The sequence below is a fragment of the Cupriavidus sp. 05N39 genome, from assembly GCF_056397325.1.
The window spans coordinates 57,672-113,948 of sequence record NZ_JBFTNE010000008.1 but is presented as its reverse complement, the minus strand read 5'-3'; the positions used below and the strand labels follow the sequence as shown (position 1 = coordinate 113,948).

At 63.0% G+C, this 56,277-nt stretch carries 53 protein-coding genes and 5 pseudogenes (2 of these 58 running past the window's edge); 30 read left to right on the top strand and 28 right to left on the bottom strand.

What is annotated here, in order from left to right; translation table 11 throughout:
* Nucleotides 1-477: the end of an alpha/beta fold hydrolase gene (locus AC1DN0_RS06185; RefSeq protein WP_441627165.1), read on the top strand. 504 nt of this gene lie to the left of the window's left edge; only the last 477 of its 981 coding nucleotides appear in the window; its start codon lies beyond the left edge, outside the window; the stop codon is at nt 475-477.
* Nucleotides 478-739: 262 nt separating this feature from the next.
* On the opposite strand, the gene AC1DN0_RS06180 is transcribed toward AC1DN0_RS06185, so the two are convergent.
* The 3 genes from AC1DN0_RS06180 to AC1DN0_RS06170 form a co-directional block, all read right to left on the bottom strand.
* On the bottom strand, nt 740-2,215 hold the full coding sequence (locus AC1DN0_RS06180; RefSeq protein WP_477143314.1) for an amidase: 1,476 nt from the start codon (nt 2,213-2,215) through the stop codon (nt 740-742).
* Nucleotides 2,216-2,381: 166 nt separating this feature from the next.
* Nucleotides 2,382-3,728 (bottom strand): MFS transporter, encoded by a 1,347-nt coding sequence (locus tag AC1DN0_RS06175; protein ID WP_441627161.1) that lies wholly within the window; start codon nt 3,726-3,728, stop codon nt 2,382-2,384.
* A gap of 135 nt (nt 3,729-3,863) precedes the next feature.
* On the bottom strand, nt 3,864-5,138 hold the full coding sequence (locus tag AC1DN0_RS06170; RefSeq protein WP_441627159.1) for a M20 family metallo-hydrolase: 1,275 nt from the start codon (nt 5,136-5,138) through the stop codon (nt 3,864-3,866).
* Nucleotides 5,139-5,322: 184 nt separating this feature from the next.
* Here AC1DN0_RS06170 and AC1DN0_RS06165 point away from each other — a divergent pair, with 184 nt between their 5' ends.
* A complete protein-coding gene (locus AC1DN0_RS06165; RefSeq protein ID WP_441627157.1) occupies nt 5,323-5,910 on the top strand; it encodes a cupin domain-containing protein in 588 nt (195 codons plus the stop codon).
* Between the two features lie 179 nt (nt 5,911-6,089).
* Here AC1DN0_RS06165 and AC1DN0_RS06160 read toward each other — a convergent pair whose 3' ends face one another.
* The 3 genes from AC1DN0_RS06160 to AC1DN0_RS06150 form a co-directional block, all read right to left on the bottom strand.
* Complete coding sequence (locus AC1DN0_RS06160; RefSeq protein WP_441627155.1) at nt 6,090-6,554, bottom strand: RidA family protein; 465 nt, start codon at nt 6,552-6,554, stop codon at nt 6,090-6,092.
* A 77-nt stretch (nt 6,555-6,631) separates the two neighbouring features.
* Complete coding sequence (locus tag AC1DN0_RS06155; RefSeq protein ID WP_441627153.1) at nt 6,632-7,381, bottom strand: creatininase family protein; 750 nt, start codon at nt 7,379-7,381, stop codon at nt 6,632-6,634.
* A 12-nt stretch (nt 7,382-7,393) separates the two neighbouring features.
* Entirely contained in the window at nt 7,394-8,680 is a 1,287-nt protein-coding gene (locus AC1DN0_RS06150) for an MFS transporter (protein ID WP_441627151.1), read from the bottom strand.
* A 161-nt stretch (nt 8,681-8,841) separates the two neighbouring features.
* Between AC1DN0_RS06150 and AC1DN0_RS06145 the strand changes: the two genes are divergently transcribed.
* Nucleotides 8,842-9,765 carry a LysR family transcriptional regulator gene (locus AC1DN0_RS06145; RefSeq protein ID WP_441627149.1) on the top strand — a complete coding sequence of 308 codons (924 nt, stop codon included), beginning with the start codon at nt 8,842-8,844 and terminating at the stop codon, nt 9,763-9,765.
* Between the two features lie 7 nt (nt 9,766-9,772).
* On the opposite strand, the gene AC1DN0_RS06140 is transcribed toward AC1DN0_RS06145, so the two are convergent.
* Entirely contained in the window at nt 9,773-9,973 is a 201-nt protein-coding gene (locus tag AC1DN0_RS06140) for a molybdopterin dinucleotide binding domain-containing protein (protein WP_441627238.1), read from the bottom strand.
* A 72-nt stretch (nt 9,974-10,045) separates the two neighbouring features.
* On the opposite strand from AC1DN0_RS06140, the gene AC1DN0_RS06135 reads away from it, so the two are divergent.
* The 6 genes and pseudogenes from AC1DN0_RS06135 (at nt 10,046) to AC1DN0_RS06110 (ending at nt 14,108) form a co-directional block, all read left to right on the top strand.
* On the top strand, nt 10,046-10,321 hold the full coding sequence (locus tag AC1DN0_RS06135; RefSeq protein WP_441627252.1) for a hypothetical protein: 276 nt from the start codon (nt 10,046-10,048) through the stop codon (nt 10,319-10,321).
* Entirely contained in the window at nt 10,240-10,473 is a 234-nt protein-coding gene (locus AC1DN0_RS06130) for a helix-turn-helix transcriptional regulator (protein WP_441627147.1), read from the top strand. The genes AC1DN0_RS06135 and AC1DN0_RS06130 overlap by 82 nt, the downstream gene beginning before the upstream one ends.
* A gap of 34 nt (nt 10,474-10,507) precedes the next feature.
* Nucleotides 10,508-11,385: pseudogene (locus AC1DN0_RS06125) on the top strand (transposase); the annotation flags it as partial.
* Nucleotides 11,386-11,969: 584 nt separating this feature from the next.
* A complete protein-coding gene (locus AC1DN0_RS06120; RefSeq protein ID WP_441627145.1) occupies nt 11,970-12,365 on the top strand; it encodes a hypothetical protein in 396 nt (131 codons plus the stop codon).
* Nucleotides 12,362-12,763 carry a cupin domain-containing protein gene (locus tag AC1DN0_RS06115; protein WP_441627143.1) on the top strand — a complete coding sequence of 134 codons (402 nt, stop codon included), beginning with the start codon at nt 12,362-12,364 and terminating at the stop codon, nt 12,761-12,763. Before AC1DN0_RS06120 ends, AC1DN0_RS06115 begins: the two co-directional genes overlap by 4 nt.
* A gap of 91 nt (nt 12,764-12,854) precedes the next feature.
* Nucleotides 12,855-14,108: an epoxide hydrolase family protein gene (locus AC1DN0_RS06110; protein WP_441627236.1), complete on the top strand. Its 1,254-nt coding sequence runs from the start codon at nt 12,855-12,857 to the stop codon at nt 14,106-14,108.
* Nucleotides 14,109-14,272: 164 nt separating this feature from the next.
* Here AC1DN0_RS06110 and AC1DN0_RS06105 read toward each other — a convergent pair whose 3' ends face one another.
* The gene (locus tag AC1DN0_RS06105) at nt 14,273-14,443 is read right to left on the bottom strand and encodes a hypothetical protein (RefSeq protein ID WP_441627250.1); all 171 of its coding nucleotides are present in this window, start codon (nt 14,441-14,443) and stop codon (nt 14,273-14,275) included.
* Nucleotides 14,444-14,519: 76 nt separating this feature from the next.
* Nucleotides 14,520-14,615 (bottom strand): annotated as a pseudogene (locus AC1DN0_RS06100) (winged helix-turn-helix transcriptional regulator); the annotation flags it as partial.
* Between the two features lie 262 nt (nt 14,616-14,877).
* On the opposite strand from AC1DN0_RS06100, the gene AC1DN0_RS06095 reads away from it, so the two are divergent.
* The gene (locus tag AC1DN0_RS06095; RefSeq protein ID WP_441627141.1) at nt 14,878-15,078 is read left to right on the top strand and encodes a hypothetical protein; all 201 of its coding nucleotides are present in this window, start codon (nt 14,878-14,880) and stop codon (nt 15,076-15,078) included.
* Between the two features lie 469 nt (nt 15,079-15,547).
* Here AC1DN0_RS06095 and AC1DN0_RS06090 read toward each other — a convergent pair whose 3' ends face one another.
* On the bottom strand, nt 15,548-17,341 hold the full coding sequence (locus tag AC1DN0_RS06090) for a cytochrome c biogenesis protein DipZ (RefSeq protein WP_441627139.1): 1,794 nt from the start codon (nt 17,339-17,341) through the stop codon (nt 15,548-15,550).
* Nucleotides 17,342-17,541: 200 nt separating this feature from the next.
* Between AC1DN0_RS06090 and AC1DN0_RS06085 the strand changes: the two genes are divergently transcribed.
* From AC1DN0_RS06085 to AC1DN0_RS06075, 3 genes are all read left to right on the top strand, one after another.
* Nucleotides 17,542-18,285, top strand: coding sequence for a response regulator (locus tag AC1DN0_RS06085; protein ID WP_441627137.1), 744 nt, complete (start codon nt 17,542-17,544; stop codon nt 18,283-18,285).
* Nucleotides 18,282-19,583, top strand: a complete 1,302-nt coding sequence (locus AC1DN0_RS06080; protein ID WP_441627135.1) for an ATP-binding protein — start codon at nt 18,282-18,284, stop codon at nt 19,581-19,583. Before AC1DN0_RS06085 ends, AC1DN0_RS06080 begins: the two co-directional genes overlap by 4 nt.
* A 269-nt stretch (nt 19,584-19,852) precedes the next feature.
* A complete protein-coding gene (locus AC1DN0_RS06075) occupies nt 19,853-20,161 on the top strand; it encodes a hydroxyquinol 1,2-dioxygenase (RefSeq protein WP_441627133.1) in 309 nt (102 codons plus the stop codon).
* Nucleotides 20,162-20,274: 113 nt separating this feature from the next.
* Here AC1DN0_RS06075 and AC1DN0_RS06070 read toward each other — a convergent pair whose 3' ends face one another.
* The 8 genes from AC1DN0_RS06070 to AC1DN0_RS06035 all read right to left on the bottom strand — a co-directional run bounded on the left by AC1DN0_RS06070 (nt 20,275) and on the right by AC1DN0_RS06035 (nt 29,358).
* Nucleotides 20,275-22,005 carry an FAD-dependent oxidoreductase gene (locus AC1DN0_RS06070; RefSeq protein WP_441627131.1) on the bottom strand — a complete coding sequence of 577 codons (1,731 nt, stop codon included), beginning with the start codon at nt 22,003-22,005 and terminating at the stop codon, nt 20,275-20,277.
* A 684-nt stretch (nt 22,006-22,689) separates the two neighbouring features.
* On the bottom strand, nt 22,690-23,742 hold the full coding sequence (locus tag AC1DN0_RS06065; protein ID WP_441627129.1) for an alpha/beta fold hydrolase: 1,053 nt from the start codon (nt 23,740-23,742) through the stop codon (nt 22,690-22,692).
* 185 nt (nt 23,743-23,927) lie between these two features.
* Nucleotides 23,928-24,275 carry a Rossmann-fold NAD(P)-binding domain-containing protein gene (locus tag AC1DN0_RS06060; RefSeq protein ID WP_441627127.1) on the bottom strand — a complete coding sequence of 116 codons (348 nt, stop codon included), beginning with the start codon at nt 24,273-24,275 and terminating at the stop codon, nt 23,928-23,930.
* 93 nt (nt 24,276-24,368) lie between these two features.
* On the bottom strand, nt 24,369-24,581 hold the full coding sequence (locus AC1DN0_RS06055) for a hypothetical protein (RefSeq protein WP_441627125.1): 213 nt from the start codon (nt 24,579-24,581) through the stop codon (nt 24,369-24,371).
* 79 nt (nt 24,582-24,660) lie between these two features.
* On the bottom strand, nt 24,661-26,607 hold the full coding sequence (locus tag AC1DN0_RS06050; RefSeq protein ID WP_477145601.1) for an Atu1372/SO_1960 family protein: 1,947 nt from the start codon (nt 26,605-26,607) through the stop codon (nt 24,661-24,663).
* Between the two features lie 45 nt (nt 26,608-26,652).
* A complete protein-coding gene (locus AC1DN0_RS06045) occupies nt 26,653-27,492 on the bottom strand; it encodes a tripartite tricarboxylate transporter substrate binding protein (protein WP_441627234.1) in 840 nt (279 codons plus the stop codon).
* A 598-nt stretch (nt 27,493-28,090) separates the two neighbouring features.
* Nucleotides 28,091-28,429 carry a ProQ/FinO family protein gene (locus tag AC1DN0_RS06040; protein ID WP_441627121.1) on the bottom strand — a complete coding sequence of 113 codons (339 nt, stop codon included), beginning with the start codon at nt 28,427-28,429 and terminating at the stop codon, nt 28,091-28,093.
* Between the two features lie 548 nt (nt 28,430-28,977).
* Nucleotides 28,978-29,358, bottom strand: a complete 381-nt coding sequence (locus AC1DN0_RS06035; protein ID WP_441627119.1) for a VOC family protein — start codon at nt 29,356-29,358, stop codon at nt 28,978-28,980.
* A gap of 468 nt (nt 29,359-29,826) precedes the next feature.
* On the opposite strand from AC1DN0_RS06035, the gene AC1DN0_RS06030 reads away from it, so the two are divergent.
* Nucleotides 29,827-30,807 carry an NAD(P)H-quinone oxidoreductase gene (locus tag AC1DN0_RS06030; protein ID WP_441627117.1) on the top strand — a complete coding sequence of 327 codons (981 nt, stop codon included), beginning with the start codon at nt 29,827-29,829 and terminating at the stop codon, nt 30,805-30,807.
* Nucleotides 30,808-30,867: 60 nt separating this feature from the next.
* On the opposite strand, the gene AC1DN0_RS06025 is transcribed toward AC1DN0_RS06030, so the two are convergent.
* A complete protein-coding gene (locus AC1DN0_RS06025; RefSeq protein WP_441627115.1) occupies nt 30,868-31,788 on the bottom strand; it encodes a LysR family transcriptional regulator in 921 nt (306 codons plus the stop codon).
* Nucleotides 31,789-31,911: 123 nt separating this feature from the next.
* Between AC1DN0_RS06025 and AC1DN0_RS06020 the strand changes: the two genes are divergently transcribed.
* On the top strand, nt 31,912-32,754 hold the full coding sequence (locus AC1DN0_RS06020; protein WP_441627113.1) for a type 1 glutamine amidotransferase domain-containing protein: 843 nt from the start codon (nt 31,912-31,914) through the stop codon (nt 32,752-32,754).
* 14 nt (nt 32,755-32,768) lie between these two features.
* Here AC1DN0_RS06020 and AC1DN0_RS06015 read toward each other — a convergent pair.
* Nucleotides 32,769-33,256: pseudogene (locus AC1DN0_RS06015) on the bottom strand (LysR substrate-binding domain-containing protein); the annotation flags it as partial.
* Nucleotides 33,257-33,360: 104 nt separating this feature from the next.
* Nucleotides 33,361-34,278: an SDR family NAD(P)-dependent oxidoreductase gene (locus AC1DN0_RS06010; protein ID WP_477145600.1), complete on the bottom strand. Its 918-nt coding sequence runs from the start codon at nt 34,276-34,278 to the stop codon at nt 33,361-33,363.
* A 28-nt stretch (nt 34,279-34,306) separates the two neighbouring features.
* Between AC1DN0_RS06010 and AC1DN0_RS06005 the strand changes: the two genes are divergently transcribed.
* Entirely contained in the window at nt 34,307-35,200 is an 894-nt protein-coding gene (locus tag AC1DN0_RS06005; RefSeq protein WP_441627109.1) for a LysR family transcriptional regulator, read from the top strand.
* A gap of 60 nt (nt 35,201-35,260) precedes the next feature.
* Here AC1DN0_RS06005 and AC1DN0_RS06000 read toward each other — a convergent pair whose 3' ends face one another.
* The 4 genes from AC1DN0_RS06000 to AC1DN0_RS05985 all read right to left on the bottom strand — a co-directional run bounded on the left by AC1DN0_RS06000 (nt 35,261) and on the right by AC1DN0_RS05985 (nt 37,887).
* Nucleotides 35,261-35,554: a putative quinol monooxygenase gene (locus AC1DN0_RS06000; RefSeq protein ID WP_477145599.1), complete on the bottom strand. Its 294-nt coding sequence runs from the start codon at nt 35,552-35,554 to the stop codon at nt 35,261-35,263.
* 8 nt (nt 35,555-35,562) lie between these two features.
* Nucleotides 35,563-36,126 (bottom strand): hypothetical protein, encoded by a 564-nt coding sequence (locus AC1DN0_RS05995; RefSeq protein ID WP_441627105.1) that lies wholly within the window; start codon nt 36,124-36,126, stop codon nt 35,563-35,565.
* Between the two features lie 167 nt (nt 36,127-36,293).
* On the bottom strand, nt 36,294-36,974 hold the full coding sequence (locus AC1DN0_RS05990) for a GntR family transcriptional regulator (RefSeq protein ID WP_441627103.1): 681 nt from the start codon (nt 36,972-36,974) through the stop codon (nt 36,294-36,296).
* 97 nt (nt 36,975-37,071) lie between these two features.
* The gene (locus AC1DN0_RS05985; protein ID WP_441627101.1) at nt 37,072-37,887 is read right to left on the bottom strand and encodes a shikimate dehydrogenase family protein; all 816 of its coding nucleotides are present in this window, start codon (nt 37,885-37,887) and stop codon (nt 37,072-37,074) included.
* A 189-nt stretch (nt 37,888-38,076) separates the two neighbouring features.
* Between AC1DN0_RS05985 and AC1DN0_RS05980 the strand changes: the two genes are divergently transcribed.
* From AC1DN0_RS05980 to AC1DN0_RS05930, 11 genes and pseudogenes are all read left to right on the top strand, one after another.
* On the top strand, nt 38,077-39,171 hold the full coding sequence (locus AC1DN0_RS05980) for a glycerol dehydrogenase (RefSeq protein ID WP_441627099.1): 1,095 nt from the start codon (nt 38,077-38,079) through the stop codon (nt 39,169-39,171).
* Nucleotides 39,172-39,205: 34 nt separating this feature from the next.
* A complete protein-coding gene (locus tag AC1DN0_RS05975; RefSeq protein WP_441627097.1) occupies nt 39,206-40,660 on the top strand; it encodes an NAD-dependent succinate-semialdehyde dehydrogenase in 1,455 nt (484 codons plus the stop codon).
* Nucleotides 40,661-40,786: 126 nt separating this feature from the next.
* Nucleotides 40,787-41,653, top strand: a complete 867-nt coding sequence (locus AC1DN0_RS05970) for a transketolase (RefSeq protein ID WP_441627232.1) — start codon at nt 40,787-40,789, stop codon at nt 41,651-41,653.
* Nucleotide 41,654: 1 nt separating this feature from the next.
* The gene (locus AC1DN0_RS05965; RefSeq protein WP_441627095.1) at nt 41,655-42,635 is read left to right on the top strand and encodes a transketolase family protein; all 981 of its coding nucleotides are present in this window, start codon (nt 41,655-41,657) and stop codon (nt 42,633-42,635) included.
* A 118-nt stretch (nt 42,636-42,753) separates the two neighbouring features.
* Nucleotides 42,754-44,019, top strand: a complete 1,266-nt coding sequence (locus AC1DN0_RS05960) for an ABC transporter substrate-binding protein (protein ID WP_441633710.1) — start codon at nt 42,754-42,756, stop codon at nt 44,017-44,019.
* 90 nt (nt 44,020-44,109) lie between these two features.
* Nucleotides 44,110-44,994 carry a branched-chain amino acid ABC transporter permease gene (locus AC1DN0_RS05955; protein WP_441633712.1) on the top strand — a complete coding sequence of 295 codons (885 nt, stop codon included), beginning with the start codon at nt 44,110-44,112 and terminating at the stop codon, nt 44,992-44,994.
* 13 nt (nt 44,995-45,007) lie between these two features.
* On the top strand, nt 45,008-46,048 hold the full coding sequence (locus AC1DN0_RS05950; RefSeq protein ID WP_441633714.1) for a branched-chain amino acid ABC transporter permease: 1,041 nt from the start codon (nt 45,008-45,010) through the stop codon (nt 46,046-46,048).
* The gene (locus AC1DN0_RS05945) at nt 46,045-46,779 is read left to right on the top strand and encodes an ABC transporter ATP-binding protein (RefSeq protein ID WP_441633716.1); all 735 of its coding nucleotides are present in this window, start codon (nt 46,045-46,047) and stop codon (nt 46,777-46,779) included. The genes AC1DN0_RS05950 and AC1DN0_RS05945 overlap by 4 nt, the downstream gene beginning before the upstream one ends.
* Nucleotides 46,760-47,476: an ABC transporter ATP-binding protein gene (locus AC1DN0_RS05940; protein WP_441633718.1), complete on the top strand. Its 717-nt coding sequence runs from the start codon at nt 46,760-46,762 to the stop codon at nt 47,474-47,476. The genes AC1DN0_RS05945 and AC1DN0_RS05940 overlap by 20 nt, the downstream gene beginning before the upstream one ends.
* A 37-nt stretch (nt 47,477-47,513) precedes the next feature.
* Nucleotides 47,514-48,212, top strand: a complete 699-nt coding sequence (locus tag AC1DN0_RS05935; protein WP_477145598.1) for an SDR family NAD(P)-dependent oxidoreductase — start codon at nt 47,514-47,516, stop codon at nt 48,210-48,212.
* Nucleotides 48,213-48,399: 187 nt separating this feature from the next.
* Nucleotides 48,400-48,994 (top strand): annotated as a pseudogene (locus AC1DN0_RS05930) (IS5 family transposase); the annotation flags it as partial.
* 13 nt (nt 48,995-49,007) lie between these two features.
* On the opposite strand, the gene AC1DN0_RS05925 reads toward AC1DN0_RS05930, so the two are convergent.
* Nucleotides 49,008-49,967 (bottom strand): TIGR03571 family LLM class oxidoreductase, encoded by a 960-nt coding sequence (locus AC1DN0_RS05925; RefSeq protein WP_441633722.1) that lies wholly within the window; start codon nt 49,965-49,967, stop codon nt 49,008-49,010.
* Between the two features lie 21 nt (nt 49,968-49,988).
* Nucleotides 49,989-51,110 carry an alkene reductase gene (locus tag AC1DN0_RS05920; RefSeq protein ID WP_441633724.1) on the bottom strand — a complete coding sequence of 374 codons (1,122 nt, stop codon included), beginning with the start codon at nt 51,108-51,110 and terminating at the stop codon, nt 49,989-49,991.
* Nucleotides 51,111-51,664: 554 nt separating this feature from the next.
* Between AC1DN0_RS05920 and AC1DN0_RS05915 the strand changes: the two are divergent.
* A pseudogene (locus tag AC1DN0_RS05915) lies at nt 51,665-52,479 on the top strand (IS5 family transposase); the annotation flags it as partial.
* A 160-nt stretch (nt 52,480-52,639) separates the two neighbouring features.
* On the opposite strand, the gene AC1DN0_RS05910 reads toward AC1DN0_RS05915, so the two are convergent.
* Nucleotides 52,640-53,560, bottom strand: coding sequence for a LysR family transcriptional regulator (locus AC1DN0_RS05910; RefSeq protein ID WP_441633726.1), 921 nt, complete (start codon nt 53,558-53,560; stop codon nt 52,640-52,642).
* 147 nt (nt 53,561-53,707) lie between these two features.
* Here AC1DN0_RS05910 and AC1DN0_RS05905 point away from each other — a divergent pair, with 147 nt between their 5' ends.
* Together AC1DN0_RS05905 and AC1DN0_RS05900 are read left to right on the top strand one after the other, a co-directional pair.
* Nucleotides 53,708-54,685 carry a Bug family tripartite tricarboxylate transporter substrate binding protein gene (locus tag AC1DN0_RS05905; RefSeq protein WP_441633728.1) on the top strand — a complete coding sequence of 326 codons (978 nt, stop codon included), beginning with the start codon at nt 53,708-53,710 and terminating at the stop codon, nt 54,683-54,685.
* A 12-nt stretch (nt 54,686-54,697) separates the two neighbouring features.
* On the top strand, nt 54,698-56,277 hold the 5' portion of the coding sequence (locus AC1DN0_RS05900; RefSeq protein WP_477145597.1) for an acetate--CoA ligase family protein. It continues 508 nt past the right edge of the window; only the first 1,580 of its 2,088 coding nucleotides appear in the window; its start codon is at nt 54,698-54,700; its stop codon lies beyond the right edge, outside the window.

The window sequence follows — 56,277 nt, the reverse complement described above, 5'->3', positions numbered from 1 at the left end:
TTCGCGCCGTTCAACCGACCGCAATATATGCAGGAGCGACTGCAAGGCCTGAAGGAGCCGAAGTCGGCGGAAGCGGTGCGGGCGGCGTTCAACAAGACGCGCGACGAGATTCTGCAGAATGCCTTCACGCGCGGCTTGCCCGCGGCGTCGCACTATGAGGTGCCACCGGAATTGAAGGCTGACATGGCGCGTGGCTGGCCAAACGGAACACTGACGACCGCCGATGCCTTCTATCACTACTATTCGCACTTCACCCGCGACGAGGACTATTTCGAAAAAAATCTGGCGAAGCTGAAGACGCCCGTCAAGGTGATTTGGGGAGAGCAGGACATCTATGTCCGGAAAGAGATGGGCGAGGAACTGGCGAAGCGCGCCAACCTAGATTTCGAAGTGCTGCCGAACATTGGCCACTATCCACACCTGCAAAGCAAGGAGACGACCATCGCGGAGGTGCGTAGCGCGTTCGATGGCAAGTAATGGCAAGTAAAGGTCGACCAGCCGCCGGGCGCGTTTGATCCGGCGGCTTTGCCAAGTCGTGCGTCGTCGATAAGCGCGGCAGTTCGTTCCGTTGCGCCCTCGTCGGGTGCGAAACGCACGTGACGCAGCCTCAGCGGGCGCGGACCCACGCGCAGGCCGATCGCTTTCACCGATCGCTTCCACCGTTCGCCGGTGCTGTCCAGACACGGGAATCGGATTTCCCGCGTGCAAGTCACTCTGCCAGATGCAGACTGGATAGCTGCTACGTCCTCTCATTGACGATTGACCCTGCCCATACTGGTGGCCGCTGTCCGCGCCAGGGACATGCCGTTTCCAATTGTGCGGCCAGACGGAACAGCGTGTCCTCCCGCCCGAAGCCAGACATAAAATGCGACCCGATTGGCAGACCTGTTTGGGGGGCGATGGAAAGCGGCACTGACATTGCTGGCGTTCCGGTCACGTTCGATAACGCGGTAAACGGTGACTGGCTAAAAACGTGCGCGATCCAGCCAAGCCCATCGACGGATGTTTCTACCCCGTTGTATTCACCAATCCGAGGCGGAAGTCCGGGTAGCGTCGGTGTCAGCAGAATGTCGTAGTCGCCGAAGAACCGCCCCAGCGCCCGTGTGACCGTATTCCTGACCTGCAATGCCGACAGGAGGTCTACGGCGCCAATCTCAATGCCGTATCGATAGAGCGCGAGCGTTGCAGGTTCGAGGTGTTTTTCATCCACCGTTCGTCCGGTGGATGCGGCAATGCCGTTGATCCGGAGCGCCGCGTTGGCAGCCCAGATTTGCGCATTGCATAGCACAAAGGCGTCCCAGCTCACACCCAAATCTGGCGCTACTTCATGGACATGATGACCCAGGGACTCAAGTGTCCTGGCCACCTTGCTCAAGGCATCAGCAACCCCCGTGTCGGTACGCGCGGCATTGAATGGATTCATCATGAACCCGATCTTCAGATTTCCCGGCTGCTGCCGGATCTCCGACAGATAGCTGGCTTTGGGCGGGGCAATGTAGTAGGGCTCGCCCACGCCGCCGCCGTGGATGCCATCAAGCAGCGCCGCACTGTCGCGCACAGTTCGGCTCACGGCAAAATGCACGCCCAGACCATTCCATACTTCGTCCACGTAGGGCCCGTTCGACACGCGTCCCCTGGTCGGCTTCAGACCGAAGAGCCCGTTGCAGGAGGCCGGCACCCGTATCGATCCGCCTCCGTCCGTCGCATGCGCAATGGGAACGATACCGGCGGCCACCGCCGCTCCCGCACCGCCGCTCGATCCGCCCGCGCCATGTTGCAGACTCCAGGGGTTCCTCGTCGGGCCGTACAGCACGGGTTCCGTCGTCGTGCTGACCGCCAGTTCCGGCATGGTTGTTCGCCCAAGCGTGATCAGGCCTGCCTGACGGAAACTCGTCATCACGTACGAGTCTTCCTTTGCGACGGTGCCCATCGCCAAACGACTGCACATTTCGCTCCTGCGTCCCCGCATGGCAACGCCAAGATCCTTGAGGAGAAACGGCACGCCGCCGAGCGGTCTCGGATCGGCGCTCACGATGCCAGCTGACTGTATCTCCACCTCTTCGGGCCAATAATCGAGCACAGCGTTTACCTGGGGATTGACCGCCTTGATGGCAGCCAATGCGGCCTGCGCTACTTCCATTGCGGTCACTTCTCGCGTGGCGATGAGGTGATGCAGGCCCATGCCGTCAAGGGCGGTGTATTCGGCGAGCTTCATTTGGACGTTCTCTTTCAGCGACACATTGGGAGGGCGCGCATCGCAAGGGCTGCGCGCCTGTCTGGTCTGACCGCAGGCAATGGAGGACGTTCGTCCCGCATCGCACTCCCCGGCGGCTTCATAGTTGAGTGACTACTGGCATGCGCGATCACTGGCCAGAGGAGATTTACTTCGCTTGATGCACGCTGGCCGGCATGGGCGACTCGTGGCGAAGCGCGGTATCGGCCCTGGGCTTCAGGCGCAGGAACAGGATGATGAACGCGCACATCGGCAACAGCGCTGCCATCAGCAGGAACCCAGGGTAGATGCTGCCGGTCACGGATTTCGACCAACCGATGATGCTTGGGCCGAAGAAGCCGCCAGACAGGCCAATCGTATTGATCAGGGCGATGGCTCCCGCTCGTGCGTCGCCCTTGATGTACGCGGGCGGAACGGCCCAGAAGACGATGTTGGCCATCCACATCAGGCCGGTAGCGACGGTAACGCATACCAGTGTCACTGCGAGATTGCCGTCGGCAAGGTACCAGCCAATGAAGCAAAGACTGCTTATGGCGGCCGGCACGGCGATGTGAATTCGACGCTCCTGACGCCTGTCGGAGCTACGGCCACCGAAGAAGATGGCAAACGCCGCAGCCACATAAGGAATGGCCGCATACCATCCGAGCGTCTGTGTGTTGGTGACACCGGCGGATCTGATGATCGTCGGCAGCCAGAAGCTCAAGGCGTAGATCGGCGCGATGATGCACAGATAGGCAGCCGCCAGGATATACACCTTGGGATCACGCAGTACCGTGAGGAACGATTCGTGCCGCCGGTCCGCAGCCGTGTTCGTTTCCGCGGCCAGTGCGCGTTTCTCCGCGTCGTTGAGCCATTTCGCATTGGATGGATCATCGACAAGCAGGAAGTAGGCCGCGACGCCAAGCACAAGGGTGGGGGCGCCTTCAATGAGAAACATCCATTGCCATCCGGCGAGGTTCGCCGTACCGGCGAAAGCCGTCATGATCCACGCCGACAGCGGCCCGCCAACAATTCCGCTGAAAGGGCCCGCAAGCCAAACCATCGAAATTGCGCCGGCAATGCGGCTCGGACCATACCAGCGCGACAGGTAGAACAGGACGCCCGGCGCGAAGCCGGCTTCGAAGACGCCCAGCAGAAAGCGCAGGGCGTAGAACACCGGGACGCTATTGACGAACACCATACACATCGAGGTAATACCCCAGAGCACCATGATGCGGCTAAAGGTAAGCCGGGCGCCAACCCTGGGCAGCAAGAGATTGCTTGGCACCTCGAACAGGACATAGCCCACGAAAAATATTCCGGCCCCGATGCCGTAGGCGGCGTCGGAGAAGCCGAGGTCGCTCTGCATCTGAAGCTTTGCAAAGCCTACGTTGACTCTGTCCAGATAGGCGAACATGAAGCCAATGAACAGCAGTGGCAGCAGGCGTAGATCTACCTTTCGATAGAGGGACGCACCGTCCGTCCCGCGCCATGAAATTTGGTCTTTCTGAGACATAGACCTCTCCTTTGGTTGGTGTGTATAGCGTCGCCCCGGCGCGCATCGGCGCCGGGAGGTGTGGTCGAAATGGTTCTGGCGTCATTGCGTGGCAACTTCGCTTCATGTGGACCGACACTTCCCGGTGGCGGTTGCCTATAGTTGTTCGGACATGATCGCCAGCATGGCGTCGCAGAGGACCTGCGCCCCGGCCGCGACATCGACTTCGCGCGCGTTCTCGGCCTCGTTGTGGCTGATGCCCTTTTCGCAAGGCACGAAGATCATGCCGGTGGGGATGTGGTGTGCGGTGTACTTGGCGTCGTGAGTCGCGCCGGATACGATGTCAAGGAATTTCATTGCCCGACCGGCGGCAGCGTTGCGCACGGTTGCCACCACGCGATCGTCGAACGTTATCGGCGTGGACCTCAACAGAACCTTCACCGACACCGGGCAGCCCTCGATCTCGCCGGAGCAAAGCTGAAGGATCGTCTCGCCGGCACGTAGCAGGGAGTCGGGGTCGGGATGCCGCAAATCGATATTGAATGTCACGCGGCCTGGCACGGTGTTAGGCGATCCCGGATAGACCTCCAGCCTTCCGACGGTGAAGCGCAGGATATCCTCGGGGTCGTCTATCGCGGCGCGAATGCGTCCGATGAGCGTGGTGGCGGCCACCAATGCGTCTTTGCGATGCCGCAGCGGCGTGGTGCCCGCGTGGGCCTCAGCGCCTAGCAACTGGATCTCGTAGGCATGAAGCCCCTGAATTCCCGTGACAATGCCCACATCGCATGCCTGGTTCTCGAGCACGGGGCCCTGCTCGATGTGGGCTTCGATATAGGCAAAGCCGCTCATGCCAAGCGGGCGCTTCTCCAGTACCGGCAGCTCCGCGATTTGGGCCTTCAGTGCGCTTTCCACATCGAAACCGTTGACGTCCTTGATCGCCAATGCATTGGCCAGCGGCAGCGCGCCGGCCGCAACGGCGGAACCCATCGTGGGAGGGGGGAACCTTGAGCCCTCCTCGTTCATCCACACAACGAGCTCGATCGGGTGTTCGGTCTCCATACCGTGATCGTCTAGCGTCTCGAGTACCTCGAAACCTGCGAGCACGCCGTAGACACCGTCGAACCTGCCTCCGGTCGGTTGGGAATCGAGATGTGAACCCGTCAATACCGGCCTCAGACCCGGGTTCTTTCCGGGACGGCGGATGAACAGATTGCCGATCGGGTCGATCGAGGTCTGATAGCCTCGCCTCGATGCCCATTGGAGCAACAACATCTTGCCCTGGGTGTCTTCCGCGGTGAGCGCCTGGCGGTTGACACCGCCTTTGGCCGTGGCGCCGATCCTTGCCATGGCGCAGACATGTTCCCAGAGCCGCTGGCTGTTGATGCAAGGACCGATTTGGGTGAGAGAGGAGGAAGGAGTGGGGGCGTTCATCTGGCTGCTTACCTTGTTGTGTTGCGAGCCAGTTTGCCGACTTGATTCCTGTTAGTCAAGTAACTTGACTAACAGGAATCATCCTGTCTTTACTTGTGACTCAAGGGTATCATTTGGCGTATGCGCACACGAATGCGGTTATACTTCGCATTTGGCCGAGCCAGATATAATCGTTGTATAATTTATGGAAAATACCGGACAAAATCAGGAAATTGTAATTGGTGGCCGGTTGAAGCATGCCAGACTTAATCGGAAATTGAGTTTGCGCCAACTGGCAGAAAAGGTCGGATGTACCGAAAGTTTCCTTTCGAAAGTCGAGAATAACAAAGTACACCCTTCGCTCCCGATGATTCACAAGATCGCTGTGAATCTGGGAATCAGTGTTGCCAGGCTTTTCTCGGAAGAGACGGATGCGGGCGGCGTGGTCACGGTAATGCGCGAGGGACAGCGGCAGACGCTCCGGACCGAGCACCAACGCGCGGGAAATGGCGTCGCGTTGGAAACGCTACTTCCAAATCAGCTGTGCACGTTGCTGGAGGCGAATATTCATCATATTCCGGTCGGCACCTCATCTCAGGGTTATCTTGAGCACCAGGGTGAAGAAATGGGCTATGTGCTGGAAGGGGAGCTCGAGTTGACGGTGGACCAGCAGAAGACGATTGTGAAGAAAGGCGATTCCTTTTTCTTTCTTTCGCACCTTCCTCACGGCTACAGGAATATCGGCTCCGTCGATGCCCGGGTGCTGTGGGTCAATACTCCGCAAAGCTTCTAGAGCGTCGCCAACGAGGTGGCAGCCGACTGCTCCGAAGCTATCGCCGCTGCCCTGTATTCGGCAAGCGCTCAAGAGCCTGGCCTGTGCCGCTTCGCGTGAGCAACTGGTTGCCGCGCTGAAGATTGTCGCGCGGACCTTGAGAGTTCGTCCGTGCGCACGGTTTGGTTCGATCTTAAGCCTCAGTCCAGTTCGACGCAGACTTCGATCTCCACGCAGGCCCCCAGCGGAATCTGTGCGACACCGAATGCCGACCGCGCATGCTTGCCGGCATCGCCGAACACGTCGACGAACAGTTCCGATGCGCCGTTGGTGACCAGATGCTGCTCGGTGAAGTCGGGCGTTGAATTGACCAGGCTCATGACCTTGACGATGCGTTTGACGCGATTCAGATCGCCGGTGTGGGCCTGTAGCGTCGACAGCAGATCGATCGCGACCGCGCGGGCCGCGGCGCGTCCCTCGTCCGTCGACATCGTGGCGCCGAGCTTGCCAACCCACACGTTGCCGTTCTTCTTCGCAATGTGGCCGGATAGGTAGACAAGGTTGCCGCTCTGCGCGCTCATTACGTACGCGGCAGCCGGCGCGCCTGCGGGGGACAGCTCGATGTCGAGTGCTTTCAGTCTTTGGTGGATATCGTGTGATTGCATGATGTTTATCGATGGAGGGCAAGATGGCTGGCGCCACGGGGAGTCATCGCGAGACATGTGGCGCCGGCGGACCGGTTTCAGTCCGGCATCGGCTCGCGGCCGAAGGCTTCGAGTTCGCGCGCGAGGGACTGCGCGGCCAGTTCGACCAGTGCGCGGCCTTTCTCGCGCGTTGCCAGGCCTGGATCGGAACCGATGCGTCCGTCCGGGAAGCGGGCACGGAAGTCGAGGGCTTCGCGGATCGGGCCGGTCGGGGCAATGGGCGGCGCATAGTCGGCCGCCTTGATCGAATCGGGGAAGGCCCACTGCGTGATCGCAATTTCCGAAGGCGTGGCATGCGCGCCGTGGCCGGTCGGGAACTGGTCTCGTGCCAGTTCGCCCACGCCTTCGAGATCCCACCAGTTGCAGAGCTTCAGTGCGAAGCCGGCACGACGACGCGCAAAGCTTGCTTCGGCGTACAGCTCGGAGAACGCGGCATCGATCGACGAGACATTGCCGCCATGGCCGTTCAGGAACAGGATCTTTTCGAAACCATGCACCACCAGCGAGCGGGTCCAGTCGCCGATCGCGGCGATGAACGTGGACGGGCGCAGCGAGATGGTGCCGGGAAAGCCGAGGTGATGCTGTGCCATGCCGATGTTAAACGTGGGGGCCACGAGGATATCGGCGGTTTTTTCCGATTCACGCGCAATGATTTCGGGACACAGCCAGTCCGTACCCAGCAGCCCTGTGGGACCGTGCTGTTCGTTGGAGCCGATCGGCACGACAATCGTGCGGCTGCGCTTGAGGAACTGCTCGATTTCGGACCAGGTGGAGAGATGTAGAAGCATGACGACTCCTTGTTACTGCTTCGCGGGCAGCTTGTTGGCGAGGATGATCAGTGCGGCGATGATTGGCAGCGCGGCCAGGATCAGCACACCGAGGTGAAGGTTGCCGGTGGCGGTCTTGGTCCATCCGATGATGGCCGGGCCCCAGAAGCCGCCCGATAGCCCGATCGTGTTGATCAGTGCGATGCCGCCTGCTGCCGCCGGGCCCTTGATGTATTCGGAAGGCATGGCCCAGAACACCGTGTAGGTCATCCACAGCGCGCAGGTACCGAGCGTGAGCAACACCAGCGATGCCGCAAGATTGCCGTCGACGAGGATGGACGCGGCGAGCAGCAATCCGCCGACAGTTGCGGGCACGGCACTGTGGAAACGGCGCTCGCCGACCCGGTCCGAGCGGCGGCCCATGTAGTACATGCCGAAGGCCGCGGCGACATAGGGCAGGGCCGAGTACCAGCCGAGTTGCACGGTGTCGTTCACACCCTGGGCCTTGATGAAGGTCGGCAGCCAGAAGCTGATCGCATAGATCGCGGCGATGATGCAGAAGTACGCCAGGGCCAGCACGTAGACCCGGGCATCACGAGCCACGGCCAGGAAGGAATGATTGTGCGCCGCGCTGGATCCGATTTCGTTGGCGAGCAGGCGCTTTTCCTGCTCGGTCAGCCAGGCGGCGTCGGCGGGACGGTTCGGCACGAAATACAGGGCGAGCACGCCGAGCAGGATGCAGGGCAGGCCTTCGACCAGGAACATCCATTGCCAGCCGGCCAGGTCACCGGTGCCTGACAGCGCAGTGATCAGCCATGCCGAGACCGGGCCGCCGACAATGCCGCCGAGCGGGCCGGCAAGGAACACGATCGCAATGGCGCGCGCCATGCGCTGCGGGCCGTACCAGCAGGAGAGGTAGTAGATCATGCCCGGGGCAAAGCCTGCTTCGAAGATGCCGAGCAGGAAACGCATGGCGTAGAACATCGGCACGTTGCGCACGAACAGCATGCAGGCCGAGGTGATGCCCCAGAGTACGAGGATGCGGCTGAAGGTCTTGCGTGCGCCGATGCGCGGCAGCATTAGGTTGCTCGGTATCTCGAACAGCACGTAGCCGATAAAGAAGATCCCCGCGCCCACGCCATATGCGGCATCGGAGAAGCCGAGGTCGCCTTGCATCTGAAGCTTTGCAAAGCCGATGTTGACGCGATCGAGGTAGGCGAACAGGTAGCAGATCAGCAAGAGCGGCAGAAGTCGCCAGTTGATCTTGTTGTAGAGGGTTGAGGTGCCGTCTACTGCGCTTTCGCTCGGGATCACCAGCATGCCAGTCTCCAATGTCTTTTATGTGGGTACCGCGTTGATGGATCAGATAGTGGCAGCGACAAAGGCAATCGCCAACAGCAACCATGTCCACACTTCGTTGTCTTCCGGGCAACGCATCGGTTATGGTGTGAGTCTTTCATCGGCCAAGTGGATGGTTCGACATGCGTGAAATCAATCAGCAGCGGCTGCGCTACTTCCGCGAAGTGCTCGAGCAAGGCACCATTCGCGGCGCGGCGGAGAATCTCAACACATCGCCATCGGTGATCACCCGGCAGATCCGGCTGCTCGAGGATGAACTTGGCACGACACTGTTCGAGCGGCAGGCGCGCGGCGTCAGGCCGACCGAGGCCGCCGCGCATCTGCTTGAGTTCTGGCGCGGCTACCGGTCACATCAGGAGAAGCTCGAGGACCAGCTCCATGCCCTCAAGGGCCTGCAGCAGGGGCAGGTCCAACTGGTCCTGAGCGAGGGGTACGTGGATGCGCTGGTCAATGAAGTGCTGGCGCCGTTCTGCGCGCAGTACCCGCTGCTCGACATCGGCATGGAGATCCTCGGCGTGGATCAGGTGCTCGACGCCGTGGCCGAGAGTCGCGCGCACATCGGACTTGCCTTCAATCCGCCGCCACATCCGCGCATCGAGTATCTGGCGAGCTCGTCGCAGGCGGTCGGCCTGCTGGTGCGGTCCGACCATCCCTTGGCATTGCGTGGCGGCGCGGCTAGCGTCAAGGACATCTTGTCCTGGCCGCTGGCCATGATGCCGGCGTCATTCGGCGTCGGGCACGCCGCCAAGATGCTCGAATTCGCGGAGAACATTAGGATCCGGCCGACGCTGGTCACCAATTCGCTGACGGCGCTCAAGCAGTTTGTTGCCTACGAAAACTACATGACGCTGATCGGCGGCGAGTTCGCCGCGTATCGCGAAGTCGCTGCCGGAACGCTCACGGTGGTGCCGATCGATCATCCGCTGTTCAGGGGCACCCAGGCGCGCTTGCTGGCCAAGGCCGGGCGGCCGTTACCGGCGGCGGCGCTCAAGCTGCTCGAACATATCCTGCGGAACATGCCGATGTTTGCGCAGGGCGGCCAGTAGCCGCCCGCTACGGCTCACGCGACACCTCGACCAGGCAGCTCATCGCGTTCCGTCCTTGCGTCAGATCCGACGTGCCGATATCGAGCGTCAGGGTATTGGCTGCCCCGGCGCGATCCACGCCATCGGCGTCGGGCGTGTACCATGCGCCGGTTGCCATGACGGCCACGCCGCGCACCACGCCATCGCTGACCGCCAGCCCTGCCGCAATCGCGCCCCGCCGGCGTTATCCGCCGCCGTCCTGCATTACACTGGCCATCCTGTAATCCAGCAGGAGCCCGCTATGGCGACAAAGGACGTGCTCACCGAGGCCATGGCGAAAGCGTTTGAATGGATGCGGCAAGCAATGCCGCTCTTGGACGGCCTCAACTTTGAATCCACGCAACGCAGGCGGGTGGCAATAGCATTCCAGCACCACACCTGGAGTCGCATTGGAACAAGGCAGTTTCGCTGGACGACCTCGCACGTCGGGCGGCGATGTCCCCCGCACATTTTTGTCGCCGGTTCAGTCAAATATACGGATTGCCGCCTCATCGCTATCAGTTGGTCATGCGAATGATAAAAGCCAAACTCATGCTTCATTCGGGCGAAAAATTGGGCGCGTGGCGCTACAGGCCGGATTTGCCGATCACAGTCATTTTGGGAGGCAATTCAAGAGTTGCTTCGGCTTCGCGCCAGGGCAGGCTTATCAAAGGCGCAGTTAATCAGTAATGCAAGGCCGGTGACGAAGCCGGAACCCCCGGGCTTTGTGCCACCCGCCGCCACCCAGGAGGTGCGCAATCTCACGCGCACCCGCAAGCAACTCGTGCGCGAGATTGCCCAGCACAGTCTGCGCATCCAGAAAGTCCTTGAAGACGCCAACCTCAAGCGCGGCAGTGTGCTTTTGGATGTGCGCGGGCGCAGCGGCCGTGCCATGATCAAAGTCATCGTCGATGGCGAGGTCGACCCCGAGCGGCTTGCCGCGCTCGCCCAAGGCAACGCCCGAAAAAAGGACGCCGAATTGCGCGAGGCGCTGAATGCACGCATTACCGAGCACCACCGCACGATGCTGAAACTGCACCTGGATGTCATTGGCGCACTGGAGCACACGCTGGCCGAGCGCGACGCCGTCGTGGGAAAAGCGCTGGCGCCGATCCAACAGCGCGCCCGCCTGCTGACCACGATCCCGGGGTTGGCGACCTGACCGCTCAGGTCCTGTTGGCGGAGATCGGCGTCGACATGACGCGCTTTGCCGATGCCAGCCATCTGGTGTCCTGGGCAGGCCTATGCCCACGCAATGACGAGAGTGCTGGCAAGCGGCGCAGCACCCGAGTGCGCAAGAGCGGCACCTGGCTCAAGACCTTCCTCGTGACGGCTGGCTGGGCGGCTGTGCCGGTCAAGACCAGCTATCTGCATGCCCAGTTCCTGCGCCTCAAGGCGCGCCGCGGCGTCAAGAAGGCCTTCCTCGCGGTGGCTGCTTCCATGCTCACGGCCGCCTGCCACGTGCTCCGGGATGGCGCTGAGTACGCCGACCTTGGCCCCGATTACTTCGACCGTCACGACGTCAACAAAACCATCCGTCGCCTGCTCAAACGCCTCGCCGACCTCGGGTGTCAAGTAGATCCCATGGCTCATGCTGTCTAACGCTTCCTAGTAGGCGGGGCATGGTTCTTCCTCTTCGAAGATCGGTTTCCTTGACGTGCGAGCCAACTCTGGCCGCGCGTACATACAGATTGGGCGCGTCATGAGTGCTCAGACGCGATACCCGTGCAGCATGCCGTCACCTTCGCGCGCGTTGTCGAGCAAGTTGGCGGCAAGCTGACTACTGGTGCTTTCGTTCGGCTGGACTACGCCTGCACGCGGCGAGCTCGGGTAGCCATCAACAATGGCCAAGACAAGACTGGCAACGGCGGCAAATCGAAGTGGCGGATGCGTTGTTAAATCAAGTCGAACCGAGCGCAAAGGAACTTGCGCCGAGCACGCCGAAGCTGGCATATGCAGCGGCGTTACTTAGGCAGCACGCCAACGAGTTTTTTGTATGGAAATGTATTGAGCGCGGTCGCGGATACGTAGCGGTACGTCAGAGCTTGTCGCTCGCCACAGAAGAGATACATTTCGATCCTTTAATGCTGCGTATGCAACGGATTCTCTCCAGGTCGGATCGGATCTCCAGTTGCGGATGGTCAAGTAAAGGAGTGAAGCATGAATGTTAATTCCACGACGTACCGGTGGTTTCGGTTCTCTGGTGCTGCGGGTGCCGCAGCACCACTGCTTGTCGCGCTGGAAGCTGGCTGCACGAGCATTGCGTCGCCTTAATCTGGCGGGAGCAGGGTATCTATATCAAGAAGGACATGGGAGGAGAGCTGGCCAGTCGGGCAAACCTGGATCTCCAGATCCTTCCAAATATTGGTCATTATCCGCACGTGCAAGACAAGGCAACGACGATTTTCGAGGTGCGGCCGCATTTGGTGTCAGGTATTCCATGCCCGTGCATAGGGCGTGTGTCGCGCCTGAATCAAACCATGGCAAAACCAATTGCGCGCCACGACCGTTGCTTCATCAATACGACCTTGACCGGCAACTGGATCTTCTCCAGTTCATCAAGGAAAGGGAATTCCAAATGAAATCGACCCGAATCATGGCTGCGGCCATGCTCATCGTCGCCACCGGTTTGCCGCTGCACGCGGCTCAAGCGCAAACGGCGGAGGTACATCGCACCGATCTCGTCCAGCACGATCTTAGCGTGCCGGATCGAGAGGGCGTACAGGTACGCGTCGACTTCGATCCGGGTGCGTTCGCGCCGAAGCATCTGCATCCGGGCGAAGAGATCGCGCATGTCCTGCAGGGGACGCTGGAGTACCAGCTCGGTGACAACCCGCCTGTCACGCTCAAGACGGGCGATTCGCTGTTTATCCCGGCAGGCACCGCACACTCGGCGAGGAATGTCGGCAGTGGCAAGGCATCGGAACTGGCGACCTACATTGTCAAGAAGGGGGCGCCGCTAGTGGTGCCGGCCAAATAAGGACCCAATCAAAAAAGGACGCATCCTCGTGAACTCACACGCATCGAATCAGGCTTCTGACCCGACGCGCCGAACTTTGCTGTTGGGCGGCATGGCGACGGCAGCGCTCTCTATGTTTCCCCCGGTTCTGTCTGCCGCCGCGCAGGCCGATGGTGGGCACCCCGCCGCGGCGGACGCGATCCGTCCGTTCCGCGCCCATGCTCCCCAGGCCGCACTTGCCGACCTGCACCGCCGCCTTGCCGCCACGCGCTGGCCCGATGCGGAAACGGTTGGCGATCGCTCCCAGGGCGTGCAGCTAGCGACGCTTCAGCGGCTCGTGCGCTATTGGGCGACGGACTACGACTGGCGAAAGGCCGAGGCGAAACTCAATGCCTATCCGCAGTTCCTGATGAACATCGACGGTCTGGACATTCATTTCGTCCACGTGCGCTCCCCCCATCCGAACGCGCTGCCGCTCATCATGACGCACGGCTGGCCAGGTTCGGTCTTCGAGTTGCTGAACGTCATCGGCCCGCTGACAAATCCAACGGCGCACGGCGGCACCGCTGACGATGCCTTCCATCTGGTCATTCCGTCGATACCCGGCTTCGGGTATTCACAGAAGCCGAAGGACAAAGGCTGGAACCCAGATCGCGTTGCGCGCGCCTGGGACGTTCTAATGAAGCGGCTCGGCTATACGCGCTACGTCTCGCAGGGCGGCGACTGGGGCGCCATCATTTCCGACGCACTCGGCCGCCAGGCGCCGGAGGGACTGCTTGGCATCCACGTCAACCGGATCGAGCGCGCCACGACCGTGCCACCGGACCTTGCGAAGGCACTGAGGAGCGGCGATCCCGCGCCGGCAAACCTCACGCCCGAAGAAAGGGAGGTGTTTGAGCAAACCAGGGAGTTCCTCAACAAGGGGCTTGGCTACGCCAGCATCATGCAAACGCGACCCCAGACCATCGGCTATGGCCTGGCCGATTCGCCGGTGGGGCTGGCAGCATGGATCTATGACAAACAGGCGGACTGGGTATTCACCCGTGGTGACCCTGAGAAAGCGTTGAGCCGCGGCGCTATTTTGGACAACATCACGCTCTACTGGCTGACCGATACCGGGGCTTCAAGCGGGCGAATCTACTGGGAAGCTGGGGCCGCCCAAGCCAGCACAAGACCCATCACCATTCCGGTGGCGGTGACCATCTTCCCTGGCGAGGTGTACAGGCCGCCAAAGCATTGGGTGGAACGCGCCTATCGGAACCTGACCTACTACAACCGCGTGGACAAGGGTGGCCACTTCGCGGCCTGGGAAGAACCGGAGCTGTTCAGTTCCGAGTTGCGTTCCGCGTTCCGGTCGTTGCGCTGAGCCGGCGCCGTGGCGCCGCCTGTCACGATCAACTGACCGGGGCGGCGCGCGCCTCGATGAGATCGCTATTGGAAAAACACCGCGCAGAACGCGCGGTGGCAACAATCACTCACCCCTTGCCGAGGATGGCCCGGTTGCGTGCCTTGACGATCTCGGACGTATTCTCAGTTGCCGCCCTCGGCGGGCTCGAAACGCACGTCGCGTAAGCCAAGTGTGCGCGGACCCACGCGCAGGCTTACCCGTTCGAGGGGCTGGCCGGTGCTGTCCTCGACAATACGTATCGGCGTTTCGTGTCCACGCCACTCGTCGCCCCATTGCATCAGCGCGACGAGCACCGGGTAGAGCGATCTCCCTTTTCGTCAGCCGATATTCGGTACGCTGCTCGCTGCCTTCGGCCAATACCTTCACCAGCACACCGTTATCGATCAGGCGGTTCAAGCGCGCGGTCAACACGTTGCGCGCGATACCCAAGCGGTGCTGAAAGTCGTCAAAGCGCGTCGTCCCCATCGTACACTCACGCACCATTGAGCGTCCGCGCTGCGAAGGAAAGGTGAAGATGATCCGTCCCGCCAGAGGCAGCCGCTGATGGTGGGAATCTCGCGGCAATTCGGCAAAGCCGCCGATGTCACCCTGAACGACGTATTCATCGCCCACTATTCCCGTCTCGAACGAGACCTTCTCTTTCGGCCGAGGTATTGTGTTCCCGGCAGTGGTGAAGGGTGGGGCACACGCAATACCAATGCCTAGACGGACAAAACAGGAAACAACCATGCAACACCAACTTCCCCGGGCGCTCGTCGCGAGCGACGACGGCGCCGCGGACCACAAGTGCTCGCGCGATGGTGACAACCGGCCCATGGTGCCCTTGACCCTTGTCGGCGCAATCGCCTTCTGTCCGGCGGTACGCCAACGCAACGCACGCATCGCTGCCGCGATGACGCTGCTTCAGCAGCAAAGCGTATTGTCATGAGATTCACCAATGAAGGGCGGAGGCCGACACCGAATTAGTGCCGGTGACATGGCCGGATCACAGTGTGGTGTGGATCCCGAGGAGTCAGCTACCCGACTACCGGAAGGGATTGGGCACTGGCTTGCTGATCCGGTTGGCCTGCGCGGTCCTACCGCTGGCCTGGATGGTCTGTTCATGATGTTCCGTGCGATCTATGAAACCCCAAGCCGAGTACAGCGAATATTTCAGGTTCGAGATTGCAAAGCTGTGTCTGTCCGGGAACCGCCAACCCTCAAGAATCACCTGCACAAGGACTTGTCGGTAGCGAAACGACAGGCGGTGCATTTCATGTCAGACGAGCACCGCGTGCCGATCAAGCGAGCTTGCGAAGGCGCTGGCTCGCCGCGGGCGGCGTATTGCCGCCAACCGGTTGTGGACGAACCAGCTCCAGTGCGATTTCATTTGTAAAAGGGGAAATCGGGATGTTTTGCTAGCCGAAGGTGAAGGCATAAGCTTGGGCGCCGGGATCCAGAAAGCGGATCTCGAAAGTGTGCTCGCCTACCGCGCCAGCCTGGCGTACCAACTGGTAGAGCCGCGTCTGCGTGACCGCGCCATTGCCGGCTGCATCGATGTCCGCGCCGTGGCTGGCGCCAGGGGGCTTGCCGTCGACGGTTACCACGAAGCGAGCCGCCCGGCCATCGGCCGCCGGTCCCAGTACAAGGTGCAGGTCGCGCGCATGAAAGCGGTAGGCGATGCGGCCATCGGCGCGATTGAGCGTTGCCTGCTCGGCGCCGACGGTCCATTGGCCTGACAGGCCCCACTTGTTGAGGCGAAGGTTGGCAACGGTGTACTCGCGCGGTGCGTCCTGCCGTATGTCGCCCGGTGAGGCGAAGTTGGACGCCTGCATGTAGCCGATGTAGGTCTCGGTTGAGCGAATGTTGTACAGGTCCGGCGCCGCCTGCGCGCCACCCGCGTCGGGGGTGACCACGTCGCGCGCCACCGGCGGATTGCCCGCTTCCGCCAGCAGCGACTGGATGACGCGCTCGGACTTGGCATAGTCGCCCTCACCGAACTGGTGATGGCGGATGTTGCCGCGGGCGTCGACAAGGTATGTGGCCGGCCAGTAGCTGTTTTGGAATGCACGCCAGATGCGGTAATCGCTATCGACCGCCACGGGGAAGCCGATGCGGAAATCGGAAATTGCGCGGCGCACGTTTTCCGGTGTCTTCTCGAAGGCGAACTCGGGCGTATGCACGCCAACCACCGTCAGGCCCTGATCCTTGTACTTCTCCGCCCAGGCGCGAAGGTAGGGGAGGGTACGGATGCAGTTGATGCAAGAGTAGGTCCAGAAGTAGACCAGTGTGACCTTGCCCTGCAACTGGTCTCTCGACAGTGGCGGAGAGTTGACCCATTGCACTGCACCATCTAGCGGAGGCAGGCGGCCCTCTACGGGCAAGCGGCTCGGGAAGCCCACGGATGTGTCATTGGCAGCCAGCAGCATGCCGCGGTCGTAGTTGGCGTCGTTCATGACTTGTGGCGCGAGTTGTTCTCTGCGCAGCCCATTGATCAGCGCCTGCTCGATGCGCGCCGGCCCGCTTACGGGAAAGTGCGCCAGCAGGCTGGTATCGGCTCCGATGCCGATGGCGAGCACCGCGCCCAGTACACCTGCCCCCAGGCCGCGACGCAGCCATTCGCCAGCGCCCATTGACCGCTTCATCGCCGTGAAGACGCGGCCGCCGAGGCCAAGCGCGGCGGCCAGCGAGGTGGCCGCCCCGGCTGCATAGGCAGCCAGCGATACCGACGTCGACAGGTTTGCACCGTCAAGGGCCGTACCCGTCAGGACAAGCCCGAGGATAGGGCCGGCGCACGGGGCCCATAGCATGCCGGTGGCGACGCCAAGCAGCAGCGAACCCCATGGCGAAGCCGACGCGGACGAAGCAGATGTGGACGAACTACTGGTGGTGACCAGACGGTTGCCGAGTGCCACCACAGGCCGAGCGAGGGTGATCGCCAGTTTCGGTAAAAGCAAGGACAGCCCGAAGAGCGCCAACAGCATCAGGGCGGCGAGGCGCCCGTATTCGTTGGCGCGCACTGCCCAAGCGCCACCAGCCGACGCCAGCGTGGCAACTGCGGCAAAGGTCAGTGCCATGCCGGCTAGCATCGGCAGCTTGCCGCGCAGGAACGGCTGGCCGGTGCGGCTGAGGACAAAAGGCAGGACGGGCAGGATGCACGGGCTCAGGATAGTCAGTACCCCCCCCAGGTAGGCAAGTATCAGCAGGGCCATGATCGGTGTCCTTTCGCAAAGGTTTGGCTTGCCGTCCATCAGACACCGCCAGCATCGCTGGTATGTGTCGCCTTCGGGGGAATATGTGTAGGATTGTCGAGGTGCTGCCGCCGGATACATTGCGGTACACGAAAAATCGCGCCCCATAGATTGCAGGCGAAACAGACTGGTCGTTCTTTTTTATGACAGAGGGGACACCGATGGACACCCATGTCGACCATATCCTGATCGTCGATGACGACCGGGAAATCCGGGAACTGGTCTCGACCTATCTCACCAAGAACGGCCTGCGTGTGACCGTGGCGCCTGATGGCCGGCACATGCGGTCGTTTCTGGAGACCAATGCTGTCGACCTGATCGTGCTCGACGTGATGATGCCGGGCGATGATGGCCTGGTGCTGTGCCGGGAACTGCGCGCCGGCAAGCACAAGGCCACGCCGGTGCTGATGCTGACCGCACGCGACGACGAGACGGACCGTATCATCGGTCTCGAAATGGGCGCTGACGATTACCTTGCGAAACCTTTTGCGGCGCGCGAGCTGCTGGCCCGCATCAAGGCCGTGCTGCGCCGCACCCGGATGCTGCCGCCCAATCTGCAGATCACCGAGGCCGGGCGGATTCTCGCGTTCGGTGACTGGCGACTGGATACCACCGCGCGGCACCTGATGGACCGCGATGGCATCATTGTCACGCTTAGCGGGGCCGAGTACCGGTTGCTGTGCGTGTTTGTCGACCATCCACAGCGCGTGCTCAATCGCGACCAACTGCTCAATCTCACGCAGGGCCGCGAGGCGGAAATCTTCGAGCGGTCGATCGACTTGCTGGTCAGCCGCCTGCGCCAGCACCTCAATGACGATGCACGCGAGCCACGCTACATCAAGACGGTGCGCAGCGAGGGCTATGTGTTCTCGATGCCCGTGGAGATCAAGGAGGCACGCCAGTGAATGTCCGCACCTGGCCCTGGCCTCGTACGCTGGGATCGCACCTCTTCCTAATCCTGCTCGCGGGTCTGATCGTCGCCCACGGCCTGTCGTTCGGTGTGCTGTTCTCTGAACGTTATATTTCCGCGCGCCGAGTGATGCTCGGCACGCTGGAAACCGACGTGTCCACTTCGATTGCCATCATGGACCGCGTGCCGGCGGACGAGCGGCCGCAATGGCTGCCACGCGTGAATCGCGGCGCCTATCAATACATATTGGGGCCGGGTCTGTCGGGCGCGCCCGAGATGACCCCGCAGGGCAAGGAAATTGCCGACCGGATTACGGAGGCGAGCGGCGGCCGCTTTCCGGTCAAGGTGGAGTCCATTCCCGGCGACGGCAAGCGGATGCAGGCCCATTTGACGCTGAGCGATGGCAGCCCCCTGACCATTGACGTGCATCCGCGCCCGACGCCGATCGCGCAGTGGCTGCCCTATGTCCTGGTGATCCAGTTGCTGCTGCTGGTCCTGTGCTGCTGGTTCGCAGTGCGGCTGTCGATCCGCCCGCTGGTGGCGCTGGCCGATGCCGCCGATGCGCTCAATCCGAACGCGAAGACGCCGCCGCTCGGCGAGACGGGCCCCACCGAACTGGTGCGTGCGGCGCGCGCGTTCAATGCCATGCGCGAGCGCATCGCCGGGTTCGTCGAGGAACGCGTACAGATCCTGGCCGCAATCTCTCACGACCTGCAGACGCCGATCACGCGGATGAAGCTGCGCGCCGAGATGGCAGAAGACTCCGAGGAAAAGCGCAAGATGGTGCACGACCTGGCCGAGATCGAAATGCTGGTGAAGGAAGGACTGGCGTATGCGCGCACCACGCACGGGGATGGCGAGAAGCCGTCGCGGATCGACATCGGATCGTTTGTCGAGAGCTTGGCGTACGACTACCAGGACACCGGCAAGGCGGTGACGGTCCTGCAGAACATCGGGGGCGCCATCGTCACGCGCCCCAACGCGTTGCGCCGGATACTGACCAATCTGATCGATAACGCCCTGAAGTTCGGCGGGGCGGCGGAACTGAACGTGCGCCGCGAGCGAGACACCGTGGTCCTAGAGGTACTCGATCGCGGCGCCGGCATCCCGGAAGACAAGCTCGAGGTGGTGCTGCAGCCGTTTGTCCGGCTCGAGCATTCACGCAGCCGGGAGACTGGCGGTACCGGGCTCGGGCTGGCGATTGCCCAGCAACTCGCGGTGGCCATCGGCGGAACCCTCAGGCTGCGTAATCGTGAGGGCGGAGGCCTGGCGGCGGAAGTCAGGCTGGGCTGACTGGCCCTGCCACAGGCGCGCTTCGGCAAATGAACGGAAGTGCACCATGAGAGTCCCCGGCTCCATGGCGGTCCGCCCGTTCGCGCAAGACTTTTGTACGCGACTGTATCAAACCGCCGCAACGATACGCGTACTGACAGAAACGGTCATTACGCGCTACTGGCACGATACATCGGTCTCCTTAAATACGTTCCGTAGCCCGCCGGCGAACCGCAACGATGCGATCCCGCGGCTGCCATATCCAATGCAGACTTTCAAGGAAACCGATCATGACTACCAACATCGCCAAGCGTTTTGTGTTCGCCATCGCCCTGGTTGCCGCCGCTGCCGGTGCGCATGCCGCCGGTCTGTCCCATGCAGGCGCCCGGGACCCGTATACCGAGGGTGCTCGTTCGGTGCAGGAGTCGCGCGACGCATACACCGATGGCGCGCGGGCTGTCGATCCGTACACCGACGGTGCGCGCAACGTTGATCCGTTCACCGACGGTGCCCGCACCCTGGCCGGCATGGACCGTACGGGCGTCTCGGCGGACCCGGCGCGCAGTGTTGATCCCTATCTTGACGGCGCCTACGTCTGACGCTCCCCTTGCCGACCAGACAGGGAGCGCGACTGACAGCGCTCCCGCCCCCGATTCATGCGAACGCTTCCTCATACCGCACTAACTGCGGCCGTTCTGGTCGACAGGTGCGTTCACCGGACGCCGGCCGAGAAACGATGAATCTGCGCCACCACGGCCGCGCCTTCGCCTACCGCCGACGCCACACGCTTGGTGGATCCCGAACGAACGTCGCCGATCGCGAAGACACCCTCCACACTCGTCTGCAAAAGCAGCGTTTGCACGGGAGCTTCGGCAACGTCGGTACCGGTCAATACGAATCCTTTGCTGTCGAGCGACACGCCGCATGTCTTAAGCCAGCTCGTATTCGGTTCGGCGCCGATGAATACGAATAGATGATGTACCGTCATGCTTCCTTCAATGCCGCCGGCACCGCGGTAGTGCACGCGTTCGAGACGCCCATCCCCCTCGAGCGCAGTCAGTTCAATGCGCGTATGAAGCGTTACATTCGGCAGCGAGCCGATACGTTCGATCAGGTAGTGCGACATGCTTTGCTCAAGGCTCGCGCCGCGGATGAACATGTGCACATGCTCGGCGTGCGATGCCAGAAATACCACAGCCTGCCCCGCGGAGTTGCCGCCGCCGACCAGCAGCACCGGCTCCTTGCGGCATAGCCTGGCCTCGATTGGCGTAGCCCAGTAATAGACGCCGCAGCGCTCGAAGCGCGCAAGTCCCTCGACGACGGGACGCCGATACTCTGCGCCGCTGGCGATGACCACGGTGCGCGCGCGGATGCGCCGGGCATCGGCAAGCTCCACGACAAGCGGGTGCTTGTCGCAATACAATGCCTTGACTTCGCACGGAATACCGATATGTGCACCGAACTTCTGCGCCTGAACGAACGCGCGGCCCGCCAGGGCTTGACCCGTGATGCCGGTGGGAAAGCCCAGATAGTTCTCGATGCGCGCACTCGTACCCGCCTGGCCACCGGGGGCACGACAGTCGAACACCGCGACCGACAGCCCTTCGGATGCCGCGTAGACGGCCGTCGCAAGTCCTGCCGGGCCGGCGCCGATGATCGCCACATCGTAGACGTGCGTCGGATCGAACTCAGGAATCAGTCCCAGACAAGATGCGAGCTGTCCCACATCAGGGTTTCGCAGCACAGTGCCGTTCGGACAAACGACGAGCGGGAAGTCATCGGGCTGTGGCGTCAGGCGTTCAAGTAACGCGATGGCGTCGGCGTCCTGCTCCGCATCAAGCGCCATATTTGGAAAAGCGTTGCGGCGCAGAAAATCTTGCAATGCGAGGAGTCGATCATTGCCGGGGGCGCCGACCAGAACGGCACCCTGTCCGCGTTCAATCGCCAAGACGCGCCTCAGAATCAAGGCGCGCATGATCTTTTCGCCAAGATCGGCTTCACTGATCACCATGGCGCTTAGTTGGTTGGGCCGCAGCAACACCGCTTCGACAGCTTCGATGACATGCGCATCTACAACTGCGGGCTTGCTCGAAAGCTGGGTGATATCGGAGGTGAACTCGCCGCGTTGTGTATAGGTGTGGACAATCCGGTGGCCCAGGCCATCACGAATGACTATGCGCACTTTTCCCGACAGCAGGAGGAACATGCCCGGACAGATACTTCCTGCACGATAGAGCAATTCGCCTTTAGCGTAGTGGCACGGGCTGCCGAAGCGACGCACTTTGTCGACTTCAGCCTCCGTCAGGACCGGAAACATCTGGTGGTAGCGCGGATGGTCGCGCACGCTCGGGTCATCGACGATCGCGCCGTCGTCGATATGGCTCGCATCCTCTGCCACCTGATGCGCGAGCTTGTCGCCTTCCAGCCTTGACTCGTTGCTCATCGCCGATTCTCCTTGGTGGCAAATCGGCACCGCCACCGCTAGGTCGACTGTTGCCGATACCTGCAGCCAAAGGCTCCGCCCTGTCAAAAAGAATGGAGCGGCTACTGAATACTTCCGCTTTGCAGTTACCGGTGCGCACGGGACTGTGCGCGACGGCTACCTTATGACGAGAGTAATCGAGTTGTCGCGGCCAGCCAAGAAATCTTGCATTCGCTCTCTTTGGCACCGCGTTGAACGCTACGGAGCGCCACACGGAGTCACAGTACTGTGGTGTGAGAGTTGACAGGCGACCTGCAGACGGACTTGTACAACGCACGACGCAACGATCAATAGAGGTCAAGTCCCTTTTAGATCTGTCCGTCGGGCGGATCTTGCCTAAACACACTTTTTGGCTGGGGCGTTCTTGGGTACGTTTGCTTCAGTCGTCCCCTGCCATGGCAAGAGTAGGCATTAGAGACGCCCTGGTAGTCGTGCATGCCTTCATCGAGGCCAGGCACTTTTCCCGCGATGGGCCCGGGCACCTGATGATCGGCATGTGAACGCGAAAATGCTAGGAGCACCGATACGAGCAGACCGGTCCCTGAGCGGGCGCTTGCTCATTGGACGTCTGGAAGATCTTTCCGCAGCTCCGTGACGCCCGCATCGGGCGTTGAGTCCCGATGCCGGCCGGGCTAGTCTGCCGCACTAAAACCTGTTGACGTCGATAACCGCCTGCGCGAATTCCCGCGGTGCTTCCTGCGGGAGGTTGTGGCCGATGCCTCCCTTGAGGTCCCGGTGCTCGTATTTGCTGGCGAACTTGCTGGCATAGGTGCTGGGCGCCGGATGCGGGGCGCCGTTGGCGTCACCTTCCATCGTGATTGTGCGCACGCCTATGGTGGGCGCCGTCGCGAGCCGCTGCTCGAACTCGTCGTACCTCGGCTCGCCTGCGGCAAGACCTTGCCGCCAGCGATAGTTGTGTACGGAAATCTCCACGTGATCGGGATTGTTGAAGGCAGCGGCACTGCGTTCGAAGGTGGCGTCGTCGAACTTCCACTTCGGTGAGGCCTGCTGCCAGATCAGTTTCGCGAAGTCGTGCGTGTACTTCTGATAGCCATCGCGTCCGCGGTCCGTGGCCAGGTAGAACTGGTACCACCACTGAAACTCGGCCTCAGGCGGCAGCGGCATCTTGCCCGCCGCCTGACTGCCAATCAGGTAGCCACTGACGGATACCAGCCCGTTACAGCGCTCTGGCCAGAGGGCAGCAAGGATGCATGCCGTGCGCGCGCCCCAATCGAACCCTGCGATGACGGCTTTCTGCATGCCCAGCGTATCCATCAGCGCGATGATATCGAGCGCAACGGCCGCCGGCTGGCCGTTGCGCATGGTTTCCTTCGACAGGAAGGTCGTCGAACCATAGCCGCGCAGGTACGGAACAATCACGCGGTATCCGCGCGACGCGAGCAGAGGCGCGACGTCGACGAAGCTGTGGATGTCATAGGGCCAGCCGTGTAGCAGAACGACGGCTGGCCCGTTCGCAGGGCCAGCCTCCGCGTAGCCGACGTTGAGTAGCCCTGCGTTGATCTGCTTGATCGATGCAAAGGCCGCATGGGTACCCGGCTTGGTCGAGGGCAGGGGCGCCGGCTTCGATTGATTGGTCTGGGCTTTGGCGGACGTTAAAACGCCAAACTGTACTGTAGCGAGCGTCAAGGCGGCCGTGCCCAGAAAGCCTCGACGAGGCAGATCGATTTTCTCGGTCATTTTTTTCTCCTAGTGCTGATACGGAATCGTTCATCGGGTCAGCGCTTTACTTATCTTGGCGTGGCGGCGATTACCGGTAGCACGGCACCTTTGCGTCATAGCCACCAGAATCGAAACGACGATGTTGCTGCCAGTGCGATCAGACAACTGTTACTGTTCTTGTATAGCACCGGATTTGCTCGCGTTCATAAAAATAGCCGAGACAAGGCGCCAGCTTGTACACGCCTGGTCGTGCGGCCGGCCCGCGTTGGCGCCTTGCCCGTAAGCTTGTATAGGTCGTCAGTCAAGCGATCGTACCGCCCCACTGCGTAGAGCTTTGCCATCACCACGAGGTGCTTGACGAGGTGGCCAGGGAAGCCAGCTTCCCGAAGCTTGTCGGCCCAGGCCGAGAGCGGCACATTGCGGTAGCGAATCGTCCGACCGAGCGCCTCGGAGAAGGCGCGCGCATAGTGTTCAAGGTCGGCGGACTCGGGGCCGGTCAGGTTGTAGATGTTGCCGATATATGGCGCGAGGTCGTCGAGGATCACGGACACAGCGCGCGCCACATCCAGAGCCGAGATCGGCGACGTCCGACCGCTACCGAGCGGCAACGCCAGCTCGTCGTTGCCATTGCGCMGCGTGAAGGTTCAGGTGCGGCCATCGGCGCTGGAGGTGTAGCGCTCCACCATCTGTGGGTGGACTTTGCCCTGTGCATCCATGCCGAACGGCGTGTCGTAGATCGCATAGCCATGGTTGCGCGTCAAGAACGCGGCTGTCCAGATCGGATCGAGAATCTTCAGGTCCGACTGCGGCACCACTTTCTGGTCCCGCGCTAGCGCAAGCGGATTCGCGCCGGCCATCGGCGCGCCAAGCACGAGCCCCGGCGAACCCCCTCTTCATCGTCAGCACGGAACGGCTCCTTTCAGGCGGCGCATGGAATCAGGCGACCTCGACAATCAGTTCGATTTCCAGGCAGGCGCCGAGCGGCAACTGCGGCACTCCGAACGCGCTGAGCGCGTGCTGGCCGCGCGTGCCAAACACCTCGGCGAACAGTTCGCTGGCGCCATTGGTCACGAGGTGCTGCTCAGTGAAGTCCGCGGTCGAATGGACGAGGCTCGTCAGCTTGACGATACGCACGATTGCATTGAGGTCGCCGGTGGCGGCGTGCAGCGTCGCGAGCAAGTCGATGGCAACCAGGCGGGCCGCCGCAATACCGTCGGCGGTGCGCAGGTCACCACCGAAGCGGCCGGTTCGAACCTGGCCATTGATGCGGGAGAGATGGCCGGATACGTGGATCAGGTTGCCGGACCGCACGCTCGGCACGTAGGCTGCCGCCGGGCCCGAAGCCTTGGGCAGTTCGATGCCTAGCTGCGTGAGCCTGTCGTAGACCCCAGGCGCCGGGGCGAACACCGGACCGTTCGGTTTCAGGCGCATGCCGGGCTTGAGATGCTTCCATGGCAGCTCCGCCGGATCGGCGATGAACGGACCGGGCGCACGCACCACGAAAATGTCTTCCGCGATTGAGGCGAAGTCGGCGCGGAAATGCACTGAGCTCTTGTTCACGAGGATCTTCATCCCCGCCGGTTCGATGCCGACCGCGCGGTACATATTGCGGTCGAGCAGTTGTGCCTTGGTCGAGCTAACGGCAACGAGCACGCCATCGATCCGCAGTCGCGCCATGGGTCCCATGTCGGCAGCCTTGCCATGCATCATTGGTCCTCCGTAGACGAACTTGCCTTCGGACAGCGCCTCCACCTCGAAGGTCGCGCGCAGTGGGGCATCCTCGCCCACCTGTGGGCAGCCGCCGAGCGCAATATCGATCTTCGCGCCGACACCTGTCTGGTGCGCTGCCGCGGCCGCGGCGGGATCGCAGATGATCCCGATCGCGGCGTTCTGCGCGCCGGCCTTGAGAAGCGCACGCAGCATCCCCATGGTGTTGCCATCGCCGCCGACGCCCGGGTTGTCCTGCGTGTCCGCGAGGATCACCGGCCGCGTGGCCTTTTGCGCGATCCGCATGGCACGCTGCACCGCTGCATCCGGCTCCTCGAACTGCACGGCCCACTGGTTCTCCGGTTCGCAGATGCGCGCGAACAGTGTGTCGACGGCCTGCTCGACGCGCAGCTTGTCGAAGCCGTACCCCCAAACCACAGGACCACACTCGGCGAAGTCGGCCGCGGGAAAGCCCGGCGTGAACGACAGCGACAGCACGCCTTGCCGCTCCAGTTCTTCGAGTTGCCCGTAGATGCCTTGAGCGGGTTGCATCATCGTGGACATGCTGTTGACCGGAATCATGAACGGCACGCGCCGTGCTACCAGGTGCGCACGCGTCCCCCGCCTGCCAAGTTCCAGGAGCAGTTCGGCCGCGCGCTTACCTGTGGCGGCCATGTCCACATGCGGATAGGTGCGATACGCTACCACGCCGTCCGATAGAGCGAGCATCCGCTCGGTGACGTTGGCATGCAGGTCCAGCGAGACTACGATCTTCATGTCGGGGCCGGCCACGGCGCGGATGCGCGCCAGCAACTCTCCCTCTCCATCGTCGAGGTGCTGGGCCACCATGGCGCCATGCAGGTCAAGATAGATCGCGTCGTACGAGGCCGTCGTCACCGCCTCCACAATTTCTCCGGCGATGCGCTCGTAGGCATCGGTCGTGACGTGGGCCGAGGCACCGGCGGCCGCCCAGATCRCCGGCGTGACGGCGTGACCATGCTCGCGCACGTGGTGGATGAAGCCGCTGATCGGCACGTTCACGTTCAGCAGGTCATAAATCGCCTCGCCGCGGACCATGGCGGGAAAGTCCTCGCCACGGACGAAGCTCTCGTAGGTGGCCATGGTTGGGGCGAACGTATTGGTTTCGTGTTGGAAACCGGCAACTAGGATATTCAAGTGAGAACTTCCTGGGACTGGATGCTGGGACCGTGCCGGGTGGAATTACTGAGGCGTCAGCTTGATTGAGTGGGCGAGCTTCCTGAACTTTTGGGTCTCGTCGGCGTAGAACGCCGCAGAAGCCTCGAGCGTCTGCGGCTTCATCGGCTGAACGCCGGAGAGCGCAAGGGCCTTGATCAGTTCGGGCGACTGCAGCGCCCGCTGCGAGGCCTCCAGCAATATGCGTGCACGTTCTGCAGGGATGCCGGTCCTGCCCATGACGCCCAGCCAGATCGAATAGACGAACTCGGACCTGCGCGCGACGCTGGTTTCGGAGATCGCCGGCACATCGGGCAGGGTTCGCATGCGCTGCGTGTCCAGCACTGCGATCGCCTTGATCTTGTGTGACTCGAGCAGTTGGGTGGAGGCACCGAGGTTTGGCAGGATCGTGATGTCTATCTGGTGACCGGTCAGATCCGCCAGCATCGGCGTGGCGCCCTTGTACGGCACCTGCAGCATCTTGGCGCCGGTCAGCTGCGCCATGTACTCTGCGACGATGTGGTACATCGTCCCATAGCCCGGATTGCCGAAGGTCAGGCTCTGGCTGCCCGGCTGTTTGCCGGCCGCAATGATTTGTTCGAGCGAGTTGTACGGCAGGTCGCTGCGAGCCATGAGCACGAGCGGGTGGATCGAGACCGGCGCCAGCAGCGCAAGGTCCTCCGACTTGTACTTGGCGCTGGCCAGCGCCAGCGGCGTCAGGATGGCTTCGTTGGGCGAACCCATGATCAGCGTGTAGCCATCGGCGGGACGGCTCAGTAGCCGCTGCACCGCCAGCGCGCCGCCGGCACCGGGCAGATTTTCGATGACCACGGGCTGGCCGAGTGCCTTGGCCATCGTCGGCTGCATGGCCCGCGCAAGTACGTCAGCGGGCCCCCCCGGCGGGAATGCGACCAACATCGATATCGGCTTGGTGGGAAACGCGTCGGCGGCGGATGCCGGCGCGCTGGTCAGAGTAATCCCCAGGAGGGCGGCGCTAAGCGCCATCCAGCGTTTGTGGGCGGGTGGTCCTTGGTCTCGCATGTCGTCCTCGACTCTCTTATTGCCTTCGCTTAGATGACGTAAATTAGTTGGTGAGGAACATTGTTGTCTTTGAAGTTCGCTGGAGCAATAGCAACTTTTTTCTAGATCGTTGCTCTATGGGCAACGTTGGCGGGTGGCGGATCAGGACCGCACAGGCGGTGCAGGCAAAGCTGTCGCAAGTGTGTGAACGTCGTGTATCTGATGTATGTCTCGTTGGCGGTCGAATGTACTGTTTTGTGTCTTGTCCGGTATCGGATTCAAATCGTCGGGTCCTCGCCCCGACGCTCTCTCCCGAAAGCCACAATGGGAGCCAATCAGGCGGCACGAAATGAAGAAATCAGACATCGAGCGATGCAGTGGCGTCCGCGGCAGCTCAACAATCATCGGCACATCGGCGCCGAAAGCACGGCATCTCCATCACAGATCAGTTGGGCTTCGGCGCAGTCGCTGGCTGAGACAACGCGCGCGCCACACGACGGGCTTGCAGTTGCTGCGCCCGGTTCGCATCGGCCTTTGAAACCTGTCCCGCCTCCCGCCCCGCCAGATCCACGCGTGCTGCACCTTCCACCAGGCAGGTCCAGTAGCGGGTGCCGCGGCACCAGGTCCGGATCGCGTGGCGCAATACCGGCTCGCTCAGGCCAAGTTCCTGCGCCTGCGGGACGAGATCCTCGAAGTTGCCGATCTTGAGCGGCAACTTGGGCGCAGGATTCTTCGGAAAGGTTTGCGGGAAGCGCTTTTGCAGCGTCGCGATGGCTTGCAGCACCGGATCAACGGGCTTAGCGGGCTCATTAAGGGGCGTCGCTGGGCGGGCCGAAGCCTTCGGGGGGGGCGCGACGCGTCTTGGCCCGTGGCGCGGCCTTGGCTTGCCTTGCCAGTTGTTCCTTCAATGCCGCCAGCTGTTCGAAGCCCATCGTGCCCAGCCATAAAAGAACGCCCACATTTGCGGAATTTGAGGTCGCCATTAGCCGAAATAACGATCTGCAACATCAACTATCAGCAGCGACGTGCGCAAGGGCTGCCTATTTCAAGCGCAGGAGCGGAATCAGTCGTCGACTATGTGATTGGTCAACGCATGAAGAGGAATGGGCACATGCGCTGGACGATCCCGGGAGCCAATGCACTGCTGCAGGTGCGATGTGCCGTTCTCAATGGCGAGGACATAAGCAATTTCAGGCGTTGATACCCGCCTGACAGGCGATCGAGGGATTTTCGAATGTATTCCCTGCGTCATAGAAGGTGCCCCCGATTTTGGCCGCTCCCTCCAAGGTTCGAAGGGGCAGTGCACGGCGCGCTCGATCGATAGCGCAGTGCTCAGGGCGCCGGCTCCTGCGGATCGAAATCCAACTCGATCCTGGCGCCGTTGGGGTCGTGCAGGAACAGTTGCCAGATGCCGGTGCCCGGCTGCCGCCCGAGGTTGAACGGAACATCCAGCTGGCGCAGATGATGCGCGACACGGGGGAGATTGGTCGCGCTGAATGCCATGTGATCCAGCACACCCGCGGTGGATACCGGTAGCTCGTCTTTCGCGACCAGGTGAATGATGGGCGCGCTAGCCGCATAGAGCCACGCGCCCGGAAACGAGAACGGCGGGCGCTCACCGGTCTCGAAGCCAAGTACGTTGGTATAGAACGCCACGCTGTCTTCCAGCGCCGCGGTGAGTACGGTGAAGTGGTTCATTCCGGCAATCGCCATGCATTGCTCCTATTCTGCAGGAGCCCAGGGGCTCCCTATCGTTACGCTAAATATCGTCAGTGCCCCCCCGGAAGCCGGGCGAAGGCGTGATCATTCCCACCTCGGTCTCCGACGCGACGCCAAGAAGAAAGATCCGCTGGGGTTCAAGAGGTTGCCGTCGCGCATGGTCGCGGCGAGTTGGTGGCGCCGATCCTCCGGCTGGAGGGCGGCGCCCGGTTCTCCCGGGCGTTTTGTCCAAATCCGTCCAAATCGATTCCTTCCTTTTGATCCCTGAATCCGGGTAGGCAGTCAGGTATGGTCGGCCAATGCCTGGCCGCCACGCCAGCCGTAGTGTCGCCGCGCAAGAAGATATGATGCATGATATATTCTCTTGGCGTCAACATTGGTATCCGGCTGGAAGCCTGCCGTACGTCCTGTGTTGTCGTCTCTCTTGGACAAGGAACGCCTTTTCAGGCAAAGGATGTCTCGATGAAGTTCATCAGTCATGGCCCGGGAACCGGGGCGGATACGCTGGTTTTGAAGGAAGCCCACCCCCCCGCGGTAGCCGCCCACGAAGTGCTGGTCCGCGTGGCGTTCGCCGGCGTCAACCGCCCGGACGTTTTGCAACGGCTAGGGTTGTACAATCCGCCGCCGTCCGCATGCCCGTACCTGGGCCTGGAGATTTCGGGCACGGTCGAGCAGGTAGGCGAATCGGTCACGCAGTGGAAAGTCGGCGATCGAGTCTGCGCCTTGACGCACGGTGGCGGCTACGCGGAATTCTGTGCCGCCGACGCGCGGCATTGCCTGCCGGTGCCCACAGGGATGACGCTGGAGCAAGCGGCGGCGCTACCGGAAAACTACATCACGGTATGGGCCAACCTGTTCGCCGGCAAGCTGGTGTCGCGCGGCAAGACCATCCTGATCCATGGCGGCAGCAGCGGCATCGGCATTACAGCCATCCAGATGTCCCGCGAGCTTGGCGCCGAGGTCATCGTCACCGCCGGCAATGCGCAAAAGCTGGCGATCTGCCGGCAGCACGGCGCCACGCATCTGATCAACTACCGCGAGCAGGACTTCAATGACGTCGTCTCGGAGGTAACGCAGGGCAAGGGCGTCGACGTGGTGCTGGATATGGTGGGCGGGCGCTACATCGAAATGAACCTGCGCGCGCTGGCGCTGGACGGCTCGCTGGTCCAGATCGCGTTCCTCGAGGGCAGCCGTGTTGATATCGACCTGCTGCCGGTTATGCTCAAGCGGCTCAAGATGACGGGCTCCACGCTGCGGGCGCGCACCCCGGAAAGCAAGGCGGCGCTGATCGTGGGTTTGCACGACGCGTTCTGGCCCGTGCTGGACCAGGGCCGGTGCCTGCCGCTCATTCATTGCGTGATGCCGCTTGCCGATGCGGGCAAGGCGCATGCGTTGATGGAGTCGAGCACGCACGCCGGCAAGATCCTGCTCAAGGTGGCATAGGCAGGTACGTCCAGGGCTGCACCGCCGATGGTCGTGCGGCCCTGCTATCGGGCTTGCGTGTCAGCCGGGGTCATCCTGCACCGGGGTGTCCCCGACGAGGAAGTCGATCAACGCGCGCGACGCCGCCGACAAACGCCGATGTGGCGCAAAAACCAGTGAAAACGGCCGGGGCCGGCCGTGAGCATGGGCCAGTACTTCCACGAACACGCCGTCCCGGATGCGCTGGTCCGCGATGAACCTGTAGGTCTGGCAGATGCCCAGCCCTTGCTCTGCCAGCGACACGACGCCTAGCACATCGTCGGAGACCTGCAAGCCGCCCGACGGTGTCCACTCCACATCGGCGCCGTCGTCCCTGAACGCCCAGGGCCCAACCCGGCCGGTGCTGGGCATCACGAAGTGCAGGCAGGCATGGCCCGCGAGGTCGCCGATGGCCTGCGGCGTGCCCGCGCGCTTCAGGTAGGCCGGCGTGGCGACCACGCATAGCTCGGCATCTTCCAGCTTGCGCGCCACCAGCCCGCTGTCCGGCAGCTTACCCAGGCGTATGGCGACGTCGAACCCCTCTGCCACCAGGTCCACATTACGATTGGTGATGTTCAGTTCGATCTGCACATCAGGATAGCGCTGCGTGAAGCGCCGCAGCATCGGGGGAAGCCGATAGTGGCCGTAGGTCGTCGGTACGCTGAGGCGGACGCGCCCGGTCAATTCGCCATCCTGCCCTTGGATGGCCCGTTCGGCATCGTCGATCAGTGCGAAGGCGGCGCGGGTGCTCTCCAGGTACAGACGGCCTGCCTCGGTCAGGTTGAGACGCCGGGTGGTACGCCGCAATAGCTGGATGCCTAGACGGGACTCGAGGCGGGCAATCGCACGGCTGATGACCGACGGGGTGGTCGAAAGTGCGATGGCCCCCGCCGTGACCGATCCCTTATCCACGACCACGATAAACGCCTCCACATCGCTCAGATGATCAAATCGACGCCCCATTATTGCCTCTGAAGAACAGGTGATTTCCCTATGCGGGAGTTTATCGCCGCAAGCGGCTTGAATAAAGTGTGTGCATTCGCCGCGTGCGCAGCGGCGCGAACGGTTCGAGCTATCGGGGGAAAAATGAAACAGATGCACAAGCTTGCCGCCGGTGCGGTAATGGCAATGGCCGCGTTTGGCGCGCAGGCCGGTAACGTCCTGGTGGTGCTCTCCGACTCGGATCACCTGGACCTGAAGGATGGCAAGGTATTCGAAACCGGGTTCTACCTGAACGAGCTGATGCAGCCGGTAAAGCGCTTGCTCGACGCCGGCCACGCTGTCACGTTTGCTACGCCCAGGGGCAATGCGCCTACGGTGGACAAGTCGTCGATCGACAAGATGTATTTCAACGGTGACGAAGCCGCGCTCCAGGCGCACAAGGTGTTGATGGAGCGCCTGGAGATCACCTTGCGCGGCAGGTCACCGGTGATCAGCTTGTCGCGCGTGGAGCAGATTGGCTACGACCGCTTTGATGCCGTGTACATCCCCGGCGGGCATGCGCCGATGCAGGACCTGCTGCAAAGCCCGGAGCTTGGCAAGCTGCTGGCAAGCTTCCATGCACGTGGCAAGACCACGGCGCTGGTTTGCCATGGCCCTATTGCGTTGTTATCGACGCTGCCGGATGCGCGTAGCTATGTGCAAGCGCTCCAGGCCGGAGCGGATGTGCAAGCCGCTCCGGCCTGGATCTATGCGGGCTATCGGCTTACGGTGATCAGTAATGTGGAAGAGGAGCAGGCGAAAGGCTTGCTGAACGGCGGGGCGATGAAGTTCTATCCGCAGACGGCGCTGGAGAAGGCCGGCGCGCGCTATGGCAGCAACGTGGCGCCGTGGACGCCCCATGTGGTCGTGGACCGCGAGTTGATCACAGGGCAGAACCCGGCTTCGGCACTGGCCGTTGCCGGCAAGTTGATGGAACGCCTGAAGTAGGCCCCCGAGTCTGCTCAGCCGCGGCCGGAGGGCGTTTCCCCGAGCCGCGCGCTGAGGTAGTCAAGAAAGGATGTAATGCGCGAGGACAGCAACGTGTTGCGGTAATAGACCGCATGGATGGGCTGCTCGAGCTCCACGGTGCCTGCATCAGCACCTGGACCAGGTCGCCCCGGCCCCGGTCCGCTTGCGTCATGTAGTCGGCCAGGCAGGCAATGCCTTCGACGGCGAGCGCGAGCTTCAGCAGGGTCTCGCCGCTGGGGGCGCGCAGGCCGGGCTCGATCCACAGGGTGTCACCAAGCGCATGGCGTAGGGGCCATTGGTTGAACGTGTCCGGTTGGGTGAATGCGAGCAGGCTGTGGCTGGTGAGTGCGCTGACATGCTTGGGTTTGCCGCGCGCCTTGAGATACGCGGGGTTGGCCACCAGGCGCAGGCGGCTGTTGCACACCGCACGCGCATGCAGGGTGGCGTTCCGCAGCGCGCCAATGCGGATCGCCACGTCGGTGCAGGGGCTGCAGTATCGTGCCTTCCCGCCTGCGGGAGTAAGCCGCCGGGAGTCAGAAGATACTTGCCCGAGGCGCAAGAATCGCGCTTGCATGGCTAGCCGGGTCAGGCGATGGTCTGCACGGTGCCCCCCTCTGCCCGGATCGCCGCGCCATTGACCACCGCGGCCCGCTCGCTGGCGAGAAAGGCGACCACGTTGGCAACTTCAGCCGGTTTCGCAAGGCGATAGATTAGCGAGGAGGGGCGGTTCTCCTGCATGAACTTTCGTTCCGCGTCGGCGTAGGACAAGTCAGGGTTCACCGACTTGATGAAGGCTTTGAGGCTTTCCGTTTCGGTGGGGCCCGGCAGCACGGCGTTCACTGTGACGGCGGTGCCTTTCGTGAGTTCGGCCAGGCTGCGCGAAATGGAGAGTTGCGTCGCCTTGCTGGCGCTGTAGTGCGCCATCGAAGCCATCGGCGTGAGCGCGACCTCGCTGGAGATGAAGATTACGCGGCCGTGGCCCCGATCGAGCATGCCCTTCATGTAAGTGCGGGCGAGGCGCACACCGCTCCACACATTGACGTCGAAGATGCGTTGCCAGTCTGCATCGGAGGTGCTGAAGAAATGGCTGAGCGCGTAGGTGCCGATGTTGTTGACCAGGATATCGATCTCGGGAAACGCCTCGGCCGCCAGCTTCTCGCTGCCTGCAACGCTCATGTCCGCGACAAGCGCCAGCGAGCGGCCGGCGCCAAAGCGCGCGTTGAACGCCCCTACCACTTGCTCGACGTTCGCGGCGTTGCGCCCATTGACGATGACCCGCGCGTCGTCCTCCAGCAATTGCGCGGCGATGGCATGGCCGATTCCGGATGTGGATGCGCTGACCAGCGCGGTCTTGTCTTTCAGGTTCAGATCCATGATGTATCTCGAAATATTGATAAAGACAGCAGATCGATGCCCGCCATTTCRGGTTGAAGTATGGCGGGCCATAACTCCTTTGATAACGGCATGCAATGGAATATGATTGTTGAATTCAATTCGTTTCATTCAGAAGATGGATAGTCGCAGCGGTGAGATGCTGGTGTTCACGAAAATCGTGGAAACAGGCAGTTTTTCAGCGGCGGGAAAAGTGCTGGACCTGACTGCATCGGCCGTGAGCAAGCTGCTTGGCAGGATCGAAGAGCGGTTGGGTGTGCAATTGGTGCGCCGTTCCACCCGGCAATTGGTCATCACCAATGAGGGAAAGCACTTCTATGACAGCTGCGTTCGGATATTGAATGACATAGAAGAAGCCGAGCAGGGCGTTTCGCAGGGCACGGTAGCGCCGCACGGCGTCCTGCGCGTCAATGTGTCATTGCCGTTCGGCACGCATCACCTGATTCCCCTCGTTCCCGAATTTCATCAGCGCTATCCGGAAATCACGCTCGATATCTCGCTCACCGATGCGCTGGTCGACCTGCAGCGCGAACGTATCGACGTGGCGATCCGCATGGGGCCACTGGCCGATGCGAGTTTCCGCGCGCGTGTGCTGGGCGAGAGCCGGCGCGCGGTGGTAGCGTCGCCAGCTTACGTGGCGGCGCACGGACGCCCGCAAACGCCGGAGGACTTGCAGCGGCATCGGTGCCTGGGCTTTAACTTCAGGCGTTCGCTGGACGAGTGGCCGTTCCTGGTCGATCGACATACCGTCTATATGCCGATGCGTGGCGACATGCTGACCAATAATGGCGAGACCATGCGCCAGCTGACGCTGGATGGGATGGGCATCAGCCGCCTCGGCCTGTTTCACGTGGCGAGGGATATCGAGGCGGGCCGCCTGGTGGAACTGCTGAGGGAATACAACCCGGACGATAAGGAGGAGATCCATGCGATCTTCAGCAACCAGCGCTATATGCCGCTGCGCGTGCGGGTGTTCATCGATTTCCTGGTTGAACGGATCGGGCCGGAACTGCGTCGCTTTGCAGCCAGCTAGCGTGGCGCAAGGCGCAGGCGCTCCGAGGCATTGCCCGGGAGCGCTGCGGTGCCAGGAGAGTCAGGCAACCTGATGCATCTCATGCAGCTCGAACTCGCCGATGCAGTGGCCGGCGGCTTCGCGGAATGCCTGGATGTAATYGCTCGCCAGATGGCTGCGCCATTGTTCCGCCGAAGCCCATTGCTCGACGAAGGTCACCAGGCCGGGTTCGGTGTTCGATACATGCAGCTCGTATCGGAGGCAGCCGGGCTGCTGGTTGGCCGACGCGACCACCTTGATCTGTTCGGCGATCATGCGGTTTTCAAGGCCGGGCCTCGCCCGCGCGTGAGCGATGATAGTCAGGGTATTTTTCATGAGGCACCTCAACGCTGAGCCGCTGCGGGCGGGTACTGGTTCGCGTCTTCCGGAGACGGGCCGCCATGCAGCCAGTTCACCACCCAGCCGCTCTCCAGGATGTTGAGCGTTTGCGAGCCCGCCGGCAGCCATGCCTCGTGCTCCACGCCGCCGGGCGCACGGAAGAACCCGCCGTTTTCCACGTTGTAGCGCACGCCGCTGGATTCAAACACATGGGTGCCGCCAACCAGGATCACATGGGACTCCGCGAGATCATGCGTGTGGGGCTTGATATGCACCGCGATGGGCGTGCGGAACATCAGCATCGTCAGTCCCCTCTTCTGGTCGACATGCAGGATCGCGTATTCGGGCGAGTTCCTTCCCAGCGCGGGAATGGTCTTCTCCCATTTGAGCGCGGCGGGATTGATCAGGGAAGGGAGCGGGGCAGCGGATGCAGCGGGGGTGGCCGCATCCGCCGGATGCGCAGCACCGAGCGAAAAGAGGAGAGCGGCGAAGGCGGAGGCCAAGGTGGCCTTCGCGGCAAAAAAGGCTATACCGCGCGGTGCGCGCGCCTCGGAGAGAATCGTGTCCATGATGTTCCTTGTGAGCGGCCTGGTTGAAGACACTGTTTTCAACGACAACCTGGAACATAGTATTGGCGAGAGCGACTCCCTCAACTAGAGGGCGCAATGGAACTTCAAGCTGGAAAAAAATTCAGGGATGGCCAGGCGCAATCAGGCAGTTTCCGGCGCCGGGGCGGTCAGACCTGTTCTTCTTCCCGCGATGCCATCCACTCCAGCAGCACCGTCTTGCCCCACTGGATATCGTCGCGAATGGCTGCGGATGCTATCTTGGCGTCACCTCGGGTAAGGCCATCGAGCACGCGATAGTGAGGATGCTCTTCCAGGCTTTCCCGGCTGGCCTGCAGCTCCGTGTGGAAGATATGCAGCAAAGGACCCATGCGCACCCACATACTCTCGACGACGGAGAACAGGTTGGGCAGGTGCGATGCGGCGAGCAGTTCGAAGTGGAACTTGCGGTTCTGGCTGGCCGCCTCGCGCGGGCTGGTCGCCACGGCCTTGATAAAGGCTTCGTGCGTCTTGCGCAGGCGGGCAATCTCCTGCGGCGTGATGCGCGCCGCGGCCGCCTCGGCGGCCGCGCCTTCCAGCAGCGTGCGCATCAGCTGGATCTCCGCGACGGTGCCCGGATCCAGCTCGGGCACGGTGATGGAGGTGGCGGCCGTCATGGTCAGGGCCTGCTCGCTTACCAGCCGGAAGATCGCCTCGCGCACGGGGGTGGTGCTTGTTCCCATCGATTCGGCCAGCTCCGCCACGCGCAATCGCTCGCCCGGCACGTACTTGCCGCTCATCAATGCGGATCGGATCTGGTCATAGACGCGTGACGACAGATTGCTCTTCTCCACGCGCGCGAGTTCTTTCATAACGTCTAGTCTCGATAAATGGTGTTCAGGGGCACATCATATATGATATGCAATGCTGCCCCGTCCGTTATGGCATGACGCGTTCCGGCTCCGGCGGCTAGCCCAGCAGGTAATCCACCAGCAGGTCGATCTGCGCCGTCACCATATGCTCGCCCCGGTGGATCCGGCATCCGCGCGCCTTTGCCGCCAGCAGGAGGGCGGTTTCCGCCGGCTGCATGATGACCTCGGCCACGAGGCTGCTAGGATCAAGCAGGACGGGGTCCAGCGGCAGCGGATCCTCGGGTTTCAGGCCGAGAGAAGTCCCGTTGACAATCAGATCCCATTGCCCGGCCGCGCCTTCGGCGGAGCCGACAGCCGCATCGGGCCGTTTGGCTTTCAATTGTGCCACCAGCAAGTCAGCCTTATCCCGCGTGCGGTTGACGATGGTCAGCTGCCGCACGCCCGCATCGAGCAGGGCGGCGGCGACCGCCGTCGCGGCGCCGCCCGCGCCCAGCAGCAAGGCGCGCTTGCCGGCCGGGTCGATCCCCTGGCCGCGAAGGCCCGTCACGAATCCCACGCCGTCGTACATGCGGCCGATAAAGCGGCCGTCGGGTGTGCGGCGCGCGACATTGCACACGCCGAGATGCGCCGCGATACCTTCGAGCCCATCGCACAGCGCCGCCATCTGCTGCTTGTGCGGCACGGTGACGATTACGCCGGCCAGGTTTTCCACCAGGCGCAGTCCCTCTAGCGCTGCGGGCAGTTGCGCCGGCGAGACCTTCCATGGCACGAGCACGGCGTTCAGCCCCAGCGCCGCCACGCGGGCGTTGAAGAAGGTGGGCGTTCGCACGTGGTGGGTGGGGTAGGCGAGGATCACGACGACCCGGGTGCGGCCGTCGATGGGCGCCACGGGCAAGCTGCTTGTCTCTGACATTGTTGGGTGCTCCGGAAGAATCAAGAAGGGTCAAAAAGGACTGCAAACAAGGCGCCGGCAAAAAACCTTCTTGCCAGGCACCGATAATGATGTAGGATATATCCTATATGATGTATTGAAAAGGCGCAGCGGGATCGGGTTCGATACGCGAACCGGCGGCGAACCAGCGCCATCGACGGAGGAGAGAACGTGCAAGCAGTATTTGGCTCGCCCGGACGCTATGTCCAGGGTGCGGGGGCATTGGATCTGCTGGGCGAACATGTCGCCCGGCTTGGCCGCGACGCCGTGCTGGTCGCGGACAGCATGGTGATGGCCATGATTGGCGAGCGGGTCGGGCGGCTATGCAGTGCCGCGGCGGTCGCGCTGCGCAGCGTCGGCTTTGACGAAGGGCTGACCCCGCAACTGGTCGCCCGGCTGGTCGACGAACTGGGCGGCACCGCGCCAGCCGTGATCATCGCCGCGGGTGGCGGGCGCAGCATCGATGCGGGCAAGGCGCTTGCGGATCATTACCGGGCGCCCGTCATCACGGTGCCCACGGTGGCGTCCAACGACGCGCCCACCAGCAAGAACTATGTCCTGTACGACGAACAGCATCGGCTGCTGGCGGTCAGGCATCTGTCCTATAGCCCCGTTTGCGTGATTGCCGACACCGCGCTGATCTCGCAGGCGCCCGCGCAGATGCTGCTGGCCGGCATTGGCGACGCGATCTCCAAGTCCTTCGAGGCCGCGCAGTGCGCGGCCGCCCTGCAGGGCCGGAACATGTTCGGCACCCGGCCCTTGCTGTCGGCGCAAGCGCTGGCGCGGGAATGCCACCGCGTGCTGGTGGCGGATGCGCAGGGTGCGCTGGCCGTCGCGGGATCGGGCCAGCCGGATGCGGCGTTCGAGCGCGTGGTGGAAGCTACCATCCTGATGTCTGGGCTGGGTTTTGAAAGCGGTGGCCTGTCGATTGCGCATGCGTTGACGCGCGGGTTGTCCACGCTGCGCGAGGCCAGGCGCGCAGCGCACGGCTTGCAAGTGGCCTATGGCCTGCTGGTCCAGCTAGAACTGGAGCAGCGCACGGATGGTGCCCGCGCAGAAATCGAGGCGCTCTACCGGCAAATCGGGCTGCCGCTCAGCCTGAACGGCCTTGGGCTTGGCGACGCCACGCGTGAGGAACTCGAGGCCGCGGCGGAGCTGTCATTGGCCGCGCCCCACATGAAGAATTTCTCGCGCGAGCTGAGTGCTGCCGATATCGCGGATGCGATGCAGGTAGTGGAAGCCCGCGCGCTCGCGACACTACGGTAAGCCCACGGCAAGCCCACAAGAAGCTGGAGACGACATGAGGTTGAACGATGCGGCATTGATGCGCACGCAGGCGTACATCGATGGCGAATGGACCCAGGCCGATGACGGCGCGCGCTTCGCGGTTGCCAATCCGGCCTGCGGCGCGGTGATTGCCGAGGTGCCCGACATGGGCGAAGCCGAAACCCGACGCGCGATTGCCGCTGCGGAGCAGGCGCTTGCGTCCTGGCGCGCCACTACGGCCAAGCACCGGGCCGACAGCCTGCGCCGCTGGTACGACTTGATCCGATTGCACCAGGCCGATCTTGCGGCGCTGATGACGGCTGAGCAGGGCAAGCCGCTGGCCGAAGCCGAGAGCGAGGTGGTCTACGGTGCGTCATTCGTGGAGTGGTTCGCGGAAGAAGCCACGCGGACCTACGGCGAACTGATTCCTGCGCCGGCCGGTGACCGCCGGCTGATGGTCATCAAGCAGCCGGTAGGCGTGGTCGCTGCGCTCACGCCATGGAACTTCCCGGTGGCGATGGCCACGCGCAAAGTCGCGCCAGCGCTGGCGGCGGGCTGTACAGTGGTGCTCAAGCCCGCCTCCGAGACGCCGCTGTGCGCACTGGCGCTGGCCGAACTGGCCCACCGTGCGGGCATTCCGCGCGGGGTCTTCAATGTGGTGACCAGCGCGCGCGCCGCGGTCATTGGCGCGGTGCTAGCGCAGAGTCCCGCTGTGCGCAAGCTGTCGTTCACCGGCTCCACTCGCGTCGGCCGGCTGCTGATGGTGCAGTCCGCCGCCAATATCAAGAAGCTGTCCCTCGAGCTCGGCGGCAATGCGCCGTTCATCGTGTTCGAAGACGCCGACCTGGACGCGGCGGTACGTGGGGCGATGGTGTCCAAGTACCGCAACGCGGGGCAGACCTGCGTCTGTGCCAACCGCATGTTCGTGCACGCCGCCGTCTACGACGAATTCGCGCGTCGGCTTTGCGATGCCGTGGCTGCCCTGAAGGTGGGCGACGGCAGCGGGTCCGGCATCACCATGGGGCCACTCATCAACGCGCGCGCTGCCAACCGCGTGCACGAGATGGTAACGGACGCGGTGGAGCTAGGGGCCCGCGTGCTGGCCGGTGGCCAGCGGCAGGATGCGGGCGGCGCGTTCTATGCGCCGACCGTGGTTGGCGAGGTAACGCCGTCGATGCAACTGGGACGCGAGGAGATCTTCGGCCCGGTGGCGCCGCTGCTGCGCTTCACGTCGGACGAGGAAGTGGTGCGGATGGCCAACGACACGCCGTATGGCCTTGCCGGGTATTTCTATACGCGTGACCTGCGCCGTGTGTGGCGCATTGCCGAGGCGCTGGAATGCGGCATGGTCGGCATCAACGAAGGCTTGATCTCCACCGCCGTCGCGCCCTTCGGCGGCGTCAAGGAATCGGGACTGGGTCGGGAAGGTGCCCGCCAGGGCATCGAGGACTACCTGGAACCCAAGTACATGTGCATGGGCGGCATCTAAGTATTCAAGTCGAAAGGACAAGAGGAGCGAAGCAATGGATTTCCTGTATTTTACGATAGGATGCATGATATATCATGCATCAAAAACAGTAGGAGACGCCCGATGAACCACGCTGTTGCAACGGCCATGCCGACTGCTTCCGCCAGCGCGCTCGCGCCCAGCGCGGAACAAGTCGCGCTGCTCAAAGAGCGCGCCACCTTCGTCCGCCTGGAGACCATCCGGCTGATCGAGATCGCCAAGACCGGCCACTACACCTCGGTGTTCTCGGCGGCCGAAACGTTCGCCGCGCTGTACTACGACGTCATGCAACTGCGCCGGGGCGAGCCCGGCTGGCCGATGCGGGATCGCTTCCTGATGGGCAAGGGGCATGCGGCGGTGGGCTTGTTCCCGATCCTGGCCGACCTGGATTTCTTCCCCAAGGCCTGGCTGGATGAGTACACCCGCCTGGGCAGCCCGCTGGGCGATCACCCGGACATGCGCAAGGTACCGGGCATCGACTTCAGCTCGGGCTCCATCGGGCACGCGCTATCGGCCGGGCTGGGCATGGCGCTGGCGGGCCGGCACGCGGGTCTGGATTTCACCACCTTCGTCATGCTGGGCGACGGCGAGATGCAGGAAGGGCAGGTGTGGGAGGCGGCGATGTCCGCCGCGCACCACCGCGCCAACCGCCTGGTGGCCATCGTCGACCGCAACGGCTACCAGCTCGACGGCGCCGTGGACGAGGTGATGGGCATCGAGCCGCTCGACGCCAAATGGCGCGCGTTCGGCTGGGAAGTTCACGTGGTGGATGGCCATGATGTTGCGGCCCTGACCGCCTTGCTACGCCAGTTGCGCGCCGACGATGGCCGCACCACGCCGGTTTGCGTGATCGCCAAGACGGTCAAGGGCAAGGGCGTCTCCTATATGGAGACCGAGCCCGGATGGCACCTCGGCTACCTCGCGCCCGACGATGCGCAGCGCGCCGTCGAAGAAATTCTCGCAAAGGATCGATAGCATGAACCAGCCACTTTCCAAGGATTCCTGGCAGTACCGGGGCCTGAACGCCATCACGCCGGGCCTGAGCTACCTGTCCGACGGCCTGATCGACCTGGTCGACACCGGCGCGCCTGTGCTCGCGGGATCGGCGGACCTGCAGTACTCCAACGGCCTTGCGCGTTTCGCGCAACGCTTCCCCGAGCGCTATATCCAGTTCGGCATTTCCGAGCAGAACATGGTGACGGCGGCCGCCGGCATGGCAAGCGTGGGCTATACGCCGTTCGTCGCCACCTTCGCGTCCTTCCTCGCGCTGTTGTGCTGCGAGCAGATCCGCATGGACGTGGCCTATTCCGGCCTGCCGGTGCGGCTGATCGGCCATCACGCGGGCATCTCGCTGGGCTTCTACGGCACGTCGCACCATGCCACCGAGGACCTGGCCATCATGCGCTCCATCGCCGACCTCACCGTGGTGGCGCCGGCCGACGGCCCGCAATTGCGCGCGGCCATCAAGGCATCCGCAGGGCACGCGCAGCCGATCTACTTCCGCATCGGCCGGGGCCGTGAGCCCTCCGTCTATGAAGAAGGCACCGCGTTCGAATTCGGCAAGGCCATCGAGCACTTGCAGGGCGAGGAGCTGACGCTGATCGCCACCGGCTCCAGCGTGCATCCGGCGCTCGAAGCCGCAAAGCGGCTCAATGCCGCAGGCCATTCGGTGGGGATGATCGACATGGCAACCGTCAAGCCGCTGGACCGCGAGGCCGTGCTGCGCGCGGCTGCGCGCTCACGCGTGCTGATGACCGTGGAAGAGCACAACGTGCTGGGCGGCCTCGGCGGTGCCGTGGCCGAGGTGCTGATGGATGTGGGCGCCGGCGTGCGCCTGGTGCGGCACGGCATCCTCGACGAGTACAGCCTGATCGCGCCGCCCACGCATCTCTACAAGCACTACAAGCTCGATGCCGACGGGATCGAGCAACTGGCGGCGCAAGCCATCGCTCCGTAGCGGGTGCGGCCTGTGCGGGTTGGCTGCCCTCTGCCGCTTGCGGAAGAGGGCAGCCAACCCGCACAGGCACAAGCAGCTTTTCAAAACAAGACAGAGTCGATTCGACTCAGGAGACAGTATGCGCAATCTTATTTCAAAGACCCGGCTAGCATACCTGCTGGCCGCCGGCATCGGCGCCACCCTGGCATGCAGCGCGGCATTCGCCCAGGTGAAGGAAGTCCCCATCGGCTTCGTGCTACCGCTGTCCGGCGGCGCGGCCACCATCGGCAACCAGACCAAGCTCGGCGCGGAGATCGCCGCCGAGCAGATCAACAAGGCGGGCGGCATCCGCTCGCTTGGCGGCGCCAGGGTCAAGCTGATCTTTGCCGACAGCCAGTCCAAGCCCGACGTGGGCGTGGCGGAAACCGAGCGTCTCATCCAGCGCGAGAACGTGCCCCTGATCGTCGGCGCGTACAACAGCGCGGTGACCTTCCCTGCGTCCGAGGTGGCGGAGCGCTACAAGGTGTCGTGGCTGGTCACCGGTGCGGTCAAGGACGAGATCACCGAACGTGGCTTCAAGTATGTCTTCCGCCCGAACAACAAGGCTATCTACGACGCGCGCGAGCAGATCGACGCGCTGGACCTGCTCAAGAAGGAGACCGGCAAGGGCCCCAAGACGCTGGGGCTGTTCTATGAAGGCACTGATTGGGGCCGCTCGCACGCCGCCAATATCAAGAAACTGGCGAAGGAGCGCGGCTACGCCATCGCGATGGACGAATCGTATCCACCCAACCAGACCGACCTGTCCGCGCAGTTGCTCAAGATCCGCGGCGCCAAGCCCGATGCGCTGATCGTGGTTGCCTACACGCCGGACCACATCCTGTTCACGCGCCAGCTGGCCGAGAGCCGCCTGTACCTGCCCTACGGCGTCCACTCGGTCGGCGGTGGCTCGGAGGACCCGAACTTCTACAAGGCGGTGTCACCCAAGGCCGTCGAGTACATGTTCGTGCAGGATGACTTCCAGGTCGACATCATGAAGGCCGCCAAGGATCCGGTGGTCATCGACGCGGACGCGAAGTTCAAGGCGGCAATCGGCTATGGCATGAACTCGTACGGCGCCCAGGGCGTGTCCAACCTGTACATAGTCAAGGACGCGCTTGAGCGCGCCGCCTCTGTCGACCGCGAGAAAGTGCGCAACGCACTGGCCTCGACGGATATCTCCAGTGGCCCCGCGCTGGTCACCGGCTACCAGCGCATCCAGTTCGACAGCCAGGGCCAGAACACCTTTGCCCACGGCGTGATCTCGCAGAACCTGAACGGCGAGCGCCGCACGGTGTGGCCGGCGGACAACCGGCTGGCCGGCGTCAAGCCAGTGTGGCCGCTGCCGGCGCCCGGCGCGCGCTAAGCGGCGGCAGCCGCATGATCCGGCACGGTTGCCGGATCGTCATTTCCCGCACGGCGGCGCGAGCCGGCCGTGCCCAACCGAGGTAGGTATATGGACCCAATCATTCTGGCTTACGCCGTGGTCAACGGCGTATTGCTCGGCGGGATCTATGGCGGCATCGCGCTGGGCCTGAGTCTCATCTTCGGCGTGCTGAGGGTGATCAACTTCGCGCATGGCTCCTTCCTGATGCTCGCCATGTATCTCAGTTACCTGATCTGGTCGGTCTTTGGCATTCATCCGTATGCCACGGCCTTGCTGACGGTGCCCTTGTTATTCCTGCTTGGCTATTTCACGCAGGCCGTCGTCATCTCGCCCCTGTTCCGGCGGGAGACCACCATGGTCGTCGAGCCGCTCGGCGCATTGCTGCTGACGACGGGCGTGTTCCTCGTCATCGATAACGCGATCCTGATGGGCTTCGGCCCCGATGTGCGCACGGTGATCACCGACGTGCTGAGCGGCTCGATCGACATCGGCGGGCTCCCCGTCAATGTCCCGCGCCTGATTGCCTGCGTGGCGGCGGTTGGCGTGTCCGGCGGGCTGGCTTACTGGCTGCGCTTCACCGACACCGGCCGGAAGATCCGCGCCACCGCGCAAAACCGCGAGGCCGCGGCGCTGTCTGGCATCAACGTCGGGCGTGTGTACAACGTGACGTTCGGCATCGGTGCCGGCATCCTGGGCCTGTTCGGCGCGCTGCTGGTGCCGTTCCTTCCGGTCTCGCCCACCACGGGGCTGGGCTTTGGCATCAAGTCCTTCCTGGTGGTGGTGCTCGGCGGCATCGGATCGATTCCCGGTTCCTTGCTCGGCGGCCTGGTGCTGGGCGTATTCGAGTCAGTCGCTTCGCAGTTCGTGACCGCTACATCGGCATCGGTGTTCTCGTTCTGCCTGTTCATCGTTGTCCTGCTGGTCCGGCCAAACGGCCTGCTAGGCCGCAAATGAGGAGGGCCTCCGTATGAAATCATCAAGGACGAATATCAACCTGGTGCTAGGCCTGCCGCTGCTGTGCGCGGGCGTTGTGCTGCCCCTGTTCGTCACGGACAGCTATGCGCTGCACTCGCTCATCATGGTGCTGTACTTCGCCTACATGGCGTCGGCATGGAACTTTGTGTGCGGCTATGTCGGGCAGCTCTCGCTCGGGCATTCGGTGTTTGCCGGCGGCGCCGGCTATGTCACCGTGCTGCTGTTCACGGGGCTGGGCTTGTCGCCGTGGCTGGGCATGGTGGCTGGCGGCATGGCCGCCGCGCTGCTATCCGTGTGCATCGGGTATCCGACCTTCAAGCTCAAGGGGCCGTACTTCACGCTGACGACGATCGCCTTTGCCGAGATCGTCCGGATCTGGATCGAGAACACCGACGAGTTCCTGGGCATACCGATCAAGGGCGCGCAGGGGCTGGTAATCCCACCATCGGCCGGTGGCTGGACGGTCTTCCAGTTCGACGGCAAGGTGCCTTACTACTACATCATCCTTACCATGCTGGTCGTGATGTTATTGGCCACGTTTGTGCTGGAACGCTCGCGTCTGGGCTACTACCTCAAGGCGATTCGAGGCGACGAAGCCGCAGCGCAGGCAGTCGGGGTGAGCACCACCAAGTACCCGCTGATCGCGTTGGCGATCAGTGCCTTCATGACCGGACTCGGTGGCGCGTTCTATGCGCAGTTCTTCCGCTACATCAACCCAGAGCGGAACATGGGTCTCGACTTGTCGATCGATGCCGCTATCATGGCGATCGTCGGCGGGCAGGGGACCATCATCGGTCCGGTGATCGGCGCCTTCGTGCTGCATCCGATCGCGGAGTTCACGCGAACCTATTTCGCGGGTCGCTTCCTCGGCCTGCATCTGGTGATCTATGGGCTGGTGCTGATCGGAGCGGTGCTCTACTTCCCCAAAGGGATTATCGGTCCTCTCGATCGATTGCTGCAACGGCGTGTCAAGCGGCGTCTCGCGGTAGAGCTACCGCCGCGCGCAAGGTCTGGTGGGGAGAGGGCGCAATGAAAAACATCCTGGAAGTGAAATCCATCGGTAAGCGATTTGGCGGTCTTCAGGCGGTGAATCAGCTTTCATTCACTGTGGGCAGGGGCGAGATCCTGGGCCTGTTGGGCCCGAATGGTGCGGGAAAGACAACGGCATTCAACTTGATCGCCGGCTTCATCAAGGCCGACGAAGGTGAGATTCTCTTTGCCGGACAGCAAATCCGCGGTCGCGAGCCTTACCAGATCTGCGCCAGCGGCATTGCGCGAACCTTTCAGCTCTCAAAGCCGTTCGGCGGACTGACCGCGCTGGAGAACGTCATGGTTGGCGGATTCGCGCGCGGCGGTTCGCGTGCCAAGGTACGCGACGAGGCCTACAGCTGTCTGGAGTTCCTTGGGCTGGCCCAGCGCGCGGACACCGATGCCAACGACCTGACTGCTTTCGATAAACGCAAGCTCGAACTCGGCCGGGCGCTGGCTACCAAGCCACGCCTGCTTCTCATGGACGAGGTCGTCGCGGGGGCGACACCGAGCGAAGCGGGTGAGATGGTGGAACTGGTCCGGAAAGTGCGGGACCGGGGCATCACGGTACTGATCGTAGAACACGTGATGAAGGTCATCATGGGCTTGTCGGATCGGGTCATTGTGATGGAGCAGGGACGCCTGATCGCCGACGGCGTGCCGTCGGAAGTCGTGAAGATGCCTCAGGTACTCAAGGCCTACTTTGGAGAGGGCTATGTCAGCACCAGTGCTTGAAGTCAGCGATATCTGGTCGGGCTACGGCGAGCAGCAGGTCCTGCGTGGCGTGAGCCTGTCGCTTGCGCCGCGCTCAATTACCGCGCTGATCGGCGCAAACGGGGCGGGCAAGACTACCTTCCTGCGCACGGTGTCGGGCCTGTTGCGCCGCAAACGCGGCACCGTACGGTTGAACGGCAAGGATCTCGATGGCCTTGCGCCGCATCAAATAGTAACGGAGGGCTTTGTCCAGTCGCCGGAAGGCAAGCAGTTGTTCCTCGGCATGTCGATTCTGGAGAACCTGCTGATCGGCGCTAGCAACGCGCGCGCGCGCCAGCGACGCGCGCAGACCCTGCGCGAGGTGTTCGAGCTGTTCCCGATCCTGGAGGAGCGACAGAAGCTGGCGGCCTCCACCTTGTCGGGCGGGCAGCAGCAGATGCTGGCCGTTGGGCGCGCGTTGATGGCGATGCCCCGTGTGCTGGCTCTTGATGAGCCATCGCTGGGGCTGGCGCCGATCATGGTGGACCGGCTGTTTGACAGCATCCGCCGTCTGAAGGAGCGGGACCTGTCCATCCTGGTTATTGAGCAGAACGTCAACCAGGTGCTGGATATGGCGGACTACGGCTATGTGATTGAAAGTGGCACGATCGCGCTGGCGGGAACGGGCAGGGATCTGCTAGCCAACCCGCACTTGCGCGCAACATATCTCGGCGTCTAGCCGAAGTGATCTGAAAACTGGAAAGGAGCTTTTTAGTATGGAGCAACGTGTTGCAGTGGTGACGGGCGGTGGAACAGGCATCGGCAGGGCCATTGCCGAGGAACTCAACGCGGCAGGCATGCGGGTCGTCTGCCTTGGCATGGATACCGATCCGGACCTGCCTGACGCGCTGACCTACCGCAAGCTCGACGTGACCTCGGTTGAAGCTGTCCGGGCGGTGACCGAAGATCTGGATGACGTATCGGTGCTGGTCAATGCCGCTGGCATCATCCGGCACGAGKGCAAGGAGTTCACACCAGAGGGCTTTCGAGCCGTCGTCGATGTCAATCTGAACGGGTCGCAGATCCTGACCAGCGTGCTGCAGGAGCGCCTGGTGCGTGCCCAGGGGGCGGTGGTGAATGTTGCCTCGATGTGGAGCTACTTCGGCTCGGCGAACAACCCGGCCTATGCCGCGAGCAAGGCCGGCATTCTCGGCTTGACACGCTCGTATGCTGTGGCCCTCGCGCCGCACGGCGTCCGGGTGAACGCGGTCGCGCCGGGCTGGATCCGCACGCGGCTGTCGGCCGGTGCGCTCGACAATCCTGAGCGCAGCACCGCCATCATGGCGCGGCTGCCGATGCGCCGCTGGGGCACGCCTGGTGATGTGGCGCGCGTGACGCGGTTCTTGTGCTCGGAAGACGCGCAATATGTGACGGGGGTGATTCTGCCTGTGGATGGAGGATTCGGCATCGCCTGATTGTGGTGCTCGACGACAGCCGGCAGCAGCCGGCTGTCGTTGGATCGGACTCGATTTCGTGTGCAGTAGAGGCGTCCAGGTACTGACGTGAAGCGACTGGACGACGATCTTCACCGGTACCAATTTACCTAGCTAACTCGCACAAAGCCCGATAGGCAGGCTGTGCTATTCGAGTGACGACGAGTGCATGAAACAGACTGAACTTGGATTGGACTTGAGCAACAGGCGCACGCGCAAGCGTGTGTTTCTTGACGAGATGGAATGCGTGGTGCCGTGGCGTGAATTTGTGGCGTTGATTGCGCCGCACGCGCCGACCAAAGCAACGGGTCACCCGCCATTTCCTGTTGAGGCGATGCTGCGCATCCATCTTCTGCAGTAGTGGTTTAGTCTGAGCGACGTGGCCATAGAGGAAGCGTTGTACTTCACGCCTCTTTACCGTGAATTCGCCGCCTTGGGTGAATGAGTCGCCTTCCCGGCCGCGTCAGCATCCTGCTCTCTCGGCATCTGCTCGAGCGCAATCAACTGGCCGAGCAATTTCTCAAGACCGTCAATGAGCAACTCACTGCCCACGGCTACCTGCTAAAGAAGGCACGGCAGTGGACGCCACGCTCATCGCGGCGCCGAGTTCGACCAAGAACAAGTCGGGAGAGCGCGACCCTGAGATGCACCAGGCCAAGAAGGGAGCCCAATGGCACTTCGGCATGAAGGCTCACATTGGCGTGAATGCTGACTCTGGCCTGGTGCACCCGGCGGTGGGCACGCCCGCCAACGTCAACGATGTCAATCTGGGGCTCCTCAGGCGGTTTCAGGCTGACCATTGGCGATGCGCGCGTCGTCGTGAAAGTGCGGCAGTACATGGGCCGCGATTTCCTCCATGACTTCCCGCACCGGCCGGTGGCTGCGGCGGAAGTGCAGGCCGATATGTCCGGCGCCGGCTTCGCGCATGGCATGGAGCTCGCCAATCAGGCCGTTACGGCCAACTGCCGCGCCAAAGCGCTGGCGTTGCAGCGGCGCGTTCGCATCATCCAGCAAGTCAAGGTGGAGAAAGCTGATGTAAGGCTTCGCGCCGGCTACGCTGCGCCAGAGCACGCTGCGGCGCGTGTGGTCTTCCGGCGTGCCGGGATAGGCAAGCCACCCGTCCATATGCTCACCTACCCAGGAGGGGGTCTGCTGGGCCAGCCCTGCCACCAACAGGGGCAATGGCTTATGCAGGCGCGGCAATACCTTGATGCCAGCGGGCAACTCGGCCGCGCCCGCGTCGCGCAACAGTGCTACCTGCTTGCGGACGGCCTCGCCACGATGTTCGAAGTTGCGGCCGAAGACTGGGTATTCGATGGGGCGATCGCCACTGGCCACGCCGAGCAGTAGCCTGCCGTTGCTTAGATGATCTACCGTGGCGGCGGATTTCAGTGTCAGCACCGGTTCGCGCAGCGGCAGCACGACCGCGGCCGTGCCGAGCAGGATGCGCTCGGTCACGCCTGCCAGGTAGCCCAGGTAACTGAAGGTTTCGAAGACCTGCGCGGCGTCACCGAACTGCGGGTCATAGAGTGGTACGTCCCGCACCCACAGCGCGCGAAAACCGAGTTGATCTGCCAACCTGGCCAGCTCACCGTGCCGGGTCAGGTCCGGCTCGCCGGGCAGGCGGCCGGCCTGACGGCGCGCAGGGTCGCCGGCGGGCGACCAGTCATTGTCCAGAGGCAATTCGACACCGACGCTGAAGCCGCCGGCGGTCAGTTTCTCCAATGCGGATGGCATGGCGATTCCTTGTGTGCCGGCCTATGCGACGGCCTTGGTTTCGAGCGAGGTGCCGGTGTGGCGCGGGTAGTCTGTATAGCCGGCAGCGGCACCCCCAAAGTACTTGGAGCGGTCACCTGCGCTGAGCGGCAGCCTGTGCTGCAGGCGGTAAGGCAGGTCCGGGTTGGCGACAAATGCGCGGCCGAAGCCGATCAGGTCTGCCCAACCCTTGGCCAGCGCTTGCTCGGCACGCGCCAGGGTGTAGTTGCCGGAATAGATCAGCGTGCCCGGATAGATGGCGCGCAATGCTTCCTTGAACGCCGCCGGCATCACCGGGGCATCTTCCCAGTCCGCCTCGGCGATATGAATATAGCCAACACCAATCTGCCCGAGCGCATGTGCAGCGGCAAGGTAGGTGGCTTCCGGGGTATCGTCGACCGCGCCCTGCAGGGTGGTCAACGGCGCCAGGCGCACACCGATGCGTTCCTTTCCGACCACGTCGGTCACGGCCTGGGCCACCTCCTTGAGGAAGCGCAGCCGATTGCACAGCGAGCCGCCGTATTCGTCATCGCGGGAATTGGCTTGCGAATCAATGATCAGGTAACCATTGGCGCCATGCAGCTCAACGCCGTCGAAGCCAGCCTCCAAAGCGTTGCGCGCGGCTTTGGCGTAGTCCGCGACGATGCCCTGGATTTCGTCGACAGCAAGCGCGCGCGGCGTGGAATGCTGGATCATTTCGCCGATACCGGCTTGCGGGCCGCGCCCCTCGGGATCGATGAATACCTTGACGCCATCCGCCACCAGCGCCGATGACGAAACCGGCGCGGCATTGTCCGGCTGCAGCGAAGTGTGCGAAATCCGGCCCACATGCCAGAGCTGCGCGAACATCCTGCCACCGGTGGCATGCACAGCGTCGGTGATCTTGCGCCAGCCGTGCACCTGCTCCGCGCTGTAGATGCCGGGGGTCCAGGCATAACCTTGGCCTTGTCGGCTGATCTGCGTGCCTTCTGAAATGATCAGGCCTGCGCTAGCGCGCTGGCTGTAGTACTCGGCCATCAGGTCGGTGGCGACGTCGCCGGCGCCGGCCCGCGAGCGGGTCATGGGAGGCATGACGATGCGGTTGGGCATCTCGATGTTGCCGAGGTGGTAGGGAGTGAAAAGCACAGTTCTCTCGCATGTAGGAAGGGTCAGGCTGAAAGCCGCCACGAGGAGCCGGCCAGTATGAAGACCCTTGGGGTTGCTCCGGCCGCGTTGCCGGCAAGATGTGGTGATTATCGGGAGAACCCGGGTTCCGAATAAACCCCGCTGCGGGCAAATGATCCTTGCGTGCAGGTCAAGGATATGCCGATGTGCGCCCCGCGCTGGAGAACAACGGAGTGCGGGAGAACGGCCAGGAAGCTGGCGGCTTTGGATGTGTCTCCGCGGCAAGAGCCGCCGGGCATTGTTGCAGCGGATTCAAGTCTCTTCTGCGCGCGACACGGTTTTTCTTGTGGCGCGGACTGACCATACTTCGTTCCGCAGCGTATGGCCGGCCCTGATCCAGGAAGCCAAGCCGGACAACCCGCTTGTAGTGAGCGGCCAAACACCGTAACCCGACACGGAGATCATCATGAATGCCAAGCTCCTTAGAGATCATTCAGAAAAGACCCAGAAAGGGGCTGTTAACTTCCTCGGCTAGCTGTTAACCTTTGAGCACCTGAACAACTGGGACCATAGGGATGGGCGTGCCGATCATTGACGACGAGTTATGGGCACTGATCGGACCGCTGCTTCCACTACCGAAGCCGCGCCGAAAAATGTATCCGGGCCGCCTTCCCGTTTCAGATCGGGCGACGTTGAAAGGCATCCTGTTCGTGTTCAAGACCGGGATACGTTGGTGCGACCTTTCGATCAAGTTGGGCTTTGGTTCCGGCCCGACTCGCTGGCGGCGTCTGCGCGACTGGCAGAAGGCGGGCGTGTGGGACGGACTGCACGAGTTGCTGCTCGCGAAGCTACGCGAGGTGGGCCAACTCGATTTCTCACGAGCAGCCGTCGATTCGTCGTCGGTGTGAGCTGTTGGGGCGGGCGAAAAACGGGTCCGAACCCCACGGATCGAGCGCGACCAGGTTCCAAGCACCACATCCTCGTCGACGCCAACGGAATCCCCGTCAGTGCAATCCTGACTGGCGCGAACCGAAACGACGTCACCCAACTGCTGCCGCTCGTCGACGCGATTCCACCGATTCGCGGCGTGCGTGGCCGACCACTTCAGAAGCCCAAAGTCATCTACGCCGATCGCGGCTACGATTCCGAACTGCATCGTCAGAAGCTACGCGAGCTCGGCATCAAGCCAGTGCTCGCGAAACGCCGAACCGAACACGGTAGCGGTCTCGGCAAGTTTCGCTGGGTAGTCGAACGTGCTCATGCATGGCCCCACAATTTTCGTCATCTTCGCATTCGCTTCGAGCGCCGCGTTGACATTCACGAAGCATTCCTGAAACTTGGCTGCTCTCTCCTCTGCTGGAACATCTTCAGGCGCGCTGAGCAGCCTTTTTGTAATGGTCTCTTAGTCAAGAGCATGTTTGAGAGTTCAAGGATGGGCGATTCTGCGCTTGCCTGCCTGTCGATGTTCACTTTTCCGTATCCGACCGTTGAAACACATCTGCGACGCTGGCATCTGGCAGCGCGTCTGCCGATGAGCCGCCGGCTTCCGCTCAGCGCGCGGCATTCCTTGTTTCGGACGCAATCAGCGCCGGCACCACGTCGTGCAGGCGCGACAGCACATAGCGCGACGCGCGCGACAGCGGGTGGTGCCGGGTGACACCGATTGCGATGGTGCGCGGAATGGCCGGGTTGCGTATCTCCAGCGCGGCCAGTTGCCCGGCGCGGATCTCATCGTCTACGCCGAGCATAGGCAGGATGGTCATGGCGTGCCCGCCCATCGCCACTTCCTTCATCGTGGCAAGCGACTCCACTTCCAGCACCACATTGAGGGCGATGGCTTGCTGGCGCGCATGCTGGTCCAGGATGGAGCGCAAGCCGTTGGGCGCGGGCGGCAGCACCAGCGGCAGGCCGGCCAGCTCGCGCAGGGTGATGCTTTGCCGCTTCGCCATGGGATGCGCGGCGGCGCAGATCAGGTAGGTGGCAACCTCGCCAAGGATGTCTTCATCCTGTCGTGGGCCGTGTCCGTAGCGGTTTATCACCGCCATATCCAGCCGCCCCGAGGCCAGTTGCTCATCCAGCTGGCCGCTGAAGCCCTCGGAGATATGCAGCAGCACGCCGGGTGCCCTGGCCTGTGTGTCCTCGAACATCTGCGTCACCACCCGCCGCGCCATGGACGGCAGCACGCCCACGTGGACCACGCCGGACGGCACGCCGGCCGCGTCCTTCACTTCGTCCTGCAGGCGGACCGACTGGGCCAGCAGCAACTGCACTTGCGGAAAGACGCGCCGGCCGAACTCGGACAGCACCACGCCGCGGCCCGTGCGCTCGAACAGGCGGTCGCCCCATTCGGCCTCCAGTTGCCCGATGCTGCGGCTGACCAGCGATTGCGCGACGCCAGTAGCCTTGGCGGCGCGGGAAAGCGAGCCGAGTTCCGCCACCAGGACCAGTGTTTCGAGTTGCTTGATGTTCATATCTGAGGGAGCGATGGGATCCGATGCCCATGCTTTTTAGTGATATCAGCTATATCTGAGTATACGCTTATGTAATCTCATCGGGCTCACTACACTGCAAATACGCCTGACCACAAGAGCAGGCCAAAGACAACAACGGAGACAGACGTGAGATTCACCACTTCCTTCCTGCGCTGGGCTGCGCCAGCCGCGCTGGCTTTGTCCAGCCTGTGCGTCACCGCAGCGGGCTACCCCGATAAACCGGTCAAGCTGGTGGTGCCGTTCCCCGCGGGCGGCCCCACGGATGCCCTGGCGCGGCTGATCGGACAACACCTGTCGCAGCAGCTTGGCCAGCCTATTGTGATAGACAATCGCGGCGGCGCGGGAGGTACCATTGCCACCGAAGCCGCCGCCTCGGCCGCACCGGATGGCTATACGCTGTTCTTCTCGACGACTGGGACGATGGCGATCAACCCTTCACTGTACAAAACCCTGAAGGTCGATCCGGCCAAGGCCTTCGACTCGGTCGGGTCAGTGGCATCGACCGTCAATGTGCTGGTGGTGGCCCCCTCCCTGGCTGTCGCCAACGTCAAGGACCTGATCGCGCTGGCACGCCAGAAGCCCGGCACTCTGACCTTTGGTTCGGCTGGCAACGGCAGCTCCAATCACCTGTCGGGCGAATTGTTCAAGTCGATGGCCGCCATCGATATCGTCCATGTGCCCTACAAGGGCTCGAGCGCGGCGTTCACCGATCTGCTGGGCGGCCGCATCTCGATGATGTTCGATACCGTCTCCAGCCAAGTGCAGTACCACAGCGCCGGCAAGGTCAAGGCGCTGGGCGTGACCGGCACAACCCGTTCGGAAGCGCTGCCCAAGGTGCCGACGGTGGCGGAGTCCGGCTTGCCCGGCTTCGAGGTGACGATCTGGTTTGGGCTGTCCGCGCCAAAGGGCACTCCGCCTGATGTGATCACGCGCCTCAATGGTGAGCTGCAGAAGGTGCTCACGCAGGCGGATGTGAAGGCCCAGTTGGCCGCGCTGGGTGCAAAGCCGCTGCCCGGCACGCCCAAGGAATTTTCCCAGTTGATCCAGCGCGATGCGGCCAAATGGTCGGCGGTGGTCAAGGCCTCCGGCGCAAGCCTGGACTGAGAGAGCATTGCCATGAACTCCCTGATGCACTCCCATTTTGAAGCGCTGTTCCGCCCGCGCTCGGTCGCCGTGATCGGCGCATCGGACAATCCCAACAAGGTCGGCGGGCGGCCCATCCATTACCTGAACCGCTTTGGCTTCGAGGGCAAGGTATTTCCGGTCAATCCGGCCCGCGCGGAGATCCAGGGACATCGGGCCTATGCCAGCGTCCAGGATATCTGCGAGGTGCCAGATGCCGTGGTGATCGCCGTGTCGGGTGAGGCTGCACTGGCGCAGGTGCGCCAGTGCAGCGAGATCGGCGTCAAGGCGGCCGTGGTGATGGCATCGGGCTTTGGCGAAACGGGCGAGGCCGGCCGCCAGCGGCAGGACGAACTGGTGACGGCGGCCAATGCCGGTGGCATGCGGCTGGTGGGGCCCAACGCCCAGGGCACGGCCAACTTCGCCAGCGGCGCGGTGCTCAATTTCAGCACCATGTTCATGGAGGTGGCCCCGGCCGACGGGCCCATTGCCATCATCAGCCAGAGCGGCGCCGCCAGTGTGATGCCTTATGCGCTGCTGCGTCAGGCGGGACTGGGCGTGCGCTATCTCGTTGCCACCGGCAACGATGCCGATATAGATGCCTGCGCCATGGCGGAAGCGGTGGCGGCCGATCCCGCCATCCGGTTGATCCTGRTCTACCTGGAATCGTTGTCCAGCCCGGTACGCCTGGCTGCCGCCGCCGCGGTGGCGCGGCAGCGCGGCGCGCACGTGGTAGTGCTCAAGAGCGGCAGCAGCCAGCGCGGCGCGGTGGCCGCGGCCTCGCACACCGGCGCCATGGTCGGCAACGACGCCACCGTCGACGCGTTCCTGGCGCGGCACGGCATCTGGCGCGCGCGGGACATGAACGAGTTCATCCGCGCCACGGCGCTCTACCTGCAAGGGCATGACGCGGCAGAAGGGCGCACCGTGGTGATGAGCCACAGCGGCGCGGTGGGCGTGATGTCAGCCGACCTGGCCGAGCAGGCCGGGCTGCCGCTGACCGAACTGGCCCCTGCCACGCAAGACAGCCTGGCGGCGATTCTGCCGGACTTCGGCAGCGCCAACAACCCACTCGACATGACTGCCGCGCTGCTCGGTAAGGGCGATATGTTCCCGCGTGTGCTGGATGCACTGGGCAGCGACCCGGAAGCCGACATGGTGATGATAGGGATCCCCGTGGCGGGGCCCGGCTATGACGTGGACGCGCTGGCGCGCCATTCGGCGGCCTTTCTTTGCCAGCATGCCAAACCGCTGATCATTAGTGCGCCTCAGCAGAGCGTACGCGAGGTATTTGCCGGGCAGGGCATCCCGACTTACATCACGGAGGCCGACGCGATTGCCGCGCTGAGCCAGTACGCCGGGCACCGGCGGCTGAGCGGCGCCGTGTCGATCCTGCCGTCCCCGGCACCCTTGGCGTACGCCGGCAATGGCTTGCTGGACGAGCACGCCAGCCTGGCCCTGCTGTCCGAACACGGCGTGCCGGTTGTGGCGCACCGGCAATGCGCCAACGGGGACGAGGCCGCGGCAGCGTTCGCGGCACTCGGCGGCGGTGCCATGGTGGTCAAGGGCTGTGC

Bases quoted from the DNA above. Each gene is read 5' to 3' on its own strand.
- AC1DN0_RS05940 (WP_441633718.1), top strand. From the start codon at position 46,760: ATGTCAGCACCAGTGCTTGAAGTCAGCGATATCTGGTCGGGCTACGGC.
- AC1DN0_RS06150 (WP_441627151.1), bottom strand. From the start codon at position 8,680: ATGCTGGTGATCCCGAGCGAAAGCGCAGTAGACGGCACCTCAACCCTC.
- AC1DN0_RS05925 (WP_441633722.1), bottom strand. From the start codon at position 49,967: ATGCCATCCGCATTGGAGAAACTGACCGCCGGCGGCTTCAGCGTCGGT.
- AC1DN0_RS05975 (WP_441627097.1), top strand. From the start codon at position 39,206: ATGAGGTTGAACGATGCGGCATTGATGCGCACGCAGGCGTACATCGAT.
- AC1DN0_RS06055 (WP_441627125.1), bottom strand. From the start codon at position 24,581: ATGGCCGGCGCGAATCCGCTTGCGCTAGCGCGGGACCAGAAAGTGGTG.
- AC1DN0_RS06175 (WP_441627161.1), bottom strand. From the start codon at position 3,728: ATGTCTCAGAAAGACCAAATTTCATGGCGCGGGACGGACGGTGCGTCC.
- AC1DN0_RS05945 (WP_441633716.1), top strand. From the start codon at position 46,045: ATGAAAAACATCCTGGAAGTGAAATCCATCGGTAAGCGATTTGGCGGT.
- AC1DN0_RS06180 (WP_477143314.1), bottom strand. From the start codon at position 2,215: ATGAAGCTCGCCGAATACACCGCCCTTGACGGCATGGGCCTGCATCAC.
- AC1DN0_RS06025 (WP_441627115.1), bottom strand. From the start codon at position 31,788: ATGGGGCGTCGATTTGATCATCTGAGCGATGTGGAGGCGTTTATCGTG.
- AC1DN0_RS05995 (WP_441627105.1), bottom strand. From the start codon at position 36,126: ATGGACACGATTCTCTCCGAGGCGCGCGCACCGCGCGGTATAGCCTTT.
- AC1DN0_RS06045 (WP_441627234.1), bottom strand. From the start codon at position 27,492: ATGCAGCCGACGATGGCCAAGGCACTCGGCCAGCCCGTGGTCATCGAA.
- AC1DN0_RS05955 (WP_441633712.1), top strand. From the start codon at position 44,110: ATGGACCCAATCATTCTGGCTTACGCCGTGGTCAACGGCGTATTGCTC.
- AC1DN0_RS05950 (WP_441633714.1), top strand. From the start codon at position 45,008: ATGAAATCATCAAGGACGAATATCAACCTGGTGCTAGGCCTGCCGCTG.
- AC1DN0_RS06170 (WP_441627159.1), bottom strand. From the start codon at position 5,138: ATGAACGCCCCCACTCCTTCCTCCTCTCTCACCCAAATCGGTCCTTGC.
- AC1DN0_RS06165 (WP_441627157.1), top strand. From the start codon at position 5,323: ATGGAAAATACCGGACAAAATCAGGAAATTGTAATTGGTGGCCGGTTG.
- AC1DN0_RS06115 (WP_441627143.1), top strand. From the start codon at position 12,362: ATGAAATCGACCCGAATCATGGCTGCGGCCATGCTCATCGTCGCCACC.
- AC1DN0_RS06160 (WP_441627155.1), bottom strand. From the start codon at position 6,554: ATGCAATCACACGATATCCACCAAAGACTGAAAGCACTCGACATCGAG.
- AC1DN0_RS06065 (WP_441627129.1), bottom strand. From the start codon at position 23,742: ATGACCGAGAAAATCGATCTGCCTCGTCGAGGCTTTCTGGGCACGGCC.
- AC1DN0_RS06020 (WP_441627113.1), top strand. From the start codon at position 31,912: ATGAAACAGATGCACAAGCTTGCCGCCGGTGCGGTAATGGCAATGGCC.
- AC1DN0_RS05970 (WP_441627232.1), top strand. From the start codon at position 40,787: ATGCCGACTGCTTCCGCCAGCGCGCTCGCGCCCAGCGCGGAACAAGTC.
- AC1DN0_RS06130 (WP_441627147.1), top strand. From the start codon at position 10,240: ATGTCCCCCGCACATTTTTGTCGCCGGTTCAGTCAAATATACGGATTG.
- AC1DN0_RS05965 (WP_441627095.1), top strand. From the start codon at position 41,655: ATGAACCAGCCACTTTCCAAGGATTCCTGGCAGTACCGGGGCCTGAAC.
- AC1DN0_RS05960 (WP_441633710.1), top strand. From the start codon at position 42,754: ATGCGCAATCTTATTTCAAAGACCCGGCTAGCATACCTGCTGGCCGCC.
- AC1DN0_RS06135 (WP_441627252.1), top strand. From the start codon at position 10,046: ATGGCGACAAAGGACGTGCTCACCGAGGCCATGGCGAAAGCGTTTGAA.
- AC1DN0_RS06070 (WP_441627131.1), bottom strand. From the start codon at position 22,005: ATGAGCAACGAGTCAAGGCTGGAAGGCGACAAGCTCGCGCATCAGGTG.
- AC1DN0_RS06095 (WP_441627141.1), top strand. From the start codon at position 14,878: ATGCAACACCAACTTCCCCGGGCGCTCGTCGCGAGCGACGACGGCGCC.
- AC1DN0_RS06005 (WP_441627109.1), top strand. From the start codon at position 34,307: ATGCTGGTGTTCACGAAAATCGTGGAAACAGGCAGTTTTTCAGCGGCG.
- AC1DN0_RS05910 (WP_441633726.1), bottom strand. From the start codon at position 53,560: ATGAACATCAAGCAACTCGAAACACTGGTCCTGGTGGCGGAACTCGGC.
- AC1DN0_RS06075 (WP_441627133.1), top strand. From the start codon at position 19,853: ATGACTACCAACATCGCCAAGCGTTTTGTGTTCGCCATCGCCCTGGTT.
- AC1DN0_RS06035 (WP_441627119.1), bottom strand. From the start codon at position 29,358: ATGGCGATTGCCGGAATGAACCACTTCACCGTACTCACCGCGGCGCTG.
- AC1DN0_RS06110 (WP_441627236.1), top strand. From the start codon at position 12,855: ATGGCGACGGCAGCGCTCTCTATGTTTCCCCCGGTTCTGTCTGCCGCC.
- AC1DN0_RS05990 (WP_441627103.1), bottom strand. From the start codon at position 36,974: ATGAAAGAACTCGCGCGCGTGGAGAAGAGCAATCTGTCGTCACGCGTC.
- AC1DN0_RS06090 (WP_441627139.1), bottom strand. From the start codon at position 17,341: ATGGCCCTGCTGATACTTGCCTACCTGGGGGGGGTACTGACTATCCTG.
- AC1DN0_RS05985 (WP_441627101.1), bottom strand. From the start codon at position 37,887: ATGTCAGAGACAAGCAGCTTGCCCGTGGCGCCCATCGACGGCCGCACC.
- AC1DN0_RS06085 (WP_441627137.1), top strand. From the start codon at position 17,542: ATGGACACCCATGTCGACCATATCCTGATCGTCGATGACGACCGGGAA.
- AC1DN0_RS06030 (WP_441627117.1), top strand. From the start codon at position 29,827: ATGAAGTTCATCAGTCATGGCCCGGGAACCGGGGCGGATACGCTGGTT.
- AC1DN0_RS06145 (WP_441627149.1), top strand. From the start codon at position 8,842: ATGCGTGAAATCAATCAGCAGCGGCTGCGCTACTTCCGCGAAGTGCTC.
- AC1DN0_RS06155 (WP_441627153.1), bottom strand. From the start codon at position 7,381: ATGCTTCTACATCTCTCCACCTGGTCCGAAATCGAGCAGTTCCTCAAG.